This window comes from Saccharopolyspora aridisoli (assembly GCF_004348445.1).
In the GTDB taxonomy this organism is placed as follows: Bacteria; Actinomycetota; Actinomycetes; order Mycobacteriales; family Pseudonocardiaceae; genus Saccharopolyspora; species Saccharopolyspora aridisoli.
Genome location: NZ_SMKV01000002.1, coordinates 1 through 57,671, shown reverse-complemented (window position 1 = coordinate 57,671; position 57,671 = coordinate 1). Strand labels below are relative to the sequence as shown.

General features: G+C 69.0%; 50 protein-coding genes and 2 pseudogenes (1 of these 52 running past the window's edge). 37 read left to right on the top strand and 15 right to left on the bottom strand.

The window, feature by feature from the left end:
• Window positions 1–939: the 5' portion of a LacI family DNA-binding transcriptional regulator gene (locus E1161_RS01735; RefSeq protein WP_132619196.1), read on the bottom strand. 36 nt of this gene lie to the left of the window's left edge; only the first 939 of its 975 coding nucleotides appear in the window; the start codon lies at window positions 937–939; its stop codon lies beyond the left edge, outside the window.
• 448 nt (window positions 940–1,387) lie between these two features.
• Between E1161_RS01735 and E1161_RS01730 the strand changes: the two are divergent.
• The 3 genes and pseudogenes from E1161_RS01730 (at window position 1,388) to E1161_RS01720 (ending at window position 3,541) form a co-directional block, all read left to right on the top strand.
• Window positions 1,388–2,718: pseudogene (locus tag E1161_RS01730) on the top strand (glycoside hydrolase family 47 protein).
• Window positions 2,719–2,798: 80 nt separating this feature from the next.
• Window positions 2,799–3,125 carry a divalent-cation tolerance protein CutA gene (gene cutA / locus E1161_RS01725; RefSeq protein WP_132618819.1) on the top strand — a complete coding sequence of 109 codons (327 nt, stop codon included), beginning with the start codon at window positions 2,799–2,801 and terminating at the stop codon, window positions 3,123–3,125.
• A gap of 56 nt (window positions 3,126–3,181) precedes the next feature.
• Entirely contained in the window at window positions 3,182–3,541 is a 360-nt protein-coding gene (locus E1161_RS01720) for a DUF3817 domain-containing protein (RefSeq protein WP_268951359.1), read from the top strand.
• Here the strand turns inward: E1161_RS01720 and E1161_RS01715 are convergent.
• Window positions 3,538–4,038: a MarR family winged helix-turn-helix transcriptional regulator gene (locus E1161_RS01715; protein ID WP_132618817.1), complete on the bottom strand. Its 501-nt coding sequence runs from the start codon at window positions 4,036–4,038 to the stop codon at window positions 3,538–3,540. The genes E1161_RS01720 and E1161_RS01715 overlap by 4 nt on opposite strands.
• A 100-nt stretch (window positions 4,039–4,138) precedes the next feature.
• Between E1161_RS01715 and E1161_RS01710 the strand changes: the two genes are divergently transcribed.
• The gene (locus E1161_RS01710; RefSeq protein WP_132619192.1) at window positions 4,139–4,441 is read left to right on the top strand and encodes an MTH1187 family thiamine-binding protein; all 303 of its coding nucleotides are present in this window, start codon (window positions 4,139–4,141) and stop codon (window positions 4,439–4,441) included.
• A 68-nt stretch (window positions 4,442–4,509) separates the two neighbouring features.
• Here E1161_RS01710 and E1161_RS01705 read toward each other — a convergent pair whose 3' ends face one another.
• Window positions 4,510–4,764: a hypothetical protein gene (locus E1161_RS01705; RefSeq protein ID WP_235874713.1), complete on the bottom strand. Its 255-nt coding sequence runs from the start codon at window positions 4,762–4,764 to the stop codon at window positions 4,510–4,512.
• A 364-nt stretch (window positions 4,765–5,128) separates the two neighbouring features.
• Between E1161_RS01705 and E1161_RS01700 the strand changes: the two genes are divergently transcribed.
• A complete protein-coding gene (locus tag E1161_RS01700) occupies window positions 5,129–6,064 on the top strand; it encodes a tetratricopeptide repeat protein (RefSeq protein WP_207920049.1) in 936 nt (311 codons plus the stop codon).
• Window positions 6,065–6,166: 102 nt separating this feature from the next.
• On the opposite strand, the gene E1161_RS01695 is transcribed toward E1161_RS01700, so the two are convergent.
• The 3 genes from E1161_RS01695 to E1161_RS01685 all read right to left on the bottom strand — a co-directional run bounded on the left by E1161_RS01695 (window position 6,167) and on the right by E1161_RS01685 (window position 9,772).
• Window positions 6,167–6,886 carry a tyrosine-protein phosphatase gene (locus E1161_RS01695; RefSeq protein WP_132618815.1) on the bottom strand — a complete coding sequence of 240 codons (720 nt, stop codon included), beginning with the start codon at window positions 6,884–6,886 and terminating at the stop codon, window positions 6,167–6,169.
• Window positions 6,887–6,929: 43 nt separating this feature from the next.
• Window positions 6,930–8,354: a neutral zinc metallopeptidase gene (locus E1161_RS01690; RefSeq protein WP_235874712.1), complete on the bottom strand. Its 1,425-nt coding sequence runs from the start codon at window positions 8,352–8,354 to the stop codon at window positions 6,930–6,932.
• Between the two features lie 197 nt (window positions 8,355–8,551).
• On the bottom strand, window positions 8,552–9,772 hold the full coding sequence (locus E1161_RS01685; RefSeq protein WP_235874711.1) for a neutral zinc metallopeptidase: 1,221 nt from the start codon (window positions 9,770–9,772) through the stop codon (window positions 8,552–8,554).
• Between the two features lie 90 nt (window positions 9,773–9,862).
• Here E1161_RS01685 and glgP point away from each other — a divergent pair, with 90 nt between their 5' ends.
• A complete protein-coding gene (glgP, locus tag E1161_RS01680; RefSeq protein WP_132618811.1) occupies window positions 9,863–12,412 on the top strand; it encodes an alpha-glucan family phosphorylase in 2,550 nt (849 codons plus the stop codon).
• 3 nt (window positions 12,413–12,415) lie between these two features.
• On the opposite strand, the gene E1161_RS01675 is transcribed toward glgP, so the two are convergent.
• Window positions 12,416–13,588 (bottom strand): MFS transporter, encoded by a 1,173-nt coding sequence (locus tag E1161_RS01675; RefSeq protein WP_132618809.1) that lies wholly within the window; start codon window positions 13,586–13,588, stop codon window positions 12,416–12,418.
• Between the two features lie 105 nt (window positions 13,589–13,693).
• Here E1161_RS01675 and E1161_RS01670 point away from each other — a divergent pair, with 105 nt between their 5' ends.
• Window positions 13,694–14,266, top strand: a complete 573-nt coding sequence (locus E1161_RS01670) for a TetR family transcriptional regulator (RefSeq protein WP_132618807.1) — start codon at window positions 13,694–13,696, stop codon at window positions 14,264–14,266.
• 114 nt (window positions 14,267–14,380) lie between these two features.
• Entirely contained in the window at window positions 14,381–15,328 is a 948-nt protein-coding gene (locus tag E1161_RS01665) for an NADP-dependent oxidoreductase (protein WP_132618805.1), read from the top strand.
• Between the two features lie 68 nt (window positions 15,329–15,396).
• Here the strand turns inward: E1161_RS01665 and E1161_RS01660 are convergent, their stop codons facing one another.
• The 3 genes from E1161_RS01660 to E1161_RS01650 form a co-directional block, all read right to left on the bottom strand.
• Entirely contained in the window at window positions 15,397–16,443 is a 1,047-nt protein-coding gene (locus E1161_RS01660; protein WP_235874710.1) for a hypothetical protein, read from the bottom strand.
• A gap of 250 nt (window positions 16,444–16,693) precedes the next feature.
• The gene (locus E1161_RS01655) at window positions 16,694–17,122 is read right to left on the bottom strand and encodes a rhodanese-like domain-containing protein (protein ID WP_132618801.1); all 429 of its coding nucleotides are present in this window, start codon (window positions 17,120–17,122) and stop codon (window positions 16,694–16,696) included.
• Entirely contained in the window at window positions 17,122–17,658 is a 537-nt protein-coding gene (locus E1161_RS01650; RefSeq protein ID WP_408011927.1) for a cysteine dioxygenase, read from the bottom strand. Before E1161_RS01650 ends, E1161_RS01655 begins: the two co-directional genes overlap by 1 nt.
• Before the next feature lie 524 nt (window positions 17,659–18,182).
• Between E1161_RS01650 and E1161_RS01645 the strand changes: the two genes are divergently transcribed.
• The 4 genes from E1161_RS01645 to hrpA all read left to right on the top strand — a co-directional run bounded on the left by E1161_RS01645 (window position 18,183) and on the right by hrpA (window position 25,237).
• Window positions 18,183–18,950 (top strand): ABC transporter ATP-binding protein, encoded by a 768-nt coding sequence (locus E1161_RS01645; RefSeq protein ID WP_165939661.1) that lies wholly within the window; start codon window positions 18,183–18,185, stop codon window positions 18,948–18,950.
• A gap of 142 nt (window positions 18,951–19,092) precedes the next feature.
• Window positions 19,093–19,875, top strand: coding sequence for an enoyl-CoA hydratase/isomerase family protein (locus E1161_RS01640; protein ID WP_132618795.1), 783 nt, complete (start codon window positions 19,093–19,095; stop codon window positions 19,873–19,875).
• Window positions 19,876–19,975: 100 nt separating this feature from the next.
• Window positions 19,976–21,154, top strand: a complete 1,179-nt coding sequence (locus E1161_RS01635) for a THUMP-like domain-containing protein (RefSeq protein ID WP_132618793.1) — start codon at window positions 19,976–19,978, stop codon at window positions 21,152–21,154.
• Between the two features lie 174 nt (window positions 21,155–21,328).
• Window positions 21,329–25,237, top strand: coding sequence for an ATP-dependent RNA helicase HrpA (hrpA, locus tag E1161_RS01630; protein WP_235874709.1), 3,909 nt, complete (start codon window positions 21,329–21,331; stop codon window positions 25,235–25,237).
• Window positions 25,238–25,536: 299 nt separating this feature from the next.
• Here hrpA and E1161_RS01625 read toward each other — a convergent pair whose 3' ends face one another.
• Complete coding sequence (locus E1161_RS01625; RefSeq protein WP_132618789.1) at window positions 25,537–26,385, bottom strand: DegV family protein; 849 nt, start codon at window positions 26,383–26,385, stop codon at window positions 25,537–25,539.
• 294 nt (window positions 26,386–26,679) lie between these two features.
• Between E1161_RS01625 and E1161_RS01620 the strand changes: the two genes are divergently transcribed.
• Both E1161_RS01620 and E1161_RS01615 read left to right on the top strand, forming a co-directional pair.
• A complete protein-coding gene (locus tag E1161_RS01620) occupies window positions 26,680–27,462 on the top strand; it encodes an electron transfer flavoprotein subunit beta/FixA family protein (protein ID WP_132618787.1) in 783 nt (260 codons plus the stop codon).
• A 31-nt stretch (window positions 27,463–27,493) separates the two neighbouring features.
• Window positions 27,494–28,444, top strand: coding sequence for an electron transfer flavoprotein subunit alpha/FixB family protein (locus E1161_RS01615; protein ID WP_132618785.1), 951 nt, complete (start codon window positions 27,494–27,496; stop codon window positions 28,442–28,444).
• A gap of 62 nt (window positions 28,445–28,506) precedes the next feature.
• On the opposite strand, the gene rnhA is transcribed toward E1161_RS01615, so the two are convergent.
• A complete protein-coding gene (rnhA, locus tag E1161_RS01610) occupies window positions 28,507–28,953 on the bottom strand; it encodes a ribonuclease HI (protein WP_132618783.1) in 447 nt (148 codons plus the stop codon).
• Window positions 28,954–29,549: 596 nt separating this feature from the next.
• Between rnhA and E1161_RS01605 the strand changes: the two genes are divergently transcribed.
• The 5 genes from E1161_RS01605 to mnmA all read left to right on the top strand — a co-directional run bounded on the left by E1161_RS01605 (window position 29,550) and on the right by mnmA (window position 35,013).
• Window positions 29,550–30,314 carry a GNAT family N-acetyltransferase gene (locus tag E1161_RS01605; RefSeq protein WP_132618781.1) on the top strand — a complete coding sequence of 255 codons (765 nt, stop codon included), beginning with the start codon at window positions 29,550–29,552 and terminating at the stop codon, window positions 30,312–30,314.
• Complete coding sequence (locus tag E1161_RS01600; RefSeq protein ID WP_207920048.1) at window positions 30,311–31,135, top strand: lysophospholipid acyltransferase family protein; 825 nt, start codon at window positions 30,311–30,313, stop codon at window positions 31,133–31,135. The genes E1161_RS01605 and E1161_RS01600 overlap by 4 nt, the downstream gene beginning before the upstream one ends.
• A gap of 120 nt (window positions 31,136–31,255) precedes the next feature.
• Window positions 31,256–32,632: an MFS transporter gene (locus E1161_RS01595; RefSeq protein ID WP_235874708.1), complete on the top strand. Its 1,377-nt coding sequence runs from the start codon at window positions 31,256–31,258 to the stop codon at window positions 32,630–32,632.
• 62 nt (window positions 32,633–32,694) lie between these two features.
• Complete coding sequence (locus E1161_RS01590) at window positions 32,695–33,921, top strand: cysteine desulfurase family protein (RefSeq protein ID WP_132618779.1); 1,227 nt, start codon at window positions 32,695–32,697, stop codon at window positions 33,919–33,921.
• A 3-nt stretch (window positions 33,922–33,924) separates the two neighbouring features.
• On the top strand, window positions 33,925–35,013 hold the full coding sequence (gene mnmA / locus E1161_RS01585; RefSeq protein WP_132618777.1) for a tRNA 2-thiouridine(34) synthase MnmA: 1,089 nt from the start codon (window positions 33,925–33,927) through the stop codon (window positions 35,011–35,013).
• Between the two features lies 1 nt (window position 35,014).
• On the opposite strand, the gene E1161_RS01580 is transcribed toward mnmA, so the two are convergent.
• Window positions 35,015–35,890 (bottom strand): alpha/beta fold hydrolase, encoded by an 876-nt coding sequence (locus E1161_RS01580; RefSeq protein WP_235874707.1) that lies wholly within the window; start codon window positions 35,888–35,890, stop codon window positions 35,015–35,017.
• 51 nt (window positions 35,891–35,941) lie between these two features.
• Between E1161_RS01580 and E1161_RS01575 the strand changes: the two are divergent.
• The 14 genes and pseudogenes from E1161_RS01575 to E1161_RS01510 all read left to right on the top strand — a co-directional run.
• A pseudogene (locus E1161_RS01575) lies at window positions 35,942–36,226 on the top strand (Scr1 family TA system antitoxin-like transcriptional regulator); the annotation flags it as partial.
• Entirely contained in the window at window positions 36,226–36,432 is a 207-nt protein-coding gene (locus E1161_RS01570) for a DUF397 domain-containing protein (protein ID WP_408011925.1), read from the top strand. The pseudogene E1161_RS01575 and the gene E1161_RS01570, both read left to right, overlap by 1 nt.
• An 814-nt stretch (window positions 36,433–37,246) precedes the next feature.
• The gene (locus E1161_RS01565; RefSeq protein ID WP_132618773.1) at window positions 37,247–38,026 is read left to right on the top strand and encodes a hypothetical protein; all 780 of its coding nucleotides are present in this window, start codon (window positions 37,247–37,249) and stop codon (window positions 38,024–38,026) included.
• Between the two features lie 76 nt (window positions 38,027–38,102).
• Complete coding sequence (locus E1161_RS28485; protein ID WP_132618771.1) at window positions 38,103–38,222, top strand: DUF397 domain-containing protein; 120 nt, start codon at window positions 38,103–38,105, stop codon at window positions 38,220–38,222.
• 101 nt (window positions 38,223–38,323) lie between these two features.
• Window positions 38,324–38,770: a YbaB/EbfC family nucleoid-associated protein gene (locus tag E1161_RS01555; RefSeq protein WP_132618769.1), complete on the top strand. Its 447-nt coding sequence runs from the start codon at window positions 38,324–38,326 to the stop codon at window positions 38,768–38,770.
• A complete protein-coding gene (locus tag E1161_RS01550; protein WP_328591199.1) occupies window positions 38,764–39,090 on the top strand; it encodes a type VII secretion target in 327 nt (108 codons plus the stop codon). Before E1161_RS01555 ends, E1161_RS01550 begins: the two co-directional genes overlap by 7 nt.
• Window positions 39,087–39,788, top strand: a complete 702-nt coding sequence (locus E1161_RS01545) for a WXG100 family type VII secretion target (protein ID WP_132618767.1) — start codon at window positions 39,087–39,089, stop codon at window positions 39,786–39,788. Before E1161_RS01550 ends, E1161_RS01545 begins: the two co-directional genes overlap by 4 nt.
• Window positions 39,789–39,797: 9 nt before the next feature.
• On the top strand, window positions 39,798–43,538 hold the full coding sequence (locus E1161_RS01540; RefSeq protein ID WP_132618765.1) for a DUF6531 domain-containing protein: 3,741 nt from the start codon (window positions 39,798–39,800) through the stop codon (window positions 43,536–43,538).
• A 640-nt stretch (window positions 43,539–44,178) separates the two neighbouring features.
• Window positions 44,179–45,708, top strand: a complete 1,530-nt coding sequence (locus E1161_RS01535; protein WP_132618763.1) for a fatty acyl-CoA synthetase — start codon at window positions 44,179–44,181, stop codon at window positions 45,706–45,708.
• 59 nt (window positions 45,709–45,767) lie between these two features.
• Window positions 45,768–46,799 carry a uroporphyrinogen decarboxylase/cobalamine-independent methonine synthase family protein gene (locus E1161_RS01530; protein WP_132618761.1) on the top strand — a complete coding sequence of 344 codons (1,032 nt, stop codon included), beginning with the start codon at window positions 45,768–45,770 and terminating at the stop codon, window positions 46,797–46,799.
• A gap of 168 nt (window positions 46,800–46,967) precedes the next feature.
• Window positions 46,968–47,957: a DUF6461 domain-containing protein gene (locus tag E1161_RS01525; RefSeq protein ID WP_132618759.1), complete on the top strand. Its 990-nt coding sequence runs from the start codon at window positions 46,968–46,970 to the stop codon at window positions 47,955–47,957.
• A 50-nt stretch (window positions 47,958–48,007) separates the two neighbouring features.
• Window positions 48,008–48,673, top strand: coding sequence for a hypothetical protein (locus E1161_RS01520; RefSeq protein WP_132618757.1), 666 nt, complete (start codon window positions 48,008–48,010; stop codon window positions 48,671–48,673).
• A gap of 43 nt (window positions 48,674–48,716) precedes the next feature.
• Window positions 48,717–50,888 (top strand): NAD-dependent DNA ligase LigA, encoded by a 2,172-nt coding sequence (ligA, locus tag E1161_RS01515; RefSeq protein ID WP_132618755.1) that lies wholly within the window; start codon window positions 48,717–48,719, stop codon window positions 50,886–50,888.
• Window positions 50,889–50,921: 33 nt separating this feature from the next.
• Window positions 50,922–51,413: a GNAT family N-acetyltransferase gene (locus E1161_RS01510; RefSeq protein ID WP_132618753.1), complete on the top strand. Its 492-nt coding sequence runs from the start codon at window positions 50,922–50,924 to the stop codon at window positions 51,411–51,413.
• Window positions 51,414–51,553: 140 nt separating this feature from the next.
• Here E1161_RS01510 and E1161_RS01505 read toward each other — a convergent pair whose 3' ends face one another.
• Complete coding sequence (locus tag E1161_RS01505; protein WP_207920059.1) at window positions 51,554–52,207, bottom strand: ACT domain-containing protein; 654 nt, start codon at window positions 52,205–52,207, stop codon at window positions 51,554–51,556.
• A 286-nt stretch (window positions 52,208–52,493) separates the two neighbouring features.
• Between E1161_RS01505 and gatC the strand changes: the two genes are divergently transcribed.
• The 4 genes from gatC to gatB all read left to right on the top strand — a co-directional run bounded on the left by gatC (window position 52,494) and on the right by gatB (window position 56,113).
• Window positions 52,494–52,793: an Asp-tRNA(Asn)/Glu-tRNA(Gln) amidotransferase subunit GatC gene (gatC, locus tag E1161_RS01500; protein ID WP_132618749.1), complete on the top strand. Its 300-nt coding sequence runs from the start codon at window positions 52,494–52,496 to the stop codon at window positions 52,791–52,793.
• Between the two features lie 73 nt (window positions 52,794–52,866).
• Window positions 52,867–54,378, top strand: coding sequence for an Asp-tRNA(Asn)/Glu-tRNA(Gln) amidotransferase subunit GatA (gene gatA / locus E1161_RS01495; protein WP_132618747.1), 1,512 nt, complete (start codon window positions 52,867–52,869; stop codon window positions 54,376–54,378).
• Between the two features lie 35 nt (window positions 54,379–54,413).
• On the top strand, window positions 54,414–54,611 hold the full coding sequence (locus E1161_RS01490; protein ID WP_132618745.1) for a hypothetical protein: 198 nt from the start codon (window positions 54,414–54,416) through the stop codon (window positions 54,609–54,611).
• The gene (gene gatB / locus E1161_RS01485; RefSeq protein ID WP_132618743.1) at window positions 54,608–56,113 is read left to right on the top strand and encodes an Asp-tRNA(Asn)/Glu-tRNA(Gln) amidotransferase subunit GatB; all 1,506 of its coding nucleotides are present in this window, start codon (window positions 54,608–54,610) and stop codon (window positions 56,111–56,113) included. The genes E1161_RS01490 and gatB overlap by 4 nt, the downstream gene beginning before the upstream one ends.
• A gap of 299 nt (window positions 56,114–56,412) precedes the next feature.
• Here the strand turns inward: gatB and E1161_RS01480 are convergent, their stop codons facing one another.
• Window positions 56,413–57,564: a PQQ-dependent sugar dehydrogenase gene (locus E1161_RS01480; RefSeq protein ID WP_207920047.1), complete on the bottom strand. Its 1,152-nt coding sequence runs from the start codon at window positions 57,562–57,564 to the stop codon at window positions 56,413–56,415.
• Between the last annotated feature and the right edge of the window lie 107 nt (window positions 57,565–57,671).

Genomic DNA, 57,671 nt, shown 5'->3' with positions numbered 1-57,671 from the left:
CCTGGTCGGGACGACCACGCGGCCGGGCGGCGACGTGTCGCCGTCCAGCCGCGCGAACAGCAACTCGGCCGCGGACTTGCCCAACGCCCAGGTGTCGTGGGTGACCACGGTGATCGGTGGGTCCAGCAGGTCGGCCAACTCGAAGTCGTCGAAGCCGACCAGTGCTGGACGAGCGGGCCGTCCCGCGAGCGCGCGAAGCGCTTGGATGGTGATCCGGTTGTTGCCGGTGACCAGTGCGGTGGCCTCCCGCAGCGGGCCCGACAAGGTCTCGCCGACGGACTCGTCGGTGTGCGGGCCCATCACGACCAGGTCGGACTGGAACGGCACTCCGGCTTGCGCGCATCCCTCGCGGAACCCGCGCAGTCGTTCGGCGGCGGTGTGGATTTCGGGGGCGTCACCGAGGAAGCCGATGCGGCGGTGGCCGTGCTCGGCGAGGTGCCGGGCCGCTTGAGCGGTCCCACCGGCGTTGTCGATGAGCACCGAGTCGGCGACGAGGTTGCCCGGCGGGCGGTCGACGAAGACCACCGGCGTGCCCGCGTTGATCTCGTGCGCGATGTAGCCGTGCTGGTGACCTGCGGGAACGACGATCAGCCCGTCGACGCGACGCGCGCAGAACTCCAGCACCAGCTCTCGCTCGCGCGTCGGGTCCTCGTCTGAGGAACCGGTGAGCACCTGCTTGCCCTGCACGCGGGCGACTTCCTCCACCGCGCGGGTCAGGACCGAGTAGAAGGGGTTGGCCAGGTCTTCGAGGACCAGGCCGAGGGTGCCGGTTCCGGTGCCGCGGCGCAGGTTCCGGGCGCCGACGTTGCGGCGGAAGCCGAGGCGGTCGATCGCTGAGAGCACGCGCTGCGCGGTCGCAGGGTGCACGCCGGCCTCGGCGTTGACGACGCGGGAGACCGTTTTGACGCTCACACCGGCCAGCCGCGCGACGTCGGTCATGGTGGCGCGGCGGACGTTCCTCGAATCAGACAACGTTGTCATGGCGGAGCGGATTGGACCTCACGTTCGAGTGCGCTGTCAATGCTGGGCTTCCACTCCTGCTGCGCTCGGTCGCCCGTTTTGCGCCACCCGGGCCAATGCCGACAGCGGTTCGAAGACGTGACCACCAAGCATGCGGTGATGGCAGGGAGGTTCCCTTCCTCGCGGCTCAGGGCTTCGGAGAAGAGAGGGTCAAGGCTTCCGACGGACGCAACTCGTGCGCTGATCGGTGCCTGCCGGTGACCAGAACCGACAGGAACAGCGCTGCGCATTGACCTCGAACGCGGCGGGCCGCGACTGTGGGTTCGCGTGGCTTGACGAGGTTGTCCGAGTGCGGAGAAGTCGATGCTTCCAGGCATGTCCCAGAAGGTCTGTGTTGCGCGCGTTGGGTGCGGTCGCGGCCGGCGGGATGTTCGCGACCACGTCGGTGCCGGGGTCGGCGCGGGGGGATTGGAAACCGGTCGCCGACGCCGTTCGCGAGGAATACCTGTGGGCGTGGCACCAGTACGTCGAACGCGCCCTCGGTGCCGACCACATCAAACCCATCTCGGGTGGCAGGGAAGATTTCTTCGTCGAGGGTCATTCGGTCGGGCTGAGCCTCGTCGAAGCGGTGGACACGTTGTGGCTGATGGAGGCGGATGCCGAAGTCGCCCAGGCGGTGCAGTGGAGCGTCGACGAACTCGACTTCGACATCGACGCTCCCTTCCAGGTCTTCGAGACCAACATCCGCATGGTCGGAGGCTCGCCGCCGCCTACCACTGCACGGGTGATCCGCGTCTGCTCGAAAGGGCCAAGGACGTCGCCGACCGGCTGCTGCCGGCCTTCACCCAATCCCCGACCGGCCTGCCCTACCGCTACGTGAACTTGGCGACCGGGCAGGTCAGCGACCCCGAGACCAACATCGTCGAGATCGGCACCTACATGGCCGAATTCGGGGTGCTCTCGCAGTGGACCGGTGACAACCGCTATTACGAACTGGCGAAACGAGCGGTGCGCGTCGCCTACGACAAGCGCACCGAACTCGGCCTGCTGCCGCACGACATCAACGCCGAGACCGGTCAATGGCGCAACCGCCAGGCGACGGTCGGGCCGCCCGGGGACTCCTACTACGAGTACCTCTGGGACGGGTACCGGCTCTTCGGCGACCCCGAGCTCAAGCAGTGGTACGACACGCTCACCGACGCAATCCTGTCGAAGCAGGCCGAACGGCACGACGGGCTGCTGTGGTTCCCGCAGGTGGACGCCTTCACCGGCGAGGTCCTCAGCCGGGAGCAGAGCGTCCTCGCCGGCTTCTACGCCGGGCTGCTCGCCGAATCCGGTCACGTCGCCGAAGGGCGCGCCCATCACGACGCGTTCACCGTGGTGCAGGAGCGGTTCGGCGTGATCCCGACCTTCGTGGACTACTCGACGATGACCGCCACCCGTGTCGACAACGCCCTGCGGCCGGAGTTCGCCGACTCCGCGCTGATGCTGTGGCTGGCCACCGGCGACGAGGTGTTCCGCGAACGCGCCCACACCCACTTCGAGAACATGGTGGCCACGTCGAAGACGACTTGCGGTTTCGCGTCCCTCACCGACGTCACGGCCAAGCCACCGTCCCAAGAGGACACCTGTCCGGGCTACTGGTGGTCAGAGCAGATGAAGTACTACTGGCTGCTGTTCTCCGACGCCCCTCGCCTGGACTACAGCGACAACTACTTGAGCACCGAGGCGAACCTGCTGCGGGGGGCGCGCCGCTGAGGTGAGGATGGGAACCTTCCTGCCACCGTGGTGCGCGAAAGGTTCCCATCCTCGCTCTGCCACCCCGATACCCTGGTGCCATGGCTGATCATGTGCAGGTGGTGACCACCACAGACTCCGAGGAGTCCGCCGCGGAGCTCGCGAGGGGCGTTGTGGAAGCCCGGCTGGGGGCGTGCGTTCAAGTCGTGCCGATCCGCAGCTTCTACGTGTGGGACGGCGCGGCGCAGGACGACCCGGAGTGGCAGCTGCAGATCAAGAGCTCCAACGGCCGGCTGAACGCCCTGATCGAGCATTTGAGGACCAACCACGGCTACGACGTGCCGGAGATCATCGTGACGCCGATCGTCGGCGGGAACCCCGACTACCTGACCTGGGTCGACGAGCAGACGACTCCGGCGTCTCCGTGACGCGGGCCACCGGGCACACTCGCTCTGAGGTGCCGTGCAACGGAAGTGGGGTCGACGTGCCGCGTAGCTATGGCGGGTGGTTCCGGCTGGTCGCGATCGCCGAAGCGATCTCCTGGGCGGGACTGCTGGTGGCGATGGCGTTCAAGTACGGGCTCGGGATGCCGCTGGGCGTGACCATCATGGGGTCGGTCCACGGGGCCATGTTCACCGCCTACGTGGTGACCACCTTGATCGTGTTCAGCCCGCTGCGCTGGCGCTTCTGGCCGTTGGTGTTCGCGCTGGTGGCGTCGGTGCCGCCGCTGGCGACGGTGTGGTTCGAGCGTTGGGCCAACCGCCGGGGGATGCTCACCGAGCCCGACTCCGACGCCCCGACGTTCTGGGGGCACGTGCGCTACGTGTTCAAGGAGCTGAACTAGAAGTCGCCCGCCGCGTGGCGGACCTTGCCGAGCAGCTCGGTGAGCTGCTGGGTCTGGCGTTCGGTGATGCCGCCCAGGCCGAAGTCGATCTCGGTCACCGCGTCGGTCGCCTTCTGCATCTGGTTCCGGCCCTCTTCGGTGATCTCCACCAGGGTGGTGCGCCGGTCGGTCGGGTGCGGAACGCGCCGAACCAGGCCGTCCTGTTCGAGCCTGTCGACGATGTTGGTCACGCTGGTGGGGTGCAGCTGGAGCCGGTCGCCCATGACCCGCATCGGCAGGCTGCCGCGTTTGGAGAACGTGAGCAGCACGAGGGCTTCGTAGCGGGCGAAGGTCAGGTTGTGCGCGCGCAGGGCGTTGTCGACGGCGGACTGCAGGATTTGCTGCACGCGCATCACGCTGGTCACCGCGGCCATCGTCGTGGACGGGCCGATCCGCTCTGCCCACGTTTCGGCCGCGCGCGCGATGGGGTCGAAGGGCAGTGGACCACGGGAGCTCATAGCGTCCGACGCTAGCAGCGAGAGCGAGCACGTCTGAGGGCTGTGCTGCTACTACTGGTTCCGGGACGCATGTGACGTGGACGAACCGATGGGAGCAGACGTGCTGGTGGCCTTCAGTGTTGCCCCGAGCGGGGCTGGTGAGAGCGACAGTGTCAGCGAGGCGGTGGCCGCTGCGGTGAAGGTGGTCCGGGAATCCGGGCTGCCGCACGAGACGACCTCGATGTTCACCACGATCGAGGGCGAGTGGGACGAGGTCATGGACGTGGTCAAGCGCGCCACCGAGGCGATCTCGGCGCACTCCCCGCGGACCAGCCTGGTGCTCAAGGCGGACATCCGTCCCGGGCACTCCGGGCAGCTGCGGTCCAAGGTCGAGCGGGTGGAGCAACATCTTCGAGAACAGTAGGTGAACGCGAAACGGGGATGGTGTCCTCACCGACACCATCCCCGTGATCACGTCAGGCTCGACTGACGTCAGCCCTGCGGGTGGTCGACCACCGGGGCGTTGACGCACTCGCTGTCCTGCGGCGACATCACCGGGACGACGACGCCGACGGCACCACCAACGTTGTTGCCGCAGGCCTGCACCGGCACGGCGCTGATGTTGTTGTCGTTCAGCAGGTTGACGCCGTCGTTGTCGGCGGAGTCCGCGAACGCGGTGCCGCCCAGGGTCACGATGCTGAGGGCGGCGACGCCGGCGGCACCGGCGACACGGGTTGCAATACGCACTTTTTCGAACCTCTCGTTGAACTACTGGCCGAAGGTCCCCCACGAGAGACCCCGCAGCCCGCGAGACGACCACAGTCCCTCGCAGGCTCTGTGTCCTCTTCGGCGATCACCACCGGAAGACATGAGGGTTTGATCGCCTACGCCACCTGTTCGAGTGGCTTCCTTCACCGATTCGAATTGACCTTTGGGCTTCGGGCGTGTCTGGACGAGCGCATTTGGTGACTACTTCGCCGCCCGTAGGTGACCTTGGAGCGGGTGGTGCGAGACCGCTCCCCTTCATCGCACGCCCACGCGCCACGGCGCTGGTCGGACGTGTCAAGATGGAACTGTGACGAGGCCGGATCCACGCCAGAACGCAGCAGCGATGTCCGCCGCGATGGCGGGCGCAGTCGACCTGTCGGCACTCAAGAGTCGTGCCGAGGCCGCAGCCAACTCCGCAGCGCAGCCGCCCAGCGGTGGCGGCGACGGTGCGGCCGGGCAAGCGCACCCGGCGATCATCGAGGTCACCGAGGCCGACTTCCAGGCCGAGGTCGTCGAGCGGTCCATGCAGGTCCCGGTCGTCGTCGATCTGTGGGCCACCTGGTGCGAGCCGTGCAAGCAGCTCTCCCCGGCGCTGGAGAAGCTCGCGCGCGAGGGCAACGGCGCTTGGGTGCTGGCGAAGATCGACGTCGACGCGAACCCGCGCATCGCGCAGCTGTTCCAAGTGCAGTCGGTGCCGATGGTGATCGCGGTCGCCGGAGGACAGCCGGTCGACGGCTTCGCCGGCGCGCAGCCCGAGCCGCAGCTCCGGGAGTGGGTCAGCTCCCTGCTCAACGCCCTGCGCGACCAGCTGCCCGGAATCCGGGCGGCCGAGGAGGGCGCTTCCGAGGTTGAGCCCGAAGAGGAGCCCGAGGACCCGCGCTTCACCGCCGCCGAGGAGGCCTTGGAACAAGGCGACTTCGCCGCCGCGGAGGCTGCCTACCAGCGAATCCTCGACAGCGAGCCGAACAACGAGCAGGCCAAGGCGGCCCTCGTGCAGGTGCGTTTCATGGCGCGCGCCGAGCAGGCCGACCCGTCGGCGATCGAGCGCGCCGACGCCGCCCCGGACGACCTCGATGCGCAGATCGCGGCCGCTGATGCCGAGGTCGCGTTCGGCAAGGTCGACGAAGGCTTCACCCGTCTGACCCAGGCCGTCAAGCGCACTTCAGGCGACGACCGCAACCGGGTTCGCACGCACCTGGTCGAGATGTTCGAGATCTTCCCCGAAGGTGACGAGCGGGTCGCCAAGGCCCGCCGCAACCTGGCCAGCGCGCTTTTCTGATCTCTCCCACCACGATCGCCCTCCCCGCCCGCCGGCGGGGCGGGCGATCGTACTTGGTGAGCGGAAGTCCCCCTCTTCCGTGATCCGGCCGGGCTCGAACCGTCAGGCCGGGGCCACCAGGCGCTCGCGGAGGGCCGCCGGGCCGTCGTCGCCGAGACCAGACCTGCGCAGGTACTCGGCGAAGTCGCGGCCGTTGACGACCTCGTCGAGAAGTCCGCGTTCGGTGGCGCCGTGCTCGGCGAGGAAATTACGGATCTTCGGGGTGTCATCGCCCAGACCGGCCGCTGCGCACAGCTCCGCGCGGCGCAGGTGGCTGATCGCGTAGTCCTCGGCGATGTCCTGCGCGTCCACCCCGAGGGACGCGAGCAGGACCAGGGTGACCAGCCCGGTGCGCTCCCGGCCGCCGCCGCAGTGCACCAGCACGCCACCGGGTTCGGCGTGGACCACCGCGCCGACGACCTCAGCCACGAGTCGGGGATACCTGTCCAGGAACGGCTCGTAGTACAGGGGTGTGCAGGAGAAGGCCCCTCCCCACCGGTCCCAGAACCCGGTGTCGGACATGTCGTCCAGCGGGATCCGGACGGTGGTCAGGTCGGCCGGGCGCGGTGCGCGGTCGGTTTCGTCCTCGTCCGGGCTGGTCAGGTCGATGATCGTGCGCACGCCGTGCTGCCACAGACCTTCCCAGCCCGCTTCGGTCAACCCGGCGGGGTGCTCGGCGCGGACCACCGCTCCCCAGCGGGTCCGCCCGCCCCCGGCAGGCAGGCCTCCCAGATCACGAGCGTTGAGGAGACCGTCTAAGTCCAGGACCCGTCGTCTGCTCATGCTTCGGGGACGCGCGAACTCACCGCTGGGTTGAGCGAAGGGCTCAGCTGTCGTACTTGGTGGTGCACGGCGCCAGACCTTCTTGCACGCCGACGCGGAACGCCTCCACCCTGGCGAAACCGACTGGGACCTGGTCGCCGCTGGCGTTCGCCGCGATCAGGCTCTCCTCGCCGAGCAACGCGGACACGCCCTCGTCGATGTCGTCGGGCACGATCCGCAGCTTGCCCACGGGATTGCGCTGCCCGATCGGGTCCTCCACCAACAGCCCGCTCCACGCACCGACCATGCACGCGGTTCGCAGCCCGGCGGCCTCGTCGTCGAGGGGATACCCGGCGGCCTCCTGCATCGACAGCGCGTACCGGGAAGCGATCTGCGCGTAGGCGGCGAAATCGCCGTAGCCCGCGGACTGGCTTCCCTTGCTCGGCGGCGTGGCGATCTCGCGCAGTTCTGGGAGGTTCAGCGAGATCGTGTTGGTCTCGGTGCAGAACGAAGCGGGCGAGGTCGGCTGTCGACCGGAGCACGTCCTGGGCTCGGCGATGATCCTCGGCGGCTCCGCGCCGGTGTCCCGGAACACCGAGTGCAGGCTCTCCTCCACCGCCTTCAGGCTCTTGTCGTCGATGGGCAGTTCAGTCTCCTGCTGGGTGGGCTTCCAGTTCTGGAACAGCGTCGTGCGCTTCTTGACCTCGTCGTTGGTCATCTCCGCGCAGCGCTGGGGACCGTCGCTGAAGCCGAACTGGAAGGCGCTGACCCGGTCGAAGGCCGTGCCGTGCGCGTTGCTGCCGGTGAAGTCCGAGGTCCCGGGGGAGTCGCGGATGAAGTTGAGCACGCCCATGACCTCGTTGAGGCCAGAACCCGTGGAAACCTGGAAGTACTGCGAAGAACCCTCGGCGACGTGCCGGAAGTAGGCACCGGTGAAGCAGTCGGCCTGCTGTTCGAGCACGATCACGGGATCGTCCTGCGCAACGGTGCCCGCCCGGTGCTGCACGGCGTGCCCCATCTCGTGGGCCAGCACGGTCACGACCGCCAGCGGCCCGAAGCTGTTGTTGAGCTCGGGCAGCAGCGTTCCGCGGTCCCAGGCGACGAGGTCCTCCGACGGGCAGTAGAAGGCGTTGACCATGCCCGCGGTGTTCTGCTTGCACAGCTGCCCACCCGGCGCCCCCGAGTCGTAGGAGATGAGTCGTTCGACGGGCTCGAACTCCTTGCCGCCGAACGCCTGCGGGAAGGCTTCCGCCCAGTAGGCGTCGACGTCGGCGACGGCGTTGCGGGCGAGCTCGTCCATTTCGCCGTTGTCGGTGCCCTCAACCGGAAGCGGAGCCTGCGGAGCGCCCTCCTTCGGCCCGCTCGGGCCATCGGCGGCGGGAAGCCCCGCCACGCTGGTGGTGGAGTAGCCGCCCAAGGTCGTGGGAACGCCGCTGATGACCTGTGCGCATCCGCTGACCAGGGACGCGCAGGCGATTACCGAGACCACGGCGCTGAGCATCCGCCCCCGCCGCTGGTTTGCCGTCGCCACCACTACACGCGCCCCATCTCGCTGCCGGTACGAACTCGTTCGCCGTGGGCCGGTCGCGCGGCCCGGTCTTCGCGCAGCAGCCTATCGGGTGACTGATCTTCGTCACGGCCGATCTCGTCGGAGGCCGTTCTCGGGTGGCAGGAAGGTTCCCGTGCTCACTTCACGCACCCAGCCCAGCCGGAGCGCGCCCCGTCCCCGAAGGCCGCGATCCGATCGAATCCGCTCAGCGGTGGGCCGTCGCCGCCTCGGGACACCGCGTCGGATTCGAGGACGACCTGCACGGCCTCGTCCAGGTCGCCTGGTGACAGGTGTGGCTGTGCCGCGGTGAACGCACCGGTCAGGCAGACGATGTCGGCGCCGCTCGCTCGTTGGCCGAGTTCGGTCAGGGCTGCTAGCGCATAGCGGGAAGCCAGCAGCGTGGTGACCGCCTGGTCGCCGATGTCGTCGCGGGTGTGGCGCAGCGCCGCCGGATCGGCGGTGATCGTCGGGGGAGAGGGGCAGAAACCGACCGGCCCGTCGGCACCGGGGCAGCCGGTGGAACGCGCCGGTGGAACCCATCGCCCGCCCAGGTCCTCGACCGCGGTCCCGAAGTGCGCAGCGATCGGGGCCGTGTCCAGGATCGATTCCAAGGGAGCGTTCGGGTCGTCGTCGACCAGCTCGGCGACGTTGCTCTCGGTCACCTGGGTGCAACCGCGGGGACCTCCGGTGAAGCCGTGCTGGAAGGCCGTCACCCGGTCGAAGGCGGTGCCGTGCCCGGAGGTGCCGATCGGATCGCGGAAGACGGTGATGGCGCGCAGCGCGTCGTCGAGCCGGCGCGGGTCGGTGCGCAGGTGCGGGGCGCGACCGTCGGAAACCCATCTGAGGAAGGACCCCGCGTAGCAGTCGGCCATCGATTCGAGCCGCAGCGGTTCGCCTTCGGCGAGCCCGGCTCGCTGCTGAACCGCGTGCCCGATCTCGTGGGCCAGCACCACGGCCACCGCCGTGTCGCCGTAGTGCTCGCGCAGCACCGGCAGCAGTGCGGCGCGGTCCCAGGCGATGGCGTCCACGGACTGGCAGTAGTACGCGTTGCCCTCGACCTCCCGCGGCTCGGAGGCGCATGGCGGGGCGGTGCCGGTGCCACCGGTGTCGACCGAGAAGAACCCTCCGTCGAGGTCCCGCCAGGGTGAGCCGAAGGTGTCGGGGTAGGCGTGCGCCCAGTAGCGCTGAACGTCGGTCACGACGGTGGCCGCCAAGCGGTCGGTCTCACCGCGGTCCGTGCCGTGCACGAACGCCGGATCGACCGTGGGTTCCGACACACTCGGCGGTGGTTCGACTGGCGTCGTGCAGGCGCTGACGATCAGCCAGATGGTCACCGCGACAAGTCCGAATGCGCGCACGCGCCCCAGCTTCCCACCCGCCGCGGGGTTGGTGCGGGCGTCGGGTGCACATCGCACACGAGCGCGTCGAGCGAGATATGGTCCGCTCCCGTGAGAGCCGTCCACCGCTTTACCGTCCGGGCCCATCTGCCCGAGCCGCTCAGCCCGCTGGGCAAGTTGGCGACGAACCTGCGCTGGGCGTGGCACCCGCCCACGCAGGACCTGTTCTCGGCGGTCGACCCGCAGGTGTGGGCGGCGGTGGGGGCGGATCCGCTGCGCCTGCTGTCGGAGGTGCCCGCCGAGCGGCTGCGGCAGTTGGCGGCCGACGAGGACTTCCTGGCGCGCACCCGCGCTGTGGGTGACGATCTGCGCCGCTACCTCACGGTGCCTCGCTGGTACCAGCAGCGTCAGGACGAGGGTGCGGGACTTCCCGCGTCGATCGCCTACTTCTCCATGGAGTTCGGTCTCACCGAGGCGCTGCCGAACTACTCCGGCGGGCTCGGCGTGCTCGCGGGCGACCACCTGAAGTCGGCGTCCGACTTGGGGGTTCCCCTGATCGGGGTCGGTCTGCTCTACCGCTCCGGCTACTTCCGGCAGGGTCTGTCGTCGGAGGGCTGGCAGGTCGAGCACTACCCGGTGATCGATCCGCGCGGGTTGCCGCTGGAAGTGCTTACCGACGAGGACGACCGCCCGGTGGTGGTCGAGGTCGCCATGCCCGCAGCTCGCACGCTGCACGCCAGGGTGTGGAAGGCGCAGGTCGGGCGGGTCCCGCTGCTGCTGCTGGACAGCGATCTGCCGGACAACGACGAGGAGCTCCGCGGGACCACCGACCGGCTCTACGGCGGCGACGCCGAGCACAAGATTCGCCAGCAGATCCTCGCCGGCGTCGGCGGGGTGCGTGCGGTGCGCGCCTACTGCCGGCTCACCGGGCATCCGCAGCCCGAGGTCTTCCACACCAACGAGGGACACGCCGGATTCCTCGGGTTGGAGCGCATCAGGGAGCTGCAGACCGACCCGGGGTTGGACTTCGACCAGGCCACGGCCGCTGTTCGGGCGGGGACGGTGTTCACCACGCACACTCCGGTCCCGGCCGGTATCGACCGGTTCCCGGTGGACTTGGTGCGGCACTACTTCGACGACGGTTCCCAGCAGCCGCTGCTGCCGGGGGTGCCTGCGAATCGGGTGCTGGCGCTGGGAGCCGAGGACAACCCGGGAATGTTCAACATGGCGCACATGGGACTGCGGCTGGCGCAGCGCGCGAACGGGGTCTCGGAGCTGCACGGCGAAGTGATCCGCAAGATGTTCCGCAACCTCTGGCCGGATTTCGGGATCGAGGAGGTCCCGATCCGCTCGGTCACCAACGGGGTGCACGGGCCGACCTGGTCCGCCCGCGAACTGGGCAAGCTGCTCGGCGAGTCCGAGATGGACAGCGGTGCCGGGTTGCGCGGCATGGAGCCGGTGAGCGATTCGCTGCTGTGGGAGCTTCGGTGCTCGCTGCGCCAGCGGCTGATCGACGAGGTGCGCCGCAGGTTGCGCGTCGCCTGGCAGCAGCGCGGTGCCTCGGACCTCGAACTGGGCTGGTGCGACTCGGTTTTCGATCCCGAGGTGCTCACCATCGGTTTTGCCCGGAGGGTTCCCACCTACAAGCGTGCGACGCTGATGCTGCGCGACACCGACCGCTTGCGGGAACTGCTGCTGGATTCCGAGCGCCCGGTGCAGATCGTGGTGGCGGGGAAGTCGCACCCGGCGGACGAGGGCGGCAAGGCGATGATCCAGCGGATCGTGCGCTTCGCCGACGGCGCCGACGTGCGGCACCGCATCGTGTTCCTGCCGGACTACGACATGTCGCTGGCCCGCTACCTGGTGTCGGGCTGCGATGTGTGGCTGAACAACCCCGTGCGGCCGTTGGAGGCGTGCGGGACGTCGGGGATGAAGGCCGCGCTCAACGGCGTGCTGAACCTCTCGGTGCGCGATGGCTGGTGGGACGAGATGTACGACGGCCGCAACGGGTGGGCGATTCCCACGGCAGACGGCGTGAGCGACCCGAACCGGCGGGACGATCTGGAAGCCGCGGCGTTGTACGAGCTGATGTCCGAGCACGTGGCTCCCATGTACTACGAGCGCAACAGCGATGGCGTTCCGGGCAAGTGGATGTCGATGGTGCGCCACACCCTGGCGACCCTGGGGCCGCGGGTGCAGGCGTCGCGCATGATCCGCGAGTACGTCGACGGGCACTACACGCCCGCCGCGCAGTCGATGCGCGCGATGTTCGACGACGACTTCCGCGGCGCGCGGGAGCTGGCCGACTACCGGAGCCGGTTGCAGGCCGCGTGGAACCGGGTTCGGGTCGGTGACACCGAGATGTCGGTGGATCACGGGACGCCGCTGCTCGGTGGGCAGGTCACGGTGCGCGCCAGGGTGGACCTGGCCGGCCTCGACCCGTCCGATGTGGACGTCGAGGTCGTGGTGGGACGGGTCGACGACAACGACGTGCTGCACGACTTCGTCACCGCGTCCATGAAGCCCATCGGGGATGACCGGTACGCGGCCGCGGTGACGCTGCCGCACGCGGGCCCTGCCGGCTACAACGTTCGGGTCCTGCCCCGGCACTCGTTGCTGTCGGAGCCTGCGGAACTCGGCAAGGTCGTTCTCGCGGGCTAGTGGTCAGCGGATCCGGCGCAGCCCGATCCCGCCGAGCGCCAGGAAGCACAGGGCGGTGGCGCACACGCCCGGCCAGCCGTGGAGGCCGTAGGTGACGCTGCCCGCGGCCGAGCCGATCGCGCCTGCCAGGAACGTCGAGAGCATGAAGGTGGTGTTCAGGCGCCCACCGGCGTCGGGGTCGACCGACAGCGCCGCGTTCTGGTTTGCGGCTTGGCCGACCTGCAGGCCGATCGGCACGGCCGCGGTGCCGATGAGCAGGGCGGTCAGCGAATTCGTGCCCAGGACCAGCACGAGAGCGGCGAAGGCGAGCACGGTCAGCCCGAGCGCGCCGACCAGCCGAGGACCGCGGCGGTCGACCATCTTCCCGGCCACGGGCGCCAGCGCGGCGCTGAGCAGTCCGAGCAGGCCGACGAGTCCGGCTTCGGCGACGGTGAGTCCGTGCGGTGGTGCGGTGAGCACCAGGGCGAGCGTGGTCCAGACGGCGTTGAACGCGGCGAAGCTTCCCGCCTGGCGCAGACAGGCCCGGCGCAGCCCCGGCTCGCGACGCAGGTAGCCGGGCAGCGAGCGCAGCAGCGCCCAGTAGCTCACCGAGTTCCGCTCACCGTCGCTCGGCAGCACGCGAACCGTCCACAGGCCCACGACCAGCGTGAGCACCGCTGCGGCGGCGAAGACCCAGCGCCAGCCCAGCAGTCCGGCGAGCTGACCGGACACGACCCGGGCGCCCATGATCCCGGTGATCAACCCGGCCTGCACCCAGGACATGGCGGTACCGCGCTGCGCCGGATCGGCCAGTTGCACGATCAGCGGGATGAGGATCTGCGGCACGACGGTCGTCACCGCCGCCAGTCCGGTCAGCACCGCGAGCACCGGCAACGATGGTGCTAGAGAACTTCCCACCAGCAGGAGCGCTGTGAGGACGCTGAGCGCGCCGACCATCGTGCGCCGATCCCTGCTGTCGCCGAGCGGGATGACGAACAGCAGGCCGGCGGAGTAGCCGAGCATTCCGGCGGTCACCACGATGCCCGCGGTCTGCGGCGAGGTGCCGAAGGTGTCGGCGACGGGGCCGATGATCGGTTGCGCGAGGTAGATGTTGGCGACGGTGATGCCGGCGCACAGCGCAGCGGCGAACAGCAGTGCACGGCTCAGGTGGCCAGTGCCGGGGGCGACGGCGGTCATCTGCTCTCCGCAGGCGAAACGGTACAACCAACTGGTTGGTTGTAGTCTCTCCGCGGCAGTAGCTGGTGTCAACCGAATGGTTGGTCACAGCGGTACAGTGCGGCTGTGTCCCGCAACGCCGAAGCCACCAAGGCCCGGATCTTCCAGGCCGCGACGACCGAGTTCGCCGAACACGGCATCGCCGGCGCCCGCGTCGACCGCATCGCCAAGCAGGCCCAGGCCAACAAGCAGCTGATCTACGCTTACTTCGGCAGCAAGGACGCCCTGTTCTCCGCCGTCCTGGAAGCGGCCATGGCCGAACTCGCGGCCGAGGTGCCCATCGACGGCGAAGACCTCCCCGGCTACGTCGACCGCCTCGCCGCATACCACTTGGCCAATCCGCACGTCCTGCGGTTGCTCATGTGGGAATCGCTCGAGCGCGGTGACAGCGGCGTCGCCGCCGAGACCGAACGCGGCGAGCACTACCGCGACAAGGTCGACGCGGTCCGCCGGGCCCAGGGCAGCGGCAAGGTCACCCGAGCGATCGATCCGGGCATGCTCGTCCTGCTGGCCCTCGGCACGATCAGCTGGCCCCTGGCCGTTCCCCAACTGCGCCGCTTGATCCTCGGCGAGACCGAGGTCGAAGACCTGCGCTCCGCCTCCCGCGAAGCCGTCCGCCGCCTCATCGACCCCGCCTGAGCCGAACGACGCAGGGGAACCTCTCGCGCACTCCGGTGACAGAAGGGTTCCCATCCTCACAACGCCCCCATCGCCTGCACGCCGGTCCGCTTTCGATGGGGCAGGGTGGAAGGCATGAGTGAAACCATGCGTGCCATCACCCAGGACGTGTACGGCGGTCCGGAAGTGTTGCGCGAGGCACAACTGGACAAGCCCGAGCCGGGACCGAGCGAGGTCCTGATCCGCGTGCGCGCCGCCGGGGTCAACCCCACCGACTGGAAGCACCGCGCCGGCCAGGGATTCCTCGGGGAGCCTCCGCGCATCCTCGGCTGGGACGTCTCCGGCGTCGTCGAGGCCATCGGAACCGGCGTCACCCTGCACAAGCCGGGCGACGAGGTCTTCGGCATGCTGCCCTACCCGTTCGGGCTCGGCTCTCACGCCGAGTACGTGACCGGCCCGGCGAGGGCCTTCGTCCCCAAGCCCGCCGCCGAGGTGGACCACGTGCAGGCGGGAGCCATCCCGCTCGCCGCGCTGACCGCGTGGCAGGCGCTCAACGACACCGCCGACCTGCAGGCGGGCCAGCGAATCCTGATCCACGCGGCCGCGGGCGGTGTCGGGCACCTCGCCGTGCAGATCGCCAAGGCCAAGGGCGCCCACGTCATCGCCACCGCGAGCAAGAGCAAGCACGAGTTCCTGACCGGGCTAGGTGTCGACGAGCTCATCGACTACACCTCGGCCGACTTCACCGAGGTCGTCAGCGAGGTCGACGTCGTCCTCGACCCGATCGCCGCCGACTACCGCAGCCGCTCGCTGCGCGTTCTGCGCAAGGGCGGGATCCTGGTCTCGATCCTGCCCTACGACCGGGACGAGCTCGTCGCGGAAGCTGACGAGCTGGGCGTGCGCGCCGAACTGATGCTCGTCGAGGCCGACCAGGCCGGGATGCAGGCCGTCCGCGAGCTGGTCGAGGCGGGCAAGCTGCGCGCGGAGATCGCCGGGACGTTCCCGCTGGCCGATGCGGCCAAGGCCCACGCGCAGGGTGAGACGGGACGCACCCAGGGCAAGCTCGTGCTGACCATCGACTGAAGCAGCGCGCGGAAGAGCAGCAGGGGAACCTTCCTGTCACTTCGCGTGGCAGGAAGGTTCCCCTGCTCCTAGTTCACGGACAGGCGCTGACGGGTTTCGGTGACCCGCGGGGACCACGGCGCCAGCTCCTCGGCGCGTGCCAAGGCCCGTCGGGCCGACGCGTTGTCGTGGAGGACCATGTGCGCGCGGGCGAGGGTGGCGAAGTCGTCGGCGCGCGAGAGCGGTGAGTGGTTGTAGTCCGCGCCGCTGGTGGCCAGCCGGACCGCGTTGGCGGCGTCCCCCTCGATCAGGGCCAGCAACCCGTTGGTGCCGTTGAGCTCGAACTCGGGATAGCCCAGCTGCACCGCGTCCTGAAGGGCCTTCTTCGCCGTCGGGAGCAGGCTGTCGGCCGACATCTGCCCGGACTCGACCGCCTTGAAACTCAGTCCTGCCAGGCCGACCAGCAGGTACGCCATCTTGCGCGGCGGAACGTCGTTGTCGGACAGGAACTTCAACAGCAGCAGCACGCCCGGCGCGTAGAGCCCGCGCGATTCCAGCACCGCGATCTGGCACGACACCGTCGCGTTGATGCCGGGGAAGCGCTCCGCGAGTTCGTCGGCACGGGCCTGTGCCGTGTCCAGGTCGCCGACGCGCAGCGCCTCGTAAGCGCGCGCCGCCAGCGGGGCGGCCAAGAAGTCCGAGCGTTCCGGCTCGGCCATCCGGGGCAGCGAGAACAGCAGCCAGCCGGTCGAAGTCGTCAGAGGCACGCGCTTGGGCCACAGCTTGACGAGCATGAACGCGCTCATCGCCAGCGCGAGACCGCGCCCGAACGCGCCCGGCACCCACAGCCAAGCCGCGACAACCGCGCCCGAGCCCACCAGCGCCGAAACCAAGCCGGCCAGCCAGCAGCGCAGGATCACCGGCGAACGCCACGGCCCGATCTGCGCCCGCAACGTCACCGGCAAGGCCCGGAACGTGAAGGTCACGCTGCCGCGCTCGAAGGACGCGACCTCCCGCATCGCCCCGAACACGACCTGCCGAACGCGCAGCCCGAAGATCACCGATCCGAGCAGTAGCCCGACCTGCGTTGCCACCGGCAGCAGGATCGCCCCCGCCACGCCGCCGGACCACCCCACCAAGACACCCTCGGAACCGGTGCGGAGGACCAGTTCGACCGCCGCTAGGACAACAGCGCCCACCACGGTGACCAACACCCATGGGCGGAACAAGAGGCTCTGCGCTCGCACAAGGCCCGGAGCCTACGGGACCAGCACCCGCCGATGAGGCGCTTTGCTCGCCTTGGTCGCCGTGCGGGTGGTGACGTGCGCAGGGGAACCTCCCTGCCAACTGCCAGGCCGGCGATGACGGGAAGGTTCCCCTGCGTGCTCAGGCGAAGGCGGAGGTGGTGGGAAGGCCCGCTTCCTCCCACGCGCGGAATCCGCCTGCCAGGTCGGTGGCCTTGGTGAGGCCGAGCTCCTGGGCTTGGGCGGCGGCGAGGCTGGAGGCGTAGCCCTCGTTGCAGACGAGGACGATCGGGCGTTCCGGGTGCAGGCCGTCGAGGCGATGGCTGCCGGCCGGGTCGAGGCGCCACTCCAGGACGATTCGTTCCACGGTGAGGGCACCGGGGATCTCACCGCGGGTGAGGCGGTCGGATTCCGGCCGGATGTCGATGATCAGGCCACCGTTGCGCTGGAGCTCGAGAGCTTCCTGAGGGCTGACCCGGGTGAGCATGTCTCGGGATTCGGCCAGCAGGTGCTCGATCCCGTACGGGCCGTGGCCGATCAGTTCTTCGCGGGGTTCGGGGATGTGCGGCATTAGTCGACCTCGCTTCGTTGCGGGGTGAAGGCGGCCAGGTCGGCGTAGTAGCGGACCGGCAGCAGCGGCGGTGAGTAGGCGTGCACGCTGGCGGAGTTGACCGAGCTGACGTTGGTGACCTGGTGCGCGCGCCCGGCTCCGAACCCGATGCCGTCACCGAGGTCGTGGTGCTTGGTCCGGACGGGGCCGCCCGCGTAGCGGTAGTCCTCGCGCAACCCTCCGAACAGGACTGAGAACGATCCCGAGGCTCCGCCGTGATCGTGGGCCGGTGTGCCCTGGCCGGGGGCCCAGGACAGCAGCCACAGTTCGACGCCCGCGGTCAGGCCGAGCTTGGCCCACCACCGCTGCTGCTCATCGATGCGCACGATGTTCATCAGTTGCGTGGTCAGCTCGCTGGTCACCAGGTCGGTGAGGTCGCGGAGTTCGCGCGGGGTCCAGTTGAGGTGGTCGGGTCGGATCAGGTCCCGCAGCAGCGGCAGGTCGAAGGCGGGGTGCATCGCGGCTTCGCCGAGCGCGGGCTCGAGTGCGGTCGGGATGTGTTCGGGTCGTCGGGAGGTCGGCCGTTCCGGTTGCGTGATGCTCATGGGTGTCTCCAGGTGTTTTGCGGTGTGCACCGGCACGACACGGCGCACCCCTGCTGCGAGAGGTGCTGGGGTGGCTGGATGATTCGTCGTGCCGCGATGAAGTCGCTTGGAGCGGGAGGTCTCTCGGACCGCTTCAGCGACAGGCGGAGGCGATGACCCGGAACAGGTCGATCACGCGATCGCGGGTGAGCAGCGAATCGGACACGCCACAGAGCGTGGCACCGGTTCGTCGCCGGGGCCAGTGGTTGAGCGGGGTTCCCGGTATGTGGACCGGCGTGGGGCGCGGGTCGATCACCGGCGCGTGGCAGTGGCATCCCGCCCGCAGGGGGTGCGGCGACGGCGGGAACAATGGGCTCAGAGGGGACCGGCCGGAGCCTGCGGCGGTCCTGGACGGAGACGAACGCCGAGTGCGCGCCCGGGGCGCCGCCGCGGTCAGTCACGGCTGGGAGGTAGACGTGGACGACCTGGTCATCCAGATGGATGGCGTCGGTGTCCGGCGAGGCAAGACGACGCTGTTGGCCGACGTGAACTGGTCTGTGGAGCTCGACGAGCGCTGGGTCGTGCTGGGCCCCAACGGCGCGGGCAAGACCACGCTGCTGAAGATGGCCAGCACGGAGATGCACCCGAGCACCGGCACCGTCGACGTCCTCGGCGAGCGGCTCGGCAAGACCAACGTGTTCGACATCCGGCCCTTGATCGGACTGTGCTCGGGCGCGCTGGTCAACCGCGTCCCCGGCCAGGAGTTGGTCCGCGACGTCGTGGTCAGCGCCGGGTACTCGGTGTTCGGGCGCTGGCGCGAGGAGTACGACGCACTGGACACCGATCGCGCCGTTGAGCTGCTCGAGCAGCTCGGTGTCGCGCACCTCGCCGACCGCGATTTCGGCACGCTGTCCGAGGGTGAGCGCAAGCGCGTCATGATCTCCCGCGCGCTGATGACCGATCCCGAGCTGTTGCTGTTCGACGAGCCCGCGGCCGGTCTCGACCTCGGTGGCCGCGAGGACCTCGTCGCCCGCCTGTCGACCCTCGCCATGGACCCGGACGCGCCCGCATCTGTGCTGGTCACACACCACGTCGAAGAGATCCCACCGGGCTTCACCCACTGCCTCCTGCTGCGCGACGGCGGCATCGTTGCCCAGGGGCTGCTCGACGACGTCCTCACCGAGGACAACCTCTCGAAGACCTTCGACCAGAACCTCGAACTGCAGCGAGCGGGTGACAGGTACTTCGCCCGCCGCCGGGCCTGACCTGAGCCCAGGTGCCGGAGGTGCTCTTCTGCACCGCGGCGAGGTCGTCCACGATGTTGAGATCGGTGACACAGCAGATGTGGCGTGGGGCGCGATAGCCTCGCCTGCGGCACGAGCGGTGGTTCGACGAGGAGGTTGCTGCGTGGGCGAGTTCGTCAGGCTTGAGGTCGAAGGCGCGATCGGCACGATCCGGCTGGATCGACCGAAGATGAACGCGCTGAACAGGCAGATCGAGAGCGAGCTGCGGGAAGTGGCGATCGAGGCCGCTGAGCGCGACGACATCCGCGCGGTGATCGTCTACGGCGGTGAGAAGGTCTTCGCGGCAGGCGCGGACATCAAGGAGATGGCTGACATGTCCTACGCGGACATGGCCGCCAAGGAGCAGCGCGGGCTGTCGGATGCGATGAGCCAGGTCGCGGCCATCCCGAAGCCCACGGTCGCGGCGCTGACCGGCTACGCCCTCGGTGGCGGTTTCGAGCTGGCGCTGTCGTGCGACCGGCGGGTCGCCGCTGACGACATCAAGGTGGGCCAGCCGGAGATCCTGCTCGGCGTCATCCCCGGTGCCGGCGGCACCCAGCGGCTGGCGCGGTTGATCGGCCCCAGCAAGGCCAAGGACATCATCTACAGCGGCCGGTTCGTCGAGGCCGAGGAGGCGCTCGCGCTGGGCATGGTCGACGAGACCGTGCCGTCCGCCGATGTCTACGCGACGGCGAAGCGTTGGGCGGAGCAGTTCACCGGTGGCGCGGCGCGGGCCCTGGCGGCGGCGAAGGCCGCGATCGACGGCGGCCTGGACGTGGACCTGGACAACGGTCTGAAGCTCGAAACTCACCTGTTCGCGGGGACGTTCGCGACCGAGGACCAGAAGATCGGCATGAAGTCGTTCATCGAGAACGGCCCCGGCAAGGCGAAGTTCACCGGGCGCTGACCCGGCACTCATCAGCGGAAGCAGTCGTGACGAGCACGCCCCGCCTCTCAGTCCCCGGTTCGTACCGGCCGTTCGCGGTCAGCTCGATCTAGGGGACAGGGTGGGGTACTCGTTCGACGTCGAAGACGTCCTGTTCCTGCGCTCGACGGCGGGCCGTGAGGCCGTCGCCGAGCTCTCCGGCCTGCCGCTGACCGGCAAGTCGCGACTGACCGACGTCGCCGCGGCACGGCGGCAGGTCGGTGACCGGTTCGCCGCCGCGGCGCTGGAAACAGCGGTGTTGCGGCGCAAGGCCGAGTCCAAGCTGGACGACAGCGGTGACTGGCTGCTCACCGATTCCGCGTTGCAGCAGGCCACCGCGAGCGTCGTCGCCCGGCACCGCGCGCAGCGCCTGGCGGGCCGCGACGTGCACGACGTGACCTGCTCGATCGGTGCCGACCTGATCGCCGTGGCCGCTGTCGCCCACCGCAGCGTGGGTTCCGATCTGGACCGGGTCCGGCTGTTGATGGCGCAGCACAACCTGGCTGCGGCTGGTCGCGAGGCGTTGTTGGTGGAGGCCGACGCGCTGCGCCCGGTCACGCGGGACACCGTCGTGGTCGCAGACCCCGCGCGCCGGGACGAAGGTGGCAGGCGCCGCTGGAACCCCGCCGACCTGGTACCGCCGCTGGACGAGCTCATGGCCGTCCACGCCGGGCGCGATCTGGTCGTCAAGTGCGCTCCCGGCCTGGACTTCGCCGCGGTCCCCGACGGGGTCGAGGCCGAGGTGGTGTCGCTGGGCGGGCAGGTCCGGGAGGCCGCGTTGTGGTTCGGCTCCCTGGCCGATCCGACGGCGCGGCGCCGCGCCAGCGTGCTGCGGGCTGATGGCAGTGCCTGGAGCATCACCGATGCCGAGCCGGACGACTGCCCGGCGGAGGACGTGCACGAGTGGATCGTCGATCCGGACGGGGCTGTGGTGCGCGCGGGGCTGGTGCGCCACTACGCCGCGCGTCATGGACTCGTCCAGCTCGATCCGCGCATCGCTTACCTCACCGGTGATGTGCCGCCGCCCGGAGTGCGGGCCTTCCGTGTGCTCGAACACGGCCGGTTCAACGAGAAGGCTCTGCGCACGCTGCTGCGCGGGCACGACGTCGGCCGGCTGGAGATCCTGGTGCGCGGCGTCGACGTGGACCCGGACGCGCTGCGGCGCCGGCTCAAACCCAAGGGGACGAAGGAAGCCAGCGTCGTGATCACCAGGGTCGGGGACCAGGCGATGGCCTACCTGTGCCGGGCCGAGCGCACCTGAGCACTCCAACGCGTGACCGGCGTCACGGAGTGGGTCGGCGGTGGGGCGTCTGCTGTGAGTGCGGCGAAATCGGGAGGCAGTGCCGCAGGGGCCTTCTCTATGCTTGTGCGGAGTATGGGTACGTCGTCTGTGAAATCTCCGCTCGCTGATCTGCGGGAACGTTTGCCCGAGCTGATGCTGCAAGACCAGCGTCGGCTGCGTCGACGCATCGAAGGCGCCCGCAAGATCCGCGACCCCGAGGCGCTGCGGTCGATCACCGCGGAGATCACCGGCGACGTCGAGGCCGCTGAGCTGCGGGTGCAGCGCCGCCGCGACGGCACTCCCGAGATCACCTACCCGGACAGCCTCCCGGTCAGTCAGCGGCGGGACGATCTGCTCGCCGCAATCCGGGACAACCAGGTCGTCATCGTCGCAGGTGAGACCGGGTCGGGTAAGACCACGCAGCTGCCCAAGATGTGCATGGAGCTCGGGCGCGGCGTCAAGGGCGTCATCGGCCACACCCAGCCGCGCAGGCTCGCGGCGCGAACCGTGGCCGAGAGGGTCGCAGAGGAGCTGGGCACCGAGATCGGTGGTGCGATCGGCTACCAGGTGCGGTTCACCGAGCGCACCGGCGACGACACCCTGGTCAAGCTGATGACCGACGGCATCCTGCTCGCAGAGATCCAGCACGACCGGCTGCTGCGCCGGTACGACACGCTGATCATCGACGAGGCGCACGAACGCAGCCTCAACATCGACTTCATCCTCGGTTACCTCAAGCAGCTGCTGCCGCGCCGCCCCGACCTGAAGGTGATCATCACCTCGGCGACGATCGACCCGGAGCGGTTCTCCCGGCACTTCGACGACGCGCCGGTCGTGGAGGTCTCCGGCCGGACCTACCCGGTCGAGGTGCGCTACCGGCCGCTGCTGGAGGACTCCGACGACGAGGAGGAGCCGTCGACGGACGTCCGGGACCAGCCGCAGGCCATCTGCGACGCGGTCCGCGAACTGTGCGCCGAAGGTCCCGGTGACATCCTCGTGTTCCTCAGCGGCGAGCGGGAGATCCGGGACGCCGCCGACGCGCTGGCGCAGCTCGAGCTCCGCGACACCGAGGTGGTGCCGTTGTTCGCGCGGTTGAGCGCCGCCGAGCAGCACCGGGTGTTCCAACGCCATTCCGGTCGCAGGATCGTGCTGTCCACCAACGTTGCGGAGACGTCGCTGACCGTCCCCGGCATCAAGTACGTCATCGACCCCGGCACGGCCCGCATCTCCCGCTACAGCTTCCGCACGAAGGTGCAGCGACTGCCGATCGAACCGATCTCGCAGGCCTCGGCGAACCAGCGGAAGGGCCGGTGCGGCAGGGTTTCCGAGGGCATCTGCGTCCGGCTGTACTCGGAGGAGGACTTCGAGTCCCGGCCGGAGTTCACCGACCCGGAGATCCTGCGCACCCACCTGGCGTCGGTGATCCTGCAGATGACCTCCCTCGGACTCGGTGAGATCGAGTCCTTCCCGTTCCTGGAACCGCCGGACCGCAGGCAGATCACCGACGGCGTCAACCTGCTGCACGAACTCGGCGCGCTGGAGAACACCAAGTCCGCCGACGAGCGCAAGCTCACGCGGATCGGCCGCAGCCTCGCCCAGCTGCCCATCGACCCGCGCCTGGCGCGGATGGTGCTGGAGGCCGAGCGCAACGGCTGCGTGCGCGAGGTGCTGGTGATCGTTGCGGCGCTGTCCATCCAGGACCCGCGCGAACGCCCGGCCGAACACCAGCAGGCCGCCGACCAGAAGCACGCGCGATTCGTCGACAAGGAAGCCGAATCCGACTTCCTCGCTTACCTGCGCCTGTGGGAGCACCTGCGCTCCCAGCAGAAGGAGCTGTCCTCGAACCAGTTCCGCAAGCTCTGCCGCAACGACTTCCTCAACTACCTGCGCGTGCGCGAGTGGCAGGACCTGTTCGGCCAGCTGCGCCAGATGGTCAAGTCGATGGGGATGACGCTGGCGGATCAACCCGCCGACGCCACCCGTGTCCACCAGTCGTTGCTGGCCGGTCTGCTCTCGCACATCGGCCTCAAGGACGTCGAGAAGCGCAACGGCGCGCAGCGGTCCGGCCCGCCCGGGCGAGGCGGCAACGAGTACCAGGGAGCCCGCAACGCGCGGTTCGCGGTGTTCCCCGGTTCGTCTTTGTTCAAGAAACCGCCGCGCTGGGTGATGGCCGCGGAACTGGTCGAGACATCCCGTCTGTGGGCGCGCATCGTCGCCCGGGTCGAGCCGGAGTGGATCGAGCAGCTTGCCGGGCACCTGGTCAAGCGCAACTACAGCGAACCGCACTGGGAGAAGGACCGCGCAGCCGTGGTCGCCACCGAGCGGGTCACCCTCTACGGGGTGCCGCTGGTGGTGGACCGCAAGGTCAACTACGGGCGGATCGATCCCGGGGTCAGCCGTGAGCTGTTCATCCGTCACGCGTTGGTCGAGGGTGATTGGGACACCCGGCACGAGTTCTTCCGCCAGAACCGGGCGTTGCTCGAGGAGGTCGAGGGCCTCGAAGAGCGCGCTCGCCGTCGCGACATCCTGGTCGACGACGAGACGCTGTTCGAGTTCTACGACCAGCGCATCGGCGACGAGGTGGTCTCCGGCAGGCACTTCGACACGTGGTGGAAGAAGACCCGCCGCGATCAGCCCGACCTGCTCAACTTCGAGAAGTCGATGCTGATCAACGAGCGCTCGGCGCAGGTCAGCGATCAGGACTACCCGGACCAGTGGGTCTGCGGGGAGCACCGGCTGAACCTGACCTACCAGTTCGAGCCGGGTGCCGACGCGGACGGCGTCACCGTGCACATCCCGCTGCAGGTGCTCAACCAGATCGACGCCGAGGGCTTCGACTGGCAGATCCCCGGCCTGCGAGAAGAACTGGTGACCACGTTGCTCAAGTCGTTGCCGAAGCAGCTGCGGCGCAACTTCGTGCCTGCTCCGGACTTCGCCAAGGCCGTGCTCTCCCGCGTGGGTCCCGACGACGGGCCGCTGCTGGAGACGTTGCAGCGCAGCCTTCGTCAGCTGACCGGTGTCGAGGTGCCGCGTGCGGAGTGGGATCCGGAGCGGGTTCCCGAGCACCTGAAGATGACCTTCCGCGTGGTGGGCCGCGGCGGGCGCGAGCTCGCCGAGTCCAAGGACCTCGAATCGTTGAAGCTGCGGCTCAAACCCGAAGTGCGCGAGGAGATCTCGTCCGCGGCCGATGACATCGAGCAGGGCGGGCTGCGTTCCTGGAGCTTCGGCGAGCTGCCGCGCACCTTCTCCCAGCAGCGTTCCGGGCATGCAGTGAAGGCGTACCCGGCGTTGGTGGACGAGGGCGAGAGCGTCGCGGTGCGGATGTTCGACACCGAGCAGGAGCAGCGGCGCGCGCTGTGGAACGGCACGCGCCGGTTGCTGCTGCTCAACGTGCCGTCGCCGGCGAAGTCCATCCAGCGCGGCATGAGCGCGACCAGCCGCCTGGTGCTGGGTGGGAGTCAGCACGGCGATCTCGGTTCGGTCCTCGACGACTGCGTGCGCTGCGCCGTGGACAAGTTGATGGCCGACAACGGCGGGCCCGTGTGGGACGGCGACGCCTTCACCTTGCTGGAGGCGAAGGTCCGCGCAGGGTTGGGCGAGTACACCGTGGCCGTGTTGGCGGAGGTCGAGCGGGTTCTGGTCGCCGCCCAGCGGGTCGAGACGGTGCTCGCCGATCGTCCCAAGGGCATGTCGACGGAGTCGTTGGGCGACATCCGGCAGCAGCTGCGAGGTTTGCTGCACCCTGGATTCGTGACCGCGACGGGCTTCGACAGGCTCCGCGACCTGGTCCGCTACCTGGGCGCGATCGAGCAGCGGCTGGACAAGGCGCAGCACCAGCCGCAGCGCGATCGGGAGTGGATGCACCAGGTTGACGAGGTCAGGCAGCGCTACCGGGACATGCTGGCCGCGGTGCCGCAGGGGCGTTCGCCCAGCGCTGCCCTGCTCGACGTGGGTTGGATGATCGAAGAGCTGCGCGTGAGCTTGTTCGCGCAGTCCTTGGGAACTCCGCGACCGGTTTCGGTCAAGCGCGTGCACCGCGCGATGGACAAGCTCCAGGACTGAGCGCCTGGCGTGGGCGCCGCTAGCGCCGCAGCGCGGATGACAGGTCGCGCGCATGATTCCCCCAGGAAACGGAACGGTGCGGATGGTTTTCGTGCCCGAGTGGATCCTTTCGGGCCGGACAACAACGAGTATCCGGACTCGAACACGCGTTCGCACCACTCGAAGGGGTGGAAGGCGGCGGAAGGGTCAGGAGGAGCCGCGAGCGTGGCGCGAGGTGCGGTCTCGTGGGAGGGGCCGCGGAGGGCGATCGCTCGGCGAGTCCGGTCCCCGAGCCGGACTGCGCGGAGGACGAGAACCGCTCAGGGACTGGCGGGCGAGACCGCGATGCCGAGCGCTCCCGGTCCCGTGTGGGCTCCGATGATCGCGGTGGTCTCCTCCAGGGTGACCCGGCGGACCTGCGGCAGCTGCGAGCACAGCGCGTCGAGAACCTGCTTGGCGCGATCGGCGGCCTCGAAGTGCTCCACGCCCACGTCGACCGGCCCCTGGCCCGCCCGCTCCACGGCGGTCATGACGGCCTTGCGCAGCGCGCGCTCCGGTCCGATGGCCTTGTGCAGCTGGTCGATCACGCCGTCCTTCATGATCAGCACCGGTTTGATCGACAGCGCTTCGCCGACCCATGCCTGGGCCCGGCCGATCCGGCCGCTGCGCTGCAGGTGCTCCAGGGTGTCGACGTAGAGCAGCTGCGTGGTGCTGCGAAGGCGGTGCTCCAGGACGTTCATCACGCTGTGCGGCGTGGCCCCCGCTGCGGCGGCCTCGGCGGCGGCGATCACCGGGAAGCCGAGGCTGAGCCCGGTCAACCGCGCATCGACGACGTAGACCGGCACGCCGATTTCCGCCGCGGCGATCCGGGCGGACTGGCAGGTTTGGGACAATCCTTCGGAAATGTGGATCGAGATGATCGCCTCGACGCCGGAAGCCGCAGCGTCCGCGTAGTTCCAGTAGAAGGCCGGCGGCGGGGGTGGGTTGGTGGCGACCGGGACGTTGTTCCGCATTGCCTCGGCCATCTGGGGATGCAGCACCCGGCGCTCGTCGTTCTGTTCATCGCCGACGGTCAGCTCCAACTGCACGATGGAGATCGCCAGCCGGTCGGCCACGTCGAGCGGAACGGAAGCCGTCGAATCGGTCACGATGGCGACGCGTCTTCTCATGGCCGCAAGGCTACTAATACGTAAGGTTCGTTCACATAGGTTCCGGATGACCAGTCCCCACTTTTGCGGCGGCCGATCATCCCCGCAGGGCGAAGGTGAGTACTGTCACGGGTGGGGCCTGGTTGCACCTGGGCTACTGGCAAGTAACATCGTCGGTGGTTGGCATCACTGTGCTTTCCAGCTGAGGACATGGCAAGGTCAACCTAACCCGGACGAAAAGCGCCGGGTCCACAAGCAGAGCCGCTGGAGGACCAGCGAGCGTCATTTGAGTCCGCAGGAGGTCGAAGAGGGCCCATGAACATCGTCGTCCTGGTTAAGCAGGTGCCCGACACGTATTCCGAACGGAAGCTGTCTGCTGCGGATCACACGTTGGACCGCGAGTCGGCGGATGCGGTGTTGGATGAGATCAACGAGCGCGCCGTAGAGGAGGCGCTGTTGATCAAGGAGGCCCAGGGCGGCGAAGTGACCGTCGTGTGCATGGGCCCGGATCGCGCCACGGATGCCATCCGCAAGGCGCTGTCGATGGGTGCGGACAAGGCGGTGCACCTCGCCGACGAGGCGTTGCACGGCACTGACGCCCCCGCCACCGCCAAGGCGCTGGCGAAGGTCATCGGCACCGTCGAGGGAGTCGAGTTGGTCATCGCGGGCAACGAGGCGACCGATGGTCGCTCCGGCGCCGTGCCGGCCATGATCGCCGAGGTGCTGGGCTGGCCGCAGCTGACCTTCGCGCGCAAGGTCTCCACCGACGGTTCGTCGGTGAAGGTGGAGCGCGAGACCGACGCGGGCATCCTGACCGTCGAGTCCGGCCTGCCGGCCGTCGTGTCGGTCACCGAGAAGATCAACGAGCCGCGGTACCCGTCGTTCAAGGGCATCATGGCCGCGAAGAAGAAGCCGGTGAGCGCGCTGTCGCTGGCCGACGCGGGGATCGACGCCTCCGAGGTGGGCCTGGCGGGCGCCGGTTCCCAGGTCGTCGAGTCCGCTCCGAAGCCGCCGAAGTCCGGCGGTGTGAAGGTCACCGACGAGGGAGAGGGCGGCGTGGGAGTCGCCGACTTCCTGGCCGGCGAGAAGCTGCTCTGAGTCGTTCACGGTTTCGAGGAGGCATTGATTCATGGCTGAGGTTCTGGTCCTCGTCGATCACGTGGACGGCGAGGTCAAGAAGGTCACGTACGAGCTGCTGACCGCGGCCCGCCGCATCGGTGAGCCGTCGGCGGTCGTCGTCGGCGAGCCGGGTACCGCGGGCAAGCTGGCCGAGGTGCTGGGCTCCTACGGTGCGGCGAAGGTTTACGCGGCCGAGTCCGCCGAGGCCGCCGAGTACCTGGTGACGCCGCAGGTCGACGTGCTGGCCGCGCTGGCGGGTTCGGCGAACCCGGCGGCGGTGCTGGTGCCGGCGTCGGTCGACGGCAAGGAGATCGCCGGTCGTCTGGCGATCCGCCTGGACACCGGTCTGCTGTCGGAGGTCGTGGACGTCGACGGTGAGGGCGTCGCGTCGCACTCGCTGTTCGGTGGCACCTACGACGCCAAGGCGAAGGTCACCAAGGGCGCCCCGGTGGTCACCGTGCTGCCCGGCTCCATCGAGGCCGAGCAGGCCTCCGGTGCCGCGGCGGTCGAGCAGGTCGAGGTTCCGGCCTCCTCCGGCGCCAAGATCACCGATCGGCAGCCGGCCGAGGCCGGCGACCGTCCCGAGCTCACCGAGGCCAGCATCGTGGTCTCCGGTGGTCGCGGTGTCGGTTCGGCCGAGTCGTTCGAGGTCGTGGAGAAGCTCGCCGACACGCTGGGTGCCGCTGTCGGTGCCTCGCGTGCCGCGGTGGACTCCGGCTACTACCCGCACCAGTTCCAGGTCGGTCAGACCGGTAAGACGGTTTCGCCGCAGCTCTACGTCGCGCTGGGCATCTCCGGCGCGATCCAGCACCGGGCGGGCATGCAGACGTCCAAGACGATCGTCGCGGTGAACAAGGACCCGGAGGCGCCGATCTTCGAGATCGCCGACTACGGCGTCGTGGGTGACCTGTTCAAGGTCGCCCCGCAGCTCACCGAAGAGGTCACCAAGCGCAAGGGCTGACCCTAGGAAGCGAGAAGAGCGGGCCGTGCTAACACTGAGCACGGCCCGCTCCTTCGTCTGCATCAACGCGCCTCGTCACGCCCCTTGCAGGCGAGCTTGTCCGCGCGTTCGTTCTCCGGGTGTCCGGCGTGGCCCTTGACCCACTCCCACTGCACCTCGCCGTGACGGGAGCATTCGGAGTCCAGCCGCTGCCACAGATCGACGTTCTTGACCGGCTTCTTCGCCGAGGTCATCCAGCCGTTGCGCTTCCAGCCGCGCACCCACTCGGTGATGCCCTTGAGCACGTAGGTGCTGTCGGTGTGGACGCGCACCACCGGGATCGGCCGGGTGAGAGCGGCCAACCCCTCGATCACGGCCATCAACTCCATCTTGTTGTTGGTCGTGGTCGGATCCTTGCCGTAGAGCTCCCGCTCGTGGTCGCCATAGCGCAGCACCACGCCCCAGCCGCCTGGGCCGGGATTCCCGCTGCATGCGCCATCGGTGTAGAGGTCGACGCGCTCGATCTGCATGCGCTGAATCTAGCCGCCGCCGGTCGGATGACCGCGCAGCGGCGTGCGCGGAAGGTTCCCGCGCCCACACCGCTGAGGATTCCGGGCGGTTGGGTGGAAGGTTCCCTTGCTCGCTCCGGAGGGTGTCTCAGCAGTGGTGGCAGGGAAGTTCCGGTGCCCGAAGCACGCCTCTGCACGCCTGCTCAGGCCGGCCAGGCGAAGAGACATCTGCTGGGTGCACCACGGCGGGTCTGGTACGACTGCCGCGCCGCTGCTTCACGGCGTGCGTCGGTTGGTGCTGCCGTCCTCCGGCCGACAACCCGTTGTCCCCGCAGCGATTCGTGGAGCGAGGGACCGGGCCTCCCACTTCCCGGCCACGGTTACCGTCGACGGGGTGCACGACATCGTGCGCAGGTTGCTGGACGAGCCGGGATCCGCCCTCAACGCGCGGGCTGCCCCGGCGAGGTGGAAGGTCAGGAAAGCCCCTCTGACGTGCTGCAACGGGCGGTATCGAAGGCCCGGGCGGAGTAGTACGCACCTGGCATTCACCGAAAGTTCCGGCTCCGTGTCATCCGCTGGTGTGTTGGGCGTTCGCTGCGCGGCGATACACCTGGGACATGTCCGAGATGCAGCTGCTGGCCAGCGCCGCACCGAACGCGGCGGCCGACGCCCACTACTCGCTGCTCGTCGCCCGTGATCCCGACGAGGTCCACGCCGCACAACGCCTGCGCTACAAGGTGTTCGCGGAGGAGATGGGCGCCACGGTCAAGGGCGGGGAGCACGGCGTCGACCAGGACTCCTTCGACGACCACTGCGACCACCTGATCGTGCGGGAAGACCGCAGCGGCGAGGTGGTCGGCACCTACCGGATGCTGCCGCCCGACCGCGCCTCGTCCGCCGGAATGCTCTACTCGGAAACCGAATTCGACCTCTCCGCCCTGGACCCGCTGCGCCCGTCGCTGGTGGAGACCGGCCGCTCCTGCGTGCACCCCGACCACCGCAACGGTGCCGTGGTGAGCCTGGTGTGGGCAGGTATCGCCCGCTACATGCTGCTGCACGGGCACACCATGCTCGCCGGCTGCGCCTCGGTGCCGCTGGACGACGGTGGGGTGCAGGCCGCGCACGTGTGGCGAACCGTGTCGGAGAAGCACTACGCGCCGGAGGAGCGCCGGGTGCACCCGCACCAGTCGTGGGAGCCCGGTGAGATCAACGAGCGCTCGACGATCCCGCCACTGCTGCGCGGTTACCTGCGGCTGGGTGCGGAGGTCTGCGGCAAGCCCGCGCACGACCCGGACTTCGGGGTGGCGGACTTCTTCGTGCTGGTCGACCTGGAACGCGCCGATCAGAGATACATGCGGTACTTCCTCGGAGAAGCGGCATGAACCACTCGTGGATGCCGGAGTCGCCGTGCGGGCCGGATTGCCTGCCGCCGCGCGACCCCGGCACCGAGGTCGGCCGGCTGCGGCTGGCCATGCGCATCGGGATCACCGTCGGGCTGCTGCTGATCGGCAGCGCGATGGTGCTCGCGCTGCCCTCGCAGCTGAGGCGGAGGGCGGTGCCGAAGTGGTTTCGGACGTTGTTGCGGGCGTTGGGCATCCGGTTGGAGGTCGACGGGACGCTGACGCCCGGTGGCGGGCTGGTCGTGTGCAACCACGTCTCGTGGTTGGACGTCGTGGCCCTCCAGGTGCTCACGCCGATGAAGATGCTGGCCAAGGTCGAGGTCCGATCGTGGCCGGTGCTGGGTTCGCTGGCCGGGCGGGTCGGGACCGTCTACATCGACCGCGACCGGCTGTCGGCGTTGCCCGGAGCGGTGGCCACGATCGCTGACGAACTCCGGGCGGGTTCGGTGATCGGAACGTTCCCCGAAGGCACCACGTGGTGCGGCTCGGCGAGCGGCCCGTTCCGTCCCGCGGTGTTCCAGGCCGCGTTGGACGCGGGCGCCCGGATGCAGCCGGTGGCGGTGCGCTTCCGCGACGGACGCGGGCGGCTGACCACCGGGGCGGCGTTCCTGGGTGATGCGAGCCTGGCGAGTTCGGTGTTGTCGGTGGCCCGCATGCGCGGTCTCGTGGTGGAGGTCGTGGTGCTGCCGGAACTGACCGGCACCGACCGCAAGACGCTGGCCCGGGAGGCGCAAGCCGCGATCACGCGAGCCACCGGCGCACACAGGGGCCACGACGCACCGGCGGAGGCCATCGCCGCCTGATCGGCCCCGGGCGCCACGACCCGGGCCCCGACTATCAGGCCCCGGGGCGCGAGCGGTCGGCTGCGCCGGGCGGGTGGAAGGACTGGACCTCCACCGGGGTGGAGCCCGCAAGCTGGCGTCGTGGGCATCGTCGACGAAGGCAGCGACCGTTCCGACAGCGCGTTGTGGCACCCGCAGCGCCGCGCGTTCACAGCGGGACTGATCCTGGTCATCACGCTCGTGGCGTTCGAGGCGATGGGACTGGGCACCGCACTGCCCACGATCGTGGCAGATTTCCGCGCACCGCAGTGGTATTCGTGGCCCTTCACCGTGTTCCTGGCCTCCAGCGCCGTGGGAACCGTGATCGGTGGGCGGCTCTCCGACATCCGCGGTGCGGTGCTGCCGCTGCTGGTTGCGCTGCCGTCTTTCGCGGTGGGACTGGTGATCGCCGCTGTCGCGCCGGGCATGGCGGTTCTGCTGCTCGCGCGGGTCGTGCAGGGGCTCAGCGGCGGTGTGCTCATCGTTTCCCTCTACGTGATGATCGCCCGCGTCTACCCAGAGCGGCACCGGCCGGCCGCGTTCGGTGCGCTCTCGGCGGCGTGGGTGGTGCCTGCGCTGGTGGGTCCCTTGATCGCCGGGTTGCTCACCGAGCACGCGAGCTGGCGGTGGGTGTTCGGCGGCCTTGCCCCGCTGGTCTGCCTCGGTGCTGCGCTGTTGGTTCCCACGTTGCGCCGCTTCAGCGCGCCCGGTGCCGATCGCGCTGGGTCCCGGCCGGGGTTGCCGGTGGCCGCGGCGGGTGCGGCGGCCGGTGTCGTGGCGCTGAACTGGGCCGCGCAGCAGGTCTCCTTCCTGTCACTCGTGGTCGTGGTGGCGGGGCTGGTCGTGCTGGTCCCCTCATTGCTCCACCTGCTGCCGCGCGGGACGCTGCGCGCTCGTCCCGGCCTGCCTGTGATGGTGCTCGCGCGCGGCCTGCTCGCGGGACTGTTCTTCACAGCGCAGGCCTTCGTTCCGCTGAGCCTGGCGGTGGTGCACGGTTTCTCCCCGTCGGCGGCCGGGGTCCCGCTGACGGTGGGCTCGGTGGGATGGTCGGTGGGCGCTTTCTGGCAGAGCAGGCAGTGCCTGCTGCGCAGGGAACAGATCGTCGCGGCCGGGTTCGTGCTGGTGGGGGTCGGCGTGTTCGCGCTGGTGTGGGCGCTGCCGGTCTGGGGTGTGCCGTGGCTGGTGTTCGGGGGGTGGTTCGTCGCGGGAATGGGCATGGGAATTTCCGTCGCGACGACGGCGGTCGCCGTTCTGTCACTGTCACCGGAGGCCGACCGCGGGTTCAACTCCTCGGCGCTGCAGATCTCCGACATGCTCGGGCAGGCGCTGCTGGTCGGGGCGGGTGGTGTGGTGGTCAGCGCGTTGGCCGGCGACGGGGCGCCGACCCGGGGTGTGCTGCCGCTGGATCTGATGGTGCTGGTGGCGGTGTTGTCCGCTGCTGTGATGCTGCTCCGGGCAGGCCGGGTCAAACCGGTCTGACCTGCGCGTTCCGTCGGACCGCGAGGGAGGCGGCGGTCGGCTTGCATTACCCTGGATGAGCGATGACTTACCTCGACCACGCCGCTACGACTCCGATGCGGCCCGCAGCGGTGTCCGCGATGAGCGAGGCGTTGACCCGGATCGGCAACGCCTCGTCCCTGCACACCTCGGGTCGGAGGGCGCGGCGGCAGGTCGAGGAGTCCCGCGAGGACATCGCCGACGCCCTGGGGGCCCGGCCTTCGGAGGTCCTGTTCACCGCCGGCGGGACCGAGAGCGACAACCTCGCGGTCAAGGGCATCTTCTGGGCGCGCCGCGCGGCCGATCCGGCTCGTCGTCGAATCCTGGCCTCCACCGTCGAGCACCACGCGGTGCTGGACGCGGTGGAGTGGCTGGCCGAGCACGAGGGCGCCGAGGTCACCTGGTTGGAGGCCGACGCTGCGGGCCGGATCACGCCGGAGGTCTTCGAAGAGGCTCTGACCAGCGCGGATGATGTGGCGCTGGCGACGGTGATGTGGGCGAACAACGAGGTCGGCACCGTCAACCGGATCACCGAGCTCTCCGCGATCGCCGACCGGCACGGGATTCCCCTGCACACCGACGCGGTGCAGGCGGTCGAGGCGCTGCCCGTGGACTTCGCGGCGTCCGGCGCGTCGGCGCTGACCATGACCGGCCACAAGGTCGGTGGTCCCTACGGCGCCGGTGTCCTGCTGCTGTCGCGTGACGTCAAGTGCACGCCGGTGCTGCACGGTGGCGGCCAGGAGCGCGAGGTGCGTTCCGGGACCCTCGACACACCTGGTGTGCTGGGGTTGGCCGCGGCGGTGCGCGAAGCCGTTGAGGCTCGCGAGTCCCACGCGGCGCAGTTGGCGAAGCTGCGGGACGAGATGATCGACGGGGTGCGCGCGGCGGTGCCGGACGTGGTGCTCAACGGCGATCTCGGCGACGAGATCATCGCCGGTGGGCCGTCCCGGCTGCCGGGCAACGCGCACTTCACCTTCCCCGGTTGCGAGGGCGACAGCTTGCTGATGCTGCTGGACGCCAAGGGGATCGAGTGCTCCACCGGGTCGGCCTGCACCGCGGGGGTCTCCGAGCCGAGCCACGTGCTGCTGGCGATGGGCGCCGATCCGAAGGCCGCGCGCGGGTCGCTGCGCTTCTCCCTGGGGCACAGCTCGACCGCGGCCGATGTCAAGGCACTCACCGATGTCATCGGACCGGTGGTGCAACGAGCGCGTAGCGCCGGGTTGGCCGGGTTGCGCCGATCTTCGGCGGCTTCGGCCGCCACGGAGGTGTGAGTCGTGCGAGTGCTGGCAGCCATGAGCGGTGGAGTGGACTCCGCGGTCGCGGCGGCGCGGGCGGTCGCCGCAGGTCACGACGTGGTCGGGGTGCACCTGGCGCTGTCGGCGAAGCCCGGGACGCTGCGCACCGGTGCGCGGGGGTGCTGCACCGTCGAGGATTCTCGCGATGCGCGCCGCGCCGCGGACCTGCTGGGCATCCCGTTCTACGTGTGGGACTTCGCCGAGCGCTTCACCGAGGAGGTCATCGAGACCTTCGTCGGTGAGTACGCGGCCGGCCGCACCCCGAACCCGTGCCTGACCTGCAACGAGAAGATCAAGTTCGAGGCGTTGCTGGAGAAGGCGATGGCGCTGGGCTTCGACGCCGTCTGCACCGGCCACTACGCCCGTCTGTCCATGGTGGACGGTGTTCCGGAGCTGCGGCGCAGCCGCGACGAGGGCAAGGACCAGTCCTACGTGCTCGCGTCGCTGACCTCCGAGCAGTTGCGGCACTCGATGTTCCCGCTCGGTGGTTCGCTGAAGTCGGAAGTCCGGGAGGAGGCCGCCGAGCAGGACCTGGCGGTCGCCAAGAAGCCCGACAGCCACGACATCTGCTTCATCCCGGACGGCGACACCAAGAGCTTCCTGGAGAACAAGCTCGGCCAGGCCCCGGGGCAGCTCGTCGACGAGGAGACCGGCGCGGTGCTCGGTGAGCACACCGGCGTGCACGGGTTCACGATCGGCCAGCGCAAGGGGCTGGGCATCGACGCCCCCGCCGCGGACGGCAAGCCGCGCTACGTCCTGTCCCTCGAACCGGTTTCGGGCACGGTGAAGGTCGGTTCGCGCGAACGCCTCGCGGTCACCGAGATCGACGCGAAGCGCCCGATCTGGCCGTCCGAGCAGCCCCTCGACGGCCCGACCGAGTGCGTCATCCAGGTCCGAGCCCACGGCGGAACGGCCGACGCGGTCGCGGAGTTCGACGGTGAGAACCTCAAGATCCAGCTGCGCCAGGCCCTCCAGGGCGTCGCCCCGGGGCAGGCGGTCGTCCTCTACCGCCCGGACGAAGCGGGAGACCTCGTGCTGGGCAGCGGCATCATCTCCGCCACCCGCTGAATCATCCGGCGAGGAGGTCGGCGATGGCCTCCGGGCGCTCGTCGATGAGGAGGTGGCCGCTGCGGGGGAATGCGGTCAGCTCTTGACCGAGAACGTCCCGGACCCGGTCGGCCAGGGCTCGCGGTGGGTAGTACCTGTCGTGCTCGCCCGCCACGATGACGCGATCAACGGTTCTGGTCGGTGGTGGCGCCGCATTCGGGTCGAGGCTGGTCCGCACGTGCCGGGCGACCAGAGTCATCCAGTCGACGAGTTCGGCCCGCGGCGAGTTGCCCGGTGCGTGCATGGTGGCGAGCAACCGCTCACTGGTTCGCGGACTGCGGCGCAGCATCCACGCGACCGCGGGGACGAGGATGCCGGGTCCGAGCCGCGCCCGGACCAGGCCACCCGGTGAGAGCAGAACCTGCTGCGAAACCCGCGGCGAGTCCCAGGTCAGAACCACCGCGGCCCCCAACGAGTGCCCGATCAGCACGACCTGCTCACCGTCGATGTGATCGAGCACGTCGCCCAGCCACCGCCGGTACCAGGATGCGCGCTGCGCGGCAGGCGGCCGGTTCTCCCCGCTGAGGCCGGGCTGGCCGGGGACGTCGGCCATCACCAGGCGGAATCGTTCGGAGAGAGCGGTCGCGAACGGCGAGCAGCTCGCCGCGTTGAAGTTGGTTCCCGGAACGAACACCGCGGTCCGGTCACCGGATCCCGCCAGAACGAGGTGCGTGCTGTGGCCTCCTGCGGTGATCTTCCTCCGCTCGTGCTCGACCGGCCACGCGTCGAGCCGGTCGAGGCACCAGCCTTCGATGGCTTCCCGGTCTCGGACACTCCGGTAGATGCTCCACATATGCACGTAGTGCCCGGGTTGTTCCAGACCCGTGGGTTCCATCATGGGTCCGTTGCCCAGGGAGACGCGTGAAGCGCGGGTCGTCGGCTCAGCCGCCGGGAGATCCTGGACGCATCGAATCCGCCTGAACACGTCGTCGTACTCGGTGAAGCGGCCCTCCGCGAGGTTTTCGGCGGTCCCGAGGTGATGGCTGAACAGTTGCGATACATGATGAAGGCCGCCGAACGCCCCAACGTCGCGGTTCAGGTGCTGCCGCTCGGTGCGACGGAATGGCATCCAGCCCACGCGGGAATCGTTCTTGCTGTTCGAGTTCGCCGACCAGGATCCGATCGTTCACCTGGAGCACTACCGGACGGGCTGATTGAAAGCGAGTTGCTCTGATGGCGTTACGCGAACCGACGAACTGGCGGAAGTCGTCGCGATCTCACCAGGAGACAGCGTGCGTCGAGGTCGGTTCCGTGGGGTCTGGCGCTGCGGTGCGGTTCGAAGGATCGCGACGCCGGGTACTTCACGACGACCTCGCGGCAGTGGCGATCCTTCGTCGATGCCGTCAAGTCAGGCAGGTTCGAGTTCTGACCGTGCGCTGACAAGCGAGCTGCAAAAGCAGCGCTCCGAATCCCTAGCGCTGCCGCCGTGGTGTTGGGCTCGTGTTGAAGGGCGGTCGGCCGCTGCGATCTTGACAGGTCGGGATAGGCGGCTTGGGGCGTTCGCATGCCCACCTGTGGTTCGTGAAGAACGTTTGTGGAAGTTTGCGGGAAACGACTCCGGGCGATGGGTTGACTCTGAGACTCTTGGCTTCATGGGGGAGGGCGTTGGTGATTGCGCCTTTCCTGATTTCGGCTTTCATCCTGGGGTTATCGACGCGAGTCTGGGGGTTACGTTGCGAGACAGGGCGCTTACTTCGGTACGACAGACGCTGGCTGTCTTCTTGGCTAGCTGCTTGGTGACGTCCGGCGCGAGTATCGCTGCCGCGGAGACCGATGAAGGAGGTTCGGCGGGCGTCATAGGCGATGCGAGTTTGGCTGCGATGGCGCAGGACAGAACCCAAGAGCCGCATCCGTTCCAGCATCAGGGCGACTATGTGCACACTAGCGCGAACAACGTCGATGCCTCTGCGCACGGTTGGTGGACTACACACGACCCGTACTTGCTTGGTAAGACAGGTACGGTGACTGTGGAGCTGCAGTACTTCGGTGCGGATGGGCAGTGGCGTACTGTCGTAACAGGCCCTCCGCGCAGCATTCCGCCGAATCAAACCGCCAAGCGGGCTAACGCTCGAATCCCGTGCAGAACAACGACCCCGCTGGGTGATTGGCGTAGCGTTGTCGATGTGGATATCGACGGTGTAATCGACGATTCGAATGTGCTTATAACTGCGGTTCGGCCGTTACCATGCCATCCATGACGGCATCGAAGACTCTTGGCAACTACCCGGCTTTCATCGTCGGTTTGCACGGTAGGCTGGAGTTGCGCCCGCTGGTGGCGAGTCAGTGGGAGCTCGGCGAGTTCGATGACGTGTACGGGCTGCTGGTCCAGCGCAGTGTTTCACTGGGCGTGGCTGAGTTCGGATCGCGGGCTGATGCGGGAGTCCGCTGGCATCAGCACGAGGCCGGTGGCGATTGGACTCAGGACGGCTCTGTGCGCGAAGCGGCCTGGTTGCAGGCAGGGCTTCTCGACGAGCGCGCGCGAGTGCCTGCTTGGCAAGCGATGATGTGCTTGAACGACGTGCTGAACCGGGTCGGGCGATTTGACCTGCGAGGTGTTCACGCGGTGCTCCCGCTGGGAGCGGACATCCTCGACAACGAGCACTTCGCCACCTCGCACCAGTGGTTCACACGGGTCGGGTGCGGTGACCCGGAAGAACTCGCGGTGTCCGTGCGCGCACCAGCGATGAACGAACTCGATCCGGCCGGTCTCGCGGCCGAGATGGAAACCCGCTCGCTTTCCACGATCGCCGCCGAGGTGCTGGATTCACCCCCGTCGGGGCTGCCGGATCCTGCCGCGTTCGAGGGGAGGTGGCATCTGGGCGACGATGTCGCGGAAACCAACCTCAGCTGCCGCGTTCCGGAGTGGTCTCTGGACATGGCCGGTTTCACCGCCGACCTGGTGTCGGATGCGGCACGAGCCTGCGGCGTCCGAGCCCCGACCGCGGTCTCGATTTTCCACTTGGCGGGGGCATGAGCAGCAGGACAAGACCGACGGGTTGGCGAAAGTTTTGTGGTCGGGCTAGGAATCCGCGTGCGTCGAAGTCGGTTCCGTGGGTTCCGGTGCTGCGGTGCGGGATTCGAAGGATCGCGACGCCGGGTACTTCACGACAACCTCGCGGCAGTGGCGATCCTTCGTCGGTGCCCTGAAGTCCGGCAGGTTCGAGCGCTGACGGTGCTCTGAACGCATCGTTTTGATCGAAACCACTCCCGTGCGCGCTCCGCGCTACTTAACCTTTGATCTTGAGGCTTGGGCCCCGAAGATCGGAGTGACATGGACGGGAACATCCTCGATCCGGATGGCGCGCACGAGCGTCTGGCTGCGTGGAAGGGCCGGATCGACAAGCTGGCCGCCGACACCCAGGCGATGAGCGAGCAGCTCAAGGAAGTCCGGGTCACCGCGACGGATCCGGGCGGGCTCGTCGAGGTGACCATCGACTCCGCCGGTGCTCTGGCGGACATCAAGCTGACCGGCAAGATCAAGAGCAGCGACCCGGCCGCGGTCTCCAGCGCCATCATGGCGACCTTCGCCGAGGCGAAGAACCAGCTGGCCCAACGCTCCCAAGAGATCATCGCCGGCACCATGGGCACGGATTCCGCCGCGGCACGTGCGATCGCCGACAGCGTCGGTGCGCAGCTGACCACCGGCCAGGAACCCGCCCCGGCGCAGCCCCCCGACGACGAGGACAACGAGAACCGGTCGTTCATGGAGAAGTGGTAGCCGTGGGCGACGGCTACACCGTCAACGCCGAGCAAATCCGAGCCCACGCCGCCAAGGTCGAGGAGGTCCAAGCCCGCTTCGACGCGGTGAAGTCCGCCAGCGCGCACATCGCGCAGGACGACCAGGCGTACGGCCTGCTGTGCGGGTGGATCTCCGGGATTCTCGAAGACCGTCACGCGAGGCAGGACGAGCTGCTGTCGTACGTGGCCGAAAACCTCTCACTCGCCGCGGAATCCTTGCGCGCCGCCGCGGACGACTACCAGGGCATGGACGAGGACCACGCGGCGCAGATCAAGTCGTCCGGCGGAGGTATGCCGTGAGTGACAACTCGCTGGTCGCACCGGTCGAATCGACCCGCAAGCCCTGGACCGGTTCGAGCATGGCCGAGAGCGTCGAAGGCCTGGTCACGGCGATCAAGAGCGAAGGCTGGGTCGACGACGCGCTGGCCGGAGTCGGAGCCGGCCTGGAGGTCGCCTCCGCTGTCCTGGACCCGTTCAGCGCGTTGCTGTCCAACGGGCTGGGTTGGGCGATGGAGTACTTCGAGCCGCTGCGCGAGATGCTCGACGAGCTCACCGGCATGCCTGACGTGGTCCGCTCCCACGCGGCGACCTGGAACAACATGGCCACCGAGCTGGCCTCCATGGCCGAGGACCTCAAGTCGAGCCTGGAGAGCGACCTCGGCGAGTGGAAGGGCGTCGCCTCCGACGCCTACCAGCAGATGATGGGCAACAACGTGCAGGCCATCGGCGGCCTGGCCGCGATCTCGGCCGCGTTGTCCTCGGCGACCGAAGGCGCGGGCGGCCTGGTGGAGATGACCCGCGAACTCGTCCGCGACCTCATCGCCGACCTCGTCGCCCGGGTGATCGTCTGGGCCGTGGAGGCCGTGTTCGTGGTGACGATCCCGGTGGTGGCGGCGCAGATCGTCTCCGCGGTGGCCAAGTGGGCCGGGCGGATCTTCACCTACATCACCGGTCTGATCACGAGCCTGACCAACCTCACCAAGCTGCTCAACGGATGAGGGGAATCCGTGGCGAAGACCAAAGGCCCTGGTGGCACGTCGAAACCGGACGGGGACGCCGGTTCCAGCAGGCCACCGCAGCGTGTCGGCAGCGTCGACGCGAGCAAGAGCGTTTCCAGCGCTCAGGACGCCACCCACCAGTTCGCCCAGGGTGGACGGGCGGGGGCCAACGGCAGCTCCACCAACCCGGCGGGCGCCCACACGCCGCCCCCGGCGCGCACCGACCAGGCCGGGAGCACGCCGAGCGGCAAGACCGACGACGGTGGGCTGCAAGACCGGAGCCCGGACCCGCAGAAGCCGACGACCGACGCCGACAAGCGCCACACCGAAGGCGATCCGATCGACGTCGCCAGCGGCGAGATGATCCTGCAGCAGACCGACGTCGAGCTGCAGGGAGTGCTCCCGCTCGTGCTGATGCGGACGCACCTGTCGTCGTACCGCGTCGGCCTGCGCTTCGGGACGTCTTGGACATCGACGCTGGATCAGCGACTGGAGTTCGGCAGCTCGGGCGTGTCCTTCGCCGTCGAGGACGGGAAGCTGCTGCTGGCTCCGACGCCCGCGGTCGGTGCCACCGTGCGGTTCGCCGGTTCCCAGCACGAACTCACCCGCGCGGAAGACGGCGGCTACATCCTCACCGAGTTCGACAGCGGCCGGAAACTGCTGTTCGCGCCTGGTGGCGAGGTCTTGCCGCTGGCCGCGATCGTGGCGCGCAACGGGGACCGGGTCGACATCGACCACGACGAGACCGGAACTCCCGTCGAGGTCAGGCACTCCGGCGGCTACCGAATCCGCGTCGAATCCGACGACGGCCTGATCACCGGCCTGCACCTGCGCGAAGCCGACCACGGCAGCGACGTGCTGCTCATGCGCTACGCCTACGAAGACCGCAGACTCACCGAGGTCATCAACGCCTCCGGACAACCGATGCGGTTCAGCTACGACAGCGACGGGCGCATCACCAGCTGGACCGACCGCAACGACAAGTGGTACCGCTTCAGCTACAACGCCGAAGGCCGTGTCGTCGCAGGTGAGGGCTCCGGCGGATCCCTCAGCGGCACCATGGAGTACGACCGCGAGAACCGGATTACCCGCTGGACCAACTCGCAGGGCGCCAACACCACCTACCACCTCAACGAAGCCGGCCAGACGATCCGCGCGATCGACGCGCAGGGCGGCGAAACGCTGTCGGAGTGGGACGAGTTCGACCGGCTGCTCTCCCGGACCGACCCCCTCGGCCGCACGGTCCGCTACGACTACGACGAGGAGGGAAACCTCGTCGCGGTGACTCGGCCGGACGGCACCCAAGCTCGGTTCGAGTACGGCGACCTGCGGCTTCCCATCACGATCACCGCGCCGGACGGTTCCGTGTCGCGCCGCGAGTACGACGAGCGCGGCAACGTCACCAAGGCCATCGACCCGGCCGGGGCCGTCACCGGCTACGCCTACGACGAGAAAGGGCACCTTTCGCGCATCACCGACGCGATGGGACACGTTCAACACGTCGAGACCGATGCGGCGGGGCTTCCCGTCGCACTCACCGACCCGCTCGGAGCGAGGACGCTTTTCACCCGCGACGCGTTCGGCCGGGTCTCGGAGATGACCGACCCACTCGGTGGCGTCACCCGGTTCGGCTGGACCGTCGACGGCAAACCCGCGTGGCGAACCCTCCCCGACGGGGCCACCGAGCGGTGGATCTACGACGGTGAAGGGAACCTTCGTTCGCACGTCGACGCGCTCGGGCAGGAAACGCGCACCGACGTGACGCACTTCGACCTGCCCTCGGCCGAGACCCGACCCGACGGCACGCGCCTGCAGTTCGGCTACGACACCGAACTCCGCCTGGTCAGCGTCACCAACGAGCTCGGCGCGGTGTGGCGCTACGACTACGACGCCGTCGGCAACCTCGTGCGCGAAACCGACTTCAACGGTCGCGTCGTCGCCTACCAGCACGACGCCGCCGGGCAGCTGATCACGCGCACCAACGGTGCGGGCGAGATGACCTACTTCGCCCGCGACGCCCTCGGCAACGTCATCGAACGCCGCAGCGGCACGACCACCTCGACCTTCACGTTCGACCCGCTCGGGCGCCTGACCGAAGCGATGGACGGTGACACGCAGGTCACCTTCCACCGCGACCCGATGGGACGAGTCCTCGCCGAGTCCATCAACGGGCGCACCGTCGCCTCGGCCTACGACGCGCTCGGCCGCAGGGTTCACCGCCGCACGCCCTCGGGTGCGGAGAGCGTCTGGGAGTACGACGGGAACAGTCGTCCCACCACGTTGCGCACCGCGGGGCGAACGCTGCGGTTCGGCTACGACAGCGCGGGCAACGAGACCCAGCGCCAACTCGGCCCGCAGGCGGTCCTGGCGCAGGCGTGGGACGCCAACCACCAGCTGCTGTCGCAAACGATCACCGGCGCCGCCGGCCGCGAGATCCAGCGACGCGGCTACACCTACCGCGCCGACGGCTACCTGACCGGACTAGACGACAAGCTCACCGGACCGCGCACGTTCGAACTCGACCGAGCAGGACGCGTCACCGCGGTCACCGGCACCGGCTGGACCGAGCGCTACGCCTACGACGCGGCAGGGAGCCTCGCACACGCCTCGTGGCCCACGCCCGACGCCGAGGAGATCGGCGACCGCGAGTACAGCGGCACCCTCATCCGCCGGGCGGGAAACGTCCGCTACGAGCACGACGCCCAAGGACGCGTCGTGCTCCGCCAGCGCAAGCGCCTGTCCCGCAAACCCGAGACCTGGCGCTACTTCTGGGACTCAGAGGACCGCCTGGTCGAAGTCCTCACGCCCGACGGCACCCGCTGGCGCTACCGCTACGACCCGCTCGGCCGCCGCGTCGCCAAGCAACGCCTCACCCCCGAGGGGTCGGGTGTGGCCGAGCAGATCGAGTTCACCTGGGACGGCACGGTCCTGGCCGAGCAGGCCCACACCGACGGCGCGCTCAACGGTCCGCAGCTCGGCGACCGCCGCGTCACCGTCTGGGACTACGAGCCGGGAACCTTCCGCCCACTCATCCAGGCGGAACGCTCCCAACTCCGCAACGCACCCCAGCAATGGGTCGACGAGCAGTTCTACTCCATCGTCACCGACCTCGTCGGCACACCGACGGAACTGGTCAACGACCAAGGCGGAATCGCCTGGTTCCACAGGACGACCCTCTGGGGCGTCACCACGGACCAGAGCCGGACGGGGGCGTACACACCCCTGCGGTTCCCGGGGCAGTACGCCGACCCGGAGACAGGGTTCAACTACAACTACCAGCGGCATTACGACCCGATCAGCGGCCGATACGGAAGCTCAGATCCTCTGGGCTTGGCCGGAGGGTTCGGCCCGCACTCTTATGTGAGTAATCCACATCGCCTGGTCGATCCGCTCGGGCTGATGGACTGCAGGTCGGGTCGTCCCGATCATTTCGAAAGGGCCATAGAGAACCACGCTGAATTCAATAGTATCGAAGAGGCGAGAAATGCGGCGATCCAGTATTCTGGGTTAATTGGAGACACGGTCCCGCACGTTCAAAAGCTTGGTCCGTGGGCAGGCTTCAATTCAGGGGAGATGTCGCCTGATGGCAAGCGGGGATGGCGGCTTGACTGGGATGAGAATAAGGGCGTCCACGTAAACTGGTGGGACCACACAGGTGGAAGAAAGAGGCCAAACTGGTGGTACGGATCGAACAACGTTCCCTCGGCTACGTACGATGGCTATATGGGTGCACTCGAAACGTTGAATTAGCGACGAAGCCTCTGGAGTTGGTATAAATGAGTTCGGATCAGGGCAAAGTTGCTGTCTCTAATGCTCTTCACGAACGTACCTTGGACCTTCCTTGGGCGAATTCGGGAATGCATGTCCTTTGGGAGCTTGTTCCGCATGTGGAGGTAGACCTCTCTTCTGAGGGTGACGTGAGATCTGCACTTGAAGGTATCGAAGGTGTAGGAATGCTCTCGCATGAGTCAGCAGTACTTCTAAATTCGGCATTTTCTCCGTCCGTGTTGTGCTCCCTGCGGGAGGCGCTGGATGACTTCGATGAAATGCTCGAGGGTCCTGGGTTTATTTTCGGCGCAGATTGCTCACCGGGGTTGGTCTCGGTGTTTGCGGGAGACTTCGCGTATTACGACGGTGCGGACCATCTGTTCCTGGCCACGACTGTCGCTGACGGACAGGGGGTCTTAGAGTTCGAACCGACTGGCTTTGAGTCTCGATCTGGATAGAAACGTGCGACTCTGGCATCAGGCGTATTGGCGCTTGGCGGGCCAAACTCGGTAGAGCCGTTTTGCCGCGCAAAGCGGCCTCTCTGGCGGTTGCTTCCGCGCCGCTAGTGTCGAGTGGTTCGTCGGGTTAGTGTCTGGCCTCACACGACGGAGTGGGAGGTCCGATGGTGGAGCTTCGGGGGAGCGCGGTCGCGGACGTGGTGCGGCGCAGCGCGGCGCGCGTGGGTGGTCGGGAGGCGCTGCGGTTCGTCGATTCCGGCGGCAACGAGCGGGTCTGGACCTACGCCGAGCTCGACGCCGCGGTCAGCCGGGCTGCCGGGTTCCTGCTGGAGGCCGGGGCGGTCAAGGGCGATCGGATCGCGGCCTACGGGAAGAACTCCGACGCCTACCTGATCGGCTTCCTGGCCTGCGCCAGGGCGGGTCTGGTGCACGTGCCGATCAACTACAACCTGACCGGAGGGGAACTTTCCTATCTCCTCTCCCAATCGGGCAGTTCTCTCGCACTGGTCGATCCTGCTCTGATGGGCAACGTCGATGCCGTGCGGGAGGGAACTTCCCTGCAGCAGGTCATCGCGTTGCGCGACGAGAAGGACTCCTTGCTGTCGCGCAGCGTCGAAGGGGAGATTCCTGTCATCGACGTCGCCGTCGGCGATGACGACCTCGTGCAGCTGCTCTACACCTCCGGCACCACCTCGCTGCCGAAGGGCGCGATGATGACGCACCGCGCGCTGCTGCACGAGTACGTCTCCTGCCTGCAGGCGCTGGACTTCGGCGAGAACGACCTGCCGCTGCACGTGATGCCGCTGTACCACTCGGCCCAGATGCACGTGTTCCTGCTGCCGCACCTGATGATCGGCGCGAGCAACCGACTCGTCGAAGTGCCCGATCCGGCCGACATCCTGGCCCGCATCGAGAGCGAGCGGATCACGTCCTTCTTCGCCGCCCCCACGGTGTGGGTCGCGCTGGCCAACCACGCCGAGTTCGCCACCCGCGACCTCAAGGCACTGCGCAAGGCGTATTACGGCGCGTCGATCATGCCCGGGCCGGTGTTGCACCGACTCCGCGATCAGTTGCCCGAGCTGGGTTTCTACAACTGCTTCGGGCAGTCCGAGATCGCGCCGCTGGCCACCGTGCTGCGGCCGGAGGAGCACGAGGAGCGACCGGACTCCGCCGGTCGGCCGGTGCTGTTCGTCGAAGCCAAGGTCGTCGACGACCAGGGCGAGGAGGTCCCGCCGGGCGAGCTCGGCGAGATCGTCTACCGCTCCCCGCAGCTGTGCACCGGGTACTGGGACAAGCCGGAGGAGACCGACGAGGCATTCCGCGGCGGCTGGTTCCACTCCGGTGACCTGGTGCGACGAGACGAGGCCGGTTACTGCTTCGTCGTCGACCGGATCAAGGACGTGATCAACACCGGTGGTGTGCTGGTCGCTTCCCGCGAGGTGGAGGACGCCCTCTACGCGCACCCGGCCGTGGCGGAGGTCGCCGTCATCGCCGTCCCGGACCCGAAGTGGATCGAGCGGATCGCGGCAGTCGTCGTCACCAAGCACGAGGTCACCGAACAGGAACTCATCGACCACGCCCGCAACACCCTCGCCGGCTTCAAGGTCCCCAAGCAGATCCGCTTCGTCGACGACCTCCCCCGCAACAGCTCCGGAAAACTCCTCAAGAGGGTCCTCCGCGACGAACTCGCCTGAAACCGAAACGCCGACCCCGCCCGCACGGGATGCTGCGGTGGCCGGTCGATAATGGGTGCGTGACTGAATCTGCTTGGGGTCCGGGTGTGGCAACTGCCGTCGGGTCTTCGCCGGGGACCGACCCGTTGGAGGCCGCGCGGACGGTGGTCGGGGAGTTGCCGGAGTTGATGCCGCTGCCCGAGCTGCCCGCGCGCGGGGTCGGGGCTGACATCCTCGGGCGAACGGCCGGGCTGCTGGTCGACCTGGCGGTCGAAGTCGTGCCATCCGGTTACCGCGTGGCAGGAACGCCCGGGATGGATCACCGGCGAGCAGTGGACCTGCTGCGCTGGGACCTCGACGCGCTGGAGCAGGCGGTCGCTGAAGCCGGTGCTCCTCGGGTCGTGAAGGTGCAGGCGGCCGGGCCGTGGACGCTCACCGCCGGGATCGAGCTGATGCGCGGGCACCGGGTGCTCACCGACCGCGGTGCGCTGCGGGACTTCGCCGAATCACTCACCGAAGGGCTGCTCGCGCACGCCGAGCAGGTCACCGCGCGCACCGGCTCACGGGTCGTGGTGCAGCTGGACGAGCCGTCGCTGCCCGCCGTGCTGAGGGGCTCGCTGCCCACCCCCTCGGGCTACGGCAACGTGCCGGCCGTGCCCGAACCCGACGTCCAGCGATTGCTCGGCGAGGTGATCGGAAAGCTCGCCGCGGCAACGGGATCACCCGTCGTCGTGCACTGCTGCGCGCAGCGCCCGCCCGTCGAGCTGCTGCGCCGCGCCGGGGCCGGTGCGATCTCGCTGGACGCCTCCGGGCTCGGAGAGGTCACCGGCAAGTTCGCCGACGAGCTCGGGGAGGCGTGGGAAGAGGGGACCGCCCTGTTCCTCGGACTGACACCCAGCGTCGAACCAGCAGGCCAGGTTGATCTGCGCAGCATCGCCCAGCCCGCGTTCGACCTTGCGACCAGGCTCGGGTTCGGCAAGAAGACCCTTGCCGAACGAGCCGTGCCGACCCCCACCTGCGGCCTCGCCGGAGCAACCCCAGCCTGGTCGCGCAGGGCCCTCTCCCTCACCAAGGACCTCGCCAAGCTCTTCGCCGACGAAGCCGAATCCTGATATCGAGCTCGTCATCCGACGCCGGATCGGCGTGCCGCTCACGGATTCACTGTCCACTGTGGACCTGAGTCGGAGCGCGTCCGTTCGGGCCGGTTGATGTGGTCTCGTTGTCCGAATGTTTTGCGAAAATGGCCGTGGTCTGGCCTTTGCGCTGGTAGGAAGAGCCCTGTGGGCAGTCATTGCGTCAGCGAGCTCGACCGCGTCGCTTGGATCGAGCGCAGCACGATCCGGGACGCGGCGTGCCTGACCATGGTCCGGAACAGCGACCTCGGTCGGGTCGCCGAGTCGTTCGGGGCCGTGACTTCGCACGGGCGGTCGTTGGACATCGACGAGTTCTGCGAGGAGGCGTACGCCTACCAGGAGAAGCACCCGATGATCGGGCTGCGCTCCGTCGGGAACTGGACGCTCGTCGTCGAGGACACCGGTGGCCAGGGCGTTCGCCCCGAAGTGCTGCGTCGGGCCGCGCGTCCCGAAGCCGTCTCCTGCTACTGGGACGAGGACGTCCGCACGCGGTTCGTGCACGCCATCGACGGTGTGGTCCAGACGTCCTTCGAAGCCGTGCTCCCCGAATACCGGGAAGGGTCCTTCCCGGACGCCCTCGAAGAGCACCGCGAACGACTTCCCTGGTCGCAGGCGGCCCCGGTGCCGTTGATGCTGGCCCTGGCCGGGCGGGTCACGGGGGAGGTCCCCACCGAAGGATGGCTCGGCGGGGAGTTCCGCACCTACCCGGTCGCACCGTGGCCGGACGACCTCGTCTCGATGCCGCTGGGCGACCTCGACGGCTATCCCGCGGAGATGCTGACCGCACTGCGGGCCGCCGGTGAGCACGATCAGCGGCGGGTGCTGCGGTCCCTCGCCCGCTACGTCGCCACGACCGCCGACTGCATGGACCTGCCCGTCGTGCGACGCATCCTCGCCGGGGTGCGCCCGGAGTGCGCCGAAGTCGACCAGACACTGCGCGAACTGGTGTGGAGCGGCATCTGCGAGCGACCCGCGCTGGTCAGCCGCAACCGGTTGCACGCGATGCAGGTGCTGAGGCAGATCATGCACGAGGATGCCCGCAGCGCCCTGTCGGGCGTCCTCACCGGCGTCACCGATGTGCGCGGTGCCGAACCGGCGGCCATCACCGCCATCGTCCGCGACGAGCTGCCGGGGTGAAATTCCTCGTCCCGCCACGGCGGGCTCCGGCGGGCGGCACAATGGTTCCCATGTTCAGGTTCCTGCGCCGCCGTGACGCCGATGTGCCCGCCGAACCGGTCGACGTCCCCGCCGAGGCCGCGGAGCGCGCGACGACGTTCTGGCGGTGGTGGGACGACAACCTCCCCGAGATCGCCTCGGCGCTCGGCGACAACGAGCCGCAGCGCATCGAGAACCTCGTCGCCGAGGCTGTCGCCGGCGTCCACCCGGACCTGACCTTCAGCATCGAGCACGGCGAGCAGGCCGCGTACGCGCTGGTCATCAGCAGCCAAGCCGACCCGGAGCTGCGGCCCTGCACCGATGCGTGGATGGCCGCCGCGCCTGCTGCGGACACGCTGTGGGAGTACCACGACTCGGTCCCCGCCGTGCCCGACCCCACGGAGGTCACGGTGAACCTGCGAGGCGAGAAGTACCCGCTCGACCAGGTTCGGATCGCAGCGCAGGTCGACGAGGACGAAGGGCTGGTCGACGTCGCCGTGTACCACCCGGGTTTCCCCGCGCTCGACGACAACGCGCGCCGCGCCCTGACCTTCCTGCCGCTGGATGCCACCCTCGGTGAACGGCTCGCCGCCGACCGGCTGGGACGCGTCGAAACCGCCGAGGCCGAACCCGAAGGCACCATCGGACTGCTCGAACTGCGCGAGCTCGTGCGCGAGGTGGACCGCAACGCGCAGTGAGCCGCTGCGTGCCGGTGTCGGGGTCGCTCGTTAGTCTCGGGGCGTGACCAGCAAGGACGTTCACGAGCTCAATCCCAGCGAGGACGCCGAGGGCGTGCCCTCCGACCCCGCCGCCGCGAGTGCGACCGAAGGCGTCGAGGACGTGCCGCCCGACGTGCGCGAACAGTACGCGGAGCTCGCCGAGGAGGTGCGCGGCCACCAGTTCCGCTACTACGTGCTGGATTCGCCCACGATCTCCGACGGCGAGTTCGACGAGCTGTTCACGCGGCTCCAGCGGATGGAGTCCGAGCATCCCGCGCTGCAGGCTCCCGACTCGCCCACGCAGGTCGTCGGTGGCACCTTCTCCACCGCGTTCACGCCCGTCGCGCACCTGGAGCGCATGCTCAGCCTCGACAACGCCTTCGACTCCGAGGAGCTGGCGGCGTGGGTCGAGCGCGTGGAGCGCGAGGTCGGCGGCGGCGCCCACTACCTCTGCGAGCTCAAGATCGATGGCCTCGCGGTCAACCTGCTCTACCGCGACGGTCACCTGGAGCGGGCGCTGACACGCGGTGACGGCCGCACCGGCGAGGACGTCACGCTCAACGTGCGCACCATGGGCGACGTGCCCGAACAGCTCACCGGAACCGACGAGTACCCGGTTCCGGGCCTGGTGGAGGTGCGCGGCGAGATCTTCTTCCGCGTCGACGAGTTCGCCGAGCTCAACGCCAAGCTGGTCGACGCGGGCAAGGAGCCGTTCGCCAACCCCCGCAACGCCGCCGCCGGTTCGTTGCGCCAGAAGGATCCCCGGGTGAGCCGGTCCCGTCCGCTGCGGCTGATCTGCCACGGCCTCGGCAGGCGTGAGGGTTTTGAGCCGGAACGCCAGTCGGAGTCCTACGAAGCGCTCAAGGCGTGGGGTCTGCCGGTGTCCCGGCACACCGTTGTGCTGTCCGCTGTGGATGAAGTCCTCGGGCACATCCAGCACTGGGGCAAGAACCGCGACTCCGCCGAGCACGAGATCGACGGCGTCGTCATCAAGGTCGACGAGGTCCCGCTGCAGCGCAGGCTCGGTGCCACCTCGCGCGCGCCGCGCTGGGCGATCGCCTACAAGTACCCGCCGGAGCAGGCCACCACCAAGCTGCTGAACATCGAGGTCAACGTCGGCCGCACCGGCAGGATCACGCCGTTCGCGGTGATGGAGCCGGTCAAGGTCGCGGGTTCGACGGTGTCGATGGCGACCCTGCACAACGCCGACGAGGTGCGCCGCAAGGGCGTGTTCATCGGTGACCGCGTGGTCATCCGCAAGGCCGGTGACGTCATCCCCGAGGTCCTCGGGCCGGTCGCCGACGTGCGCACCGGTGACGAGCGCGAGTTCGTCATGCCGGAGGCGTGCCCGGAGTGCGGGGCGCGGCTGGCGCAGCAGAAGGAGGGCGACGTCGACCTGCGCTGCCCGAACGCCCAGGGCTGCCCCGGTCAGCAGCGGGAGCGGTTGTTCTACCTCGCCAGCCGCAAGGTCCTCGACATCGACGCGCTGGGTTACGAGGGCGCCTCCGCGCTGCTCAACGCGGGTGTGCTCGGCGACGAGGGCGATCTGTTCGACCTCGACGAGGCGAAGCTGCTCAAAACGCCGCTGTACACGACGAAGGAGGGCAACCTCTCGGCCAACGGCGCCAAGCTGCTGGCGAACCTGGAGGAGGCCAAGCAGAAACCGCTGTGGCGAATCCTGGTCGGGCTGTCGATCCGGCACGTCGGGCCGACCGCGGGGCAGGCGTTGGCGCGGGAGTTCGTGACGCTGGAGCGGATCGAGCAGGCTTCGGAGGAGGAGCTGGCCAACACCGACGGCGTCGGGCCGACGATCGCCACGGCCGTGCGGGAGTGGTTCGCGGTGGAGTGGCACCGCGAGATCGTGCGCAAGTGGCGCGAGGCCGGCGTGCGGATGGCCGACGAGCGCGACGAGTCGATCCCCCGGACGCTGGAAGGCATGTCGATCGTGGTCACCGGGACGTTGCGGCAGTACTCCCGGGACGAGGCGAAGGAATCGATCATGGCTCGCGGTGGTCGGGCGGCCGGTTCGGTGTCGAAGAAGACCGCCTTCGTGGTCGTCGGCGATTCCCCGGGCTCGAAGTACGACAAGGCCATGCAGCTGAAGGTCCCGGTGCTCGACGAGGACGGTTTCACCGTGCTGCTCGAACAGGGCCCGGAAGCGGCAACCGAGCGGGCGCTGCCCCCGGAGGAGTGAGAACCGCTGGCGCGGGGTGGCAGGATCGCGGCCATGGCAACGATTCGGGCCGCCCTGCCGGCGGAATACGAGGTCGTGGGGGAGATGACCGCGAAGGCGTACGCCGATGCGGGCAACCTCCCGACCGATGGTTCGTACGTGTCCGTGCTGCGCGACGCCGCTGACCGCGCGGCCGAAGCCGAACTGCTCGTCGCCCTCGACGGTGACCGGCCGGTCGGCACGGTGACCGTGGTCCGCCCCGGCGACAGCTACGCGGAGATCGCGCGTGCTGGCGAGATCGAGTTCAGGATGCTCGCGGTCGCCCCGGACGCCGGTAGTCAGGGCGTGGGTCGTCAGCTCGTCGAGGCGGTCGTGGAGCGCGCCCGGGCTGAGGGCTTCGGGCGTGTCGTGCTGTGCGTCTCGGAAACGGCGGAGACCCCGCGACGCCTGTACGAGCGGATGGGCTTCCAGCGCTTGCCGGACCGGGACTGGAGCCCCACCGCCGACATCCGCCTGCTCGGCTTCTGCCTCGAACTCGGAACCTGAGCCGCGCGGATCAGCGGCGACCGAGACCTGCGCTCGATGATCGTTGGCAGTGAGCAGTTCTGGTCTGAACTGGCCGTGATCGTCGGTTCGCTTGCCGGGTCGGTTCTGACGAGAACCGCCGGCTGGTGGGGGAGCGCTCGTCAGCCGTCGAGGACGACCGAGACGATGCCCGCGAGGTGGGCGAGGCGGGCGAGTTCCGCTGCGCGGAACATCGGGCCGCCGGGACGTCCGGCCAGCAGGACGCGGTCGGGCTTGCCGATGGGCGTGGCGGCCAGTTCGGTGCCCAGCTCCTGCCAGGTCTGCGGCACCCACGTCTCGTCGCCGTCGAGGATCGTGGCGCGCGGCAGCGGCAGCCACGGCAGTTCCAGGTAGCCCTCCTGCGGCGCGGAGGTGCTGGCGGCCAGTTGCTCGGCGCCGCCGGAGCGGTGCCCGAACACGATTGCCCAACCCGATCGGATGATCTTCGGGACGCCTTCGGCGAAGATCTGCAGTCCGCGTGCCGGCTCGGCCGCGATCTCCTCGACCAGCTCCAGCTCGCGGTGGGTGTCCAGCACGCCCGCGTAGGGGCGGACGGCGTCGACCTCGACACCGTCGATGGACTCCGCAGCGGTGATCAGCACGTCCGGTGGGCGCCCGGAGGGCAGCTCCACCACGAGGTCGTCGATGGCCACGCCGCCGATGCGTTCGACGACGTCGACGCTGAGGATGTCGGCACCGATCTCGCCGAGCGCGCTCGCCACCGACCCGAGGTTGCCGGGTCGATCCGGTATCTGCACCCGGATGAGGAAGGACACCGGACTCAACGCCTCCAGTTTCATGCACGACACCTCGCCGGCCGCACGCTTCCTTCGCCTGCTCGTCCGCTTGCGCGGCCACTCGTGCGAGGAACAACCGCAGGGGAAATTGTGTCAGACGCGGCGTAGTCATCTTGCTACAGCCGTCCCTGGGAGAGAACGACCAGGCCATTCGGGAAAGTTCCCGGGCGCGCCTCGCCAGGCACGACCCCAGCCAGGTCTGGCAGCGTGGTCGCCATAGACTGGGATGTACTCGTAAACCGGACATGACCAGGGAGCCTTCGCAGTGTCCAAGATCTCCCGCGACGAGGTCGCACACCTCGCCGTCCTGGCGCGGCTGGCCGTCACCGAGGCCGAGCTCGACACCTTCGCAGGCCAGCTCGACCAGATCCTCGATGCGGTGGCGAAGGTGGGGCAGGTCGCTGCGGACGACATCCCACCCACGTCGCACGCCGTGCCGGTGACCAACGTTTTCCGCGAGGACGAGGTCCGCCCGGGCCTGACGCGCGAGCAGGCGCTCGCAGCGGCACCCGCGGCCGAAGAGGACCGATTCCGCGTTCCGCGCATTCTGACTGAGGAGGCCTGATGAGCCACGATTCCCCTTCCGCTCATCGAGGTCGACCGGGTGCGGGTGTCCCGCAGAGCACTGAGGAGGCCTGATGAGCCTGACCGGGCTGACCGCGTCCGAGCTGGCCGCCAAGCTGGCGGCAGGTGAGGTCACGTCGGTCGAGGTGACCCAAGCGCACCTGGACCGCATCGCCGCCGTGGACCCGCTCGTGCACGCGTTCCTCCATGTCGATGCCGAGGGTGCGCTCGCCGCGGCCCGCAAGGCCGACGACGACCGGGCCGCAGGCAAGGCGGCCTCGCCGCTGGCCGGCGTGCCGCTGGCGCTCAAGGACGTGCTGACCACCACCGACATGCCCACCACCGTCGGGTCGAAGATGCTCGAGGGTTGGATGGCGCCGTACGACGCGACGGTGACGCGCAGGCTGCGCGAGGCCGGCGTGGTCGTGCTGGGCAAGACCAACATGGACGAGTTCGCGATGGGCTCCTCCACCGAGAACTCCGCCTACGGCCCGACTCGCAACCCGTGGGACGCCGACCGCATCCCGGGCGGCTCCGGCGGCGGTTCGTCGGCCGCGCTGGCCGCGTTCGAGGCGCCGCTGGCCATCGGCACCGACACCGGCGGTTCCATCCGCCAGCCGGGCGCGATGACCGGCACCGTCGGCGTGAAGCCCACATACGGCGGCGTGTCCCGCTACGGCCTGGTGGCGTTCTCCTCGTCGCTGGACCAGCCGGGCCCGTGCGCGCGGACCGTGCTGGACGCGGCCCTGCTGCACGAGGTCATCGCCGGGCGCGACCCGATGGACTCCACCTCGATCGACCAGCCGGTTCCGCAGGTCGTCGAGGCCGCCGAGCAGGGTGCCAACGGCGACCTGACCGGCGTGAAGGTCGGCGTGGTCCGCGAGTTCTCCGGTGACGGATACCAGCCGGGAGTGCAGCGCGCGTTCGACGCCGCGGTCGCGCAGCTGTCGAAGCTGGGCGCCGAGGTCGTCGAGGTCTCGTGCCCGCACTTCGACTACGCGCTGGGTGCCTACTACTTGATCGCGCCGAGCGAGTGCTCGTCGAACCTGGCCCGCTTCGATTCGATGCGCTACGGCCTGCGCGTCGGCGACAACGGCGAGAACAGCGCCGAGCAGGTCATGTCGATGACCCGCGAAGCCGGTTTCGGCCCCGAGGTCAAGCGGCGCATCATGCTCGGCACCTACGCGCTGTCCTCGGGGTACTACGACGCCTACTACGGCCAGGCGCAGAAGGTGCGGACGCTGATCACCCGCGACTTCACCGCCGCGTTCGAGCAGGTCGACGTGCTGGTCTCGCCGACCACCCCGACCACGGCGTTCAAGATCGGGGAGCGGGTCGACGACCCGATGGCGATGTACCTCGCCGACCTGTGCACGATCCCGTCCAACTTGGCAGGCAACGCCGCCATGAGCGTCCCGTGCGGACTGTCCGATGAGGACGGCCTGCCGGTGGGTCTGCAGATCATGGCTCCGGCCATGGCCGACGACCGGCTCTACCGGGTCGGCGCCGCCTACGAGGTCGCCCGGGACGCCGAGCAGGGCGGTCCGCTGATCAACCGTGCCCCGAAGCTGGAAGCGGCGGTATGAGCCGCTCCCACGCCACCGATGCAGGAGGTCGCAAAGTGAACCCGAAGTTGAAGGCAGCGTTCCAGCTCGCTTCCGTGCTCTCGGCGGCCTTCGGGCTGAAGGCGAGCTACAAGGCCGCCCGGGAGAACAAGGACAAGCTCGAACTGGCTGACGTCGTCATCACCACGCTCGGCTTGATCACCGGTACCGCCCTGGCGGTGCGCGCACTGCGCAAGGGGAGTGACGAGGAGTGACCGCGGTCGCCGAGATCATGGACTACGACGAGGTGCTGACCCGGTTCGACCCGGTGCTGGGCCTCGAGGTCCACGTCGAGCTCTCCACCAAGACCAAGATGTTCTGCGGCTGCGCCAACGCGTTCGGCGCCGAGCCCAACACCCAGGTCTGCCCGGTGTGCCTGGGCCTGCCGGGTGCGTTGCCGGCGGTCAACGGCAAGGCCGTCGAGGCCGCGATCCGGATCGGTCTGGCGCTCAACTGCCAGGTCGCGGAGTGGTGCCGGTTCGCCCGGAAGAACTACTTCTACCCGGACATGCCGAAGAACTTCCAGACCTCGCAGTACGACGAGCCGATCGTCTTCGACGGTCACCTCGACGTGGTCCTCGACGACGGCGAGACGTTCCGCGTCGACATCGAGCGGGCGCACATGGAGGAGGACACCGGCAAGTCGCTGCACATGGGCGGTGCCACCGGTCGCATCCACGGCGCCGACTACTCGCTGCTGGACTACAACCGGGCCGGCGTGCCGCTGATCGAGATCGTCACGAAGCCGATCACCGGTGCCGGTGAGCGCGCTCCCGAGGTCGCCCGCGCCTACGTGACCGCGCTGCGCGACCTGCTGCGTGCGCTGAACGTCTCCGACGTGCGGATGGACCAGGGTTCGCTGCGCTGCGACGCGAACGTGTCGCTGATGCCCAAGGGCGCCAGCGAGTTCGGCACGCGCACCGAGACCAAGAACGTCAACTCGCTGCGCAGCGTCGAGCGCGCGGTGCGCTTCGAGATGCAGCGGCACGCGGCGGTTCTGACCTCCGGCGGGTCGATCCTGCAGGAGACCAGGCACTTCGACGAGTCCACCGGTTCCACCTCGGCGGGTCGTCCGAAGGAGACCTCGGAGGACTACCGGTACTTCCCGGAGCCCGACCTGGTGCCGATCGCGCCGTCGCGCGAGTGGGTCGAGGAGCTGTCCAAGACCCTGCCGGAGCTCCCGTGGGAGCGCCGTCGTCGCGCCAAGGAGGAGTGGGGCCTGTCCGACGAGGAGCTCCGCGACCTCGTCAACGCCGGTGCCCTGGAGCTCATCGCCGAGACGGTCGAGGCCGGTGCCGCTCCGGGCGACGCCCGCTCCTGGTGGGTCGCCTACCTGTCGCAGCAGGCCAACGCGCGCGGAGTCGAGCTGGCCGACCTGGACATCACGCCGAAGCAGGTCGCGCGGGTCGCGGCGCTGGTCGGTGAGGGCAAGCTGACCAACAAGCTGGCCCGCCAGGTCGTCGACGGGGTGCTCGACGGCGAGGGCGAGCCGGACGAGGTCGTCGCGGCTCGCGGTCTGGAGGTCGTCTCCGACGACTCCGAGCTGCAGAAGGCCGTCGACGAGGCCCTGGCGGCGCAGCCGGACATCGCGGAGAAGATCCGCGGCGGCAAGGTTCAGGCGGCCGGAGCTGTGGTCGGCTCGGTCATGAAGGCCACCAAGGGCCAGGCCGACGCCAAGCGGGTCCGCGAACTCGTCCTCGAGGCCTGCGGCCAGTAACCCGCCACAGCGAGAACGCCCCCGGCCCGTGGGCGTTGTTCGGGGTCCTCGCAACACCTGATGGCCCACGTCAGTAGTTCGCGCAGGCGCTCGGCTTGGAGTCCTCCAGCCGAGCGCCTGTTCGATGTTCGAGCACGCTGTGCCAGCAGTTCGCCCCCACCGAGCTCGTCGGGGAGCAGCCGGTGCTGGCCGCGCTCACCGGCGAGGACGTGATCGACTGCTCACCGAGCCGATCGATCCGGCATCGGAACGGGCCCGCTCGGCGGTGCGGGTGCCGTTCCGCACCCGGAACAGCGCTCCTAGTCCTTGCCAGCCGTACCGCCGGTCGGCGGTTCCAGGCGCAGGACCCGGTCGTCGCTGGGAACGGGGCGGTCGCCGTCGCGGTTGGTGGTGCCCAGCCACACCATGCCGTCTGGCGCCAGCGCAGCCGTGGCGAAGCGGCCGTAGCGGTTCTCCAGGACCTTGGTGGGCTGGCCGGTGAAGGTGCCGTCCGGCGCCGGGTGCAGCGTGTAGAGCGCAGAGGCGTCGCGCAGCGCCACGATCACGGTGGTCGGGTCCGCCGCGCACCCCGAAACCCCGGGCCGATCCGACCAGGTCCAGGCCGGATTGCCGAGCGGCTCACCGAACTTCACCTGGTAGAGGGAATCCTTGCCGCTGTTGCGGTCGGTCACCCAGAACATGCTCAGCGCGGCCGTGCCGCAGATGCCGGTGGGCTCGTTCAACCCGGAGGTCACCACGGGTGTACCGCGCTGCGGGTTCCCCTCGGCAGGCTTGCCGAAACCGTCGATGCGCAGCAGCTTCCCGGACAGCGTCGAGGGGTTGGCGGCACTGGCCGGGTTGCCGGCGTTGCCGGTGGCCACCAGCAGCGCGCCCTTGCCGTCGTCGAGCAGCGCGCCCGAGTTGCCGGTGGCGCCCTTGGGGATCCCGGTCAGCACCGGCTTCGGGCTGTCGCCGCTGGCGACCCGCACGACCCTGTTGTCGGAGCCGGTGGTGACGTAGGCGTAGAACAGCTCGTCCTCGTGGTACGTGGGCGACAGGGCCAGGCCGGTGAGGCCGCCGCCGCTGCTCGCGTCGACGGAGATCTGCGCCAGCTCAACGGGTTTCGTGCCCTTCTTCACCCGCAGCACGCGGCCGGTGGAGCGCTCGCCGACCAGCGCGCTCTGCCCGTCCGGCAGCACCGCGATCGCACCGACCGGGTCCAGGCACGTCGTGATCACCGCGCTGTCGGGGTCCTCGCAGCCGGCTGGTTGCGCGGGCGGTTGCGGCTTCGCCTCGCCCGGAGCTTCCGACGGTGGTGCTTCGCTCTCGAACGAGGGTTGTGGACCGGCCTGCGGCGCCAGCGAGGGCTGTTCGGCGAACGGCCGGTTGTGCTCGTCGGGGAACTCGGCGCATCCGCTCAGCACGATTCCGAGCACCGCGAAGGCGCCCACCAGCGCACGAGTCCGACCCATCACACCTCCGACCCTATCCGTCGTCCGGTGAACCCGTCGTGAGCCACCGCGATCAGCCGTTCCGCCGGAACCGGGCGGGGATGGGATCAGAGGAGCGGGGGGTGGAG

What these genes read in the sequence shown, in the direction of transcription:
- E1161_RS01620 (WP_132618787.1), top strand. Translation starts at nt 26,680, where the DNA reads ATGAACATCGTCGTCCTGGTTAAGCAGGTGCCCGACACGTATTCCGAA.
- E1161_RS01695 (WP_132618815.1), bottom strand. Translation starts at nt 6,886, where the DNA reads ATGAGCAGACGACGGGTCCTGGACTTAGACGGTCTCCTCAACGCTCGT.
- gatA (WP_132618747.1), top strand. Translation starts at nt 52,867, where the DNA reads ATGAGCCTGACCGGGCTGACCGCGTCCGAGCTGGCCGCCAAGCTGGCG.
- E1161_RS01555 (WP_132618769.1), top strand. Translation starts at nt 38,324, where the DNA reads ATGGACGGGAACATCCTCGATCCGGATGGCGCGCACGAGCGTCTGGCT.
- hrpA (WP_235874709.1), top strand. Translation starts at nt 21,329, where the DNA reads ATGCTGCAAGACCAGCGTCGGCTGCGTCGACGCATCGAAGGCGCCCGC.
- E1161_RS01645 (WP_165939661.1), top strand. Translation starts at nt 18,183, where the DNA reads ATGGATGGCGTCGGTGTCCGGCGAGGCAAGACGACGCTGTTGGCCGAC.
- cutA (WP_132618819.1), top strand. Translation starts at nt 2,799, where the DNA reads ATGGCTGATCATGTGCAGGTGGTGACCACCACAGACTCCGAGGAGTCC.
- E1161_RS01675 (WP_132618809.1), bottom strand. Translation starts at nt 13,588, where the DNA reads ATGACCGCCGTCGCCCCCGGCACTGGCCACCTGAGCCGTGCACTGCTG.
- rnhA (WP_132618783.1), bottom strand. Translation starts at nt 28,953, where the DNA reads ATGCAGATCGAGCGCGTCGACCTCTACACCGATGGCGCATGCAGCGGG.
- E1161_RS01655 (WP_132618801.1), bottom strand. Translation starts at nt 17,122, where the DNA reads ATGCCGCACATCCCCGAACCCCGCGAAGAACTGATCGGCCACGGCCCG.
- E1161_RS01605 (WP_132618781.1), top strand. Translation starts at nt 29,550, where the DNA reads ATGTCCGAGATGCAGCTGCTGGCCAGCGCCGCACCGAACGCGGCGGCC.
- E1161_RS01520 (WP_132618757.1), top strand. Translation starts at nt 48,008, where the DNA reads ATGTTCAGGTTCCTGCGCCGCCGTGACGCCGATGTGCCCGCCGAACCG.
- E1161_RS01665 (WP_132618805.1), top strand. Translation starts at nt 14,381, where the DNA reads ATGAGTGAAACCATGCGTGCCATCACCCAGGACGTGTACGGCGGTCCG.
- E1161_RS01480 (WP_207920047.1), bottom strand. Translation starts at nt 57,564, where the DNA reads ATGGGTCGGACTCGTGCGCTGGTGGGCGCCTTCGCGGTGCTCGGAATC.
- E1161_RS01715 (WP_132618817.1), bottom strand. Translation starts at nt 4,038, where the DNA reads ATGAGCTCCCGTGGTCCACTGCCCTTCGACCCCATCGCGCGCGCGGCC.
- E1161_RS01535 (WP_132618763.1), top strand. Translation starts at nt 44,179, where the DNA reads ATGGTGGAGCTTCGGGGGAGCGCGGTCGCGGACGTGGTGCGGCGCAGC.
- E1161_RS01615 (WP_132618785.1), top strand. Translation starts at nt 27,494, where the DNA reads ATGGCTGAGGTTCTGGTCCTCGTCGATCACGTGGACGGCGAGGTCAAG.
- E1161_RS01625 (WP_132618789.1), bottom strand. Translation starts at nt 26,385, where the DNA reads ATGAGAAGACGCGTCGCCATCGTGACCGATTCGACGGCTTCCGTTCCG.
- E1161_RS01590 (WP_132618779.1), top strand. Translation starts at nt 32,695, where the DNA reads ATGACTTACCTCGACCACGCCGCTACGACTCCGATGCGGCCCGCAGCG.
- E1161_RS01600 (WP_207920048.1), top strand. Translation starts at nt 30,311, where the DNA reads ATGAACCACTCGTGGATGCCGGAGTCGCCGTGCGGGCCGGATTGCCTG.
- E1161_RS01565 (WP_132618773.1), top strand. Translation starts at nt 37,247, where the DNA reads ATGACGGCATCGAAGACTCTTGGCAACTACCCGGCTTTCATCGTCGGT.
- E1161_RS01700 (WP_207920049.1), top strand. Translation starts at nt 5,129, where the DNA reads ATGTCCGCCGCGATGGCGGGCGCAGTCGACCTGTCGGCACTCAAGAGT.
- E1161_RS01570 (WP_408011925.1), top strand. Translation starts at nt 36,226, where the DNA reads ATGGCGTTACGCGAACCGACGAACTGGCGGAAGTCGTCGCGATCTCAC.
- E1161_RS01580 (WP_235874707.1), bottom strand. Translation starts at nt 35,890, where the DNA reads ATGATGGAACCCACGGGTCTGGAACAACCCGGGCACTACGTGCATATG.
- E1161_RS01510 (WP_132618753.1), top strand. Translation starts at nt 50,922, where the DNA reads ATGGCAACGATTCGGGCCGCCCTGCCGGCGGAATACGAGGTCGTGGGG.